50 protein-coding genes, 1 tRNA gene and 5 pseudogenes (1 of these 56 cut by a window edge) are annotated in these 57,671 nt (G+C 50.3%); 29 read left to right on the forward strand and 27 right to left on the reverse strand.

The genetic code is table 11. From position 1 onward, the window contains the following. Positions 1–15: 15 nt before the first annotated feature. A protein-coding gene (locus OGV69_RS23470; RefSeq protein ID WP_095033700.1) for an IS1-like element IS1B family transposase occupies positions 16–713 on the reverse strand; the annotation gives its coding sequence in 2 pieces (ribosomal slippage) (positions 16–464 and positions 464–713; 699 coding nt in all). A 107-nt stretch (positions 714–820) separates the two neighbouring features. On the opposite strand from OGV69_RS23470, the gene OGV69_RS23475 reads away from it, so the two are divergent. The 8 genes and pseudogenes from OGV69_RS23475 to OGV69_RS23510 all read left to right on the forward strand — a co-directional run bounded on the left by OGV69_RS23475 (position 821) and on the right by OGV69_RS23510 (position 8,077). Further along, positions 821–2,566 carry a 3'-5' exonuclease gene (locus OGV69_RS23475; protein ID WP_022645125.1) on the forward strand — a complete coding sequence of 582 codons (1,746 nt, stop codon included), beginning with the start codon at positions 821–823 and terminating at the stop codon, positions 2,564–2,566. 65 nt (positions 2,567–2,631) lie between these two features. Further along, positions 2,632–2,908, forward strand: a pseudogene (locus tag OGV69_RS23480) (hypothetical protein). Between the two features lie 51 nt (positions 2,909–2,959). Beyond that, a pseudogene (locus OGV69_RS23485) lies at positions 2,960–4,307 on the forward strand (VasL domain-containing protein). Between the two features lie 116 nt (positions 4,308–4,423). Continuing rightward, on the forward strand, positions 4,424–5,068 hold the full coding sequence (locus tag OGV69_RS23490) for a hypothetical protein (RefSeq protein WP_024181942.1): 645 nt from the start codon (positions 4,424–4,426) through the stop codon (positions 5,066–5,068). A gap of 140 nt (positions 5,069–5,208) precedes the next feature. Next, positions 5,209–6,441: a phosphoadenosine phosphosulfate reductase gene (locus tag OGV69_RS23495; protein ID WP_022645126.1), complete on the forward strand. Its 1,233-nt coding sequence runs from the start codon at positions 5,209–5,211 to the stop codon at positions 6,439–6,441. Then, positions 6,426–7,064, forward strand: a complete 639-nt coding sequence (locus OGV69_RS23500; protein ID WP_286469541.1) for an IbrB-like domain-containing protein — start codon at positions 6,426–6,428, stop codon at positions 7,062–7,064. Before OGV69_RS23495 ends, OGV69_RS23500 begins: the two co-directional genes overlap by 16 nt. 78 nt (positions 7,065–7,142) lie before the next feature. Beyond that, complete coding sequence (locus OGV69_RS23505; RefSeq protein WP_000226517.1) at positions 7,143–7,412, forward strand: PerC family transcriptional regulator; 270 nt, start codon at positions 7,143–7,145, stop codon at positions 7,410–7,412. 20 nt (positions 7,413–7,432) lie between these two features. Beyond that, positions 7,433–8,077 (forward strand): hypothetical protein, encoded by a 645-nt coding sequence (locus tag OGV69_RS23510; protein WP_001364388.1) that lies wholly within the window; start codon positions 7,433–7,435, stop codon positions 8,075–8,077. Between the two features lie 434 nt (positions 8,078–8,511). Here the strand turns inward: OGV69_RS23510 and OGV69_RS23515 are convergent, their stop codons facing one another. The 4 genes and pseudogenes from OGV69_RS23515 to OGV69_RS23530 all read right to left on the reverse strand — a co-directional run. Next, positions 8,512–10,710 (reverse strand): DEAD/DEAH box helicase, encoded by a 2,199-nt coding sequence (locus OGV69_RS23515; protein ID WP_000093094.1) that lies wholly within the window; start codon positions 10,708–10,710, stop codon positions 8,512–8,514. Beyond that, positions 10,707–12,023, reverse strand: a complete 1,317-nt coding sequence (locus OGV69_RS23520; RefSeq protein ID WP_000117526.1) for an ATP-binding protein — start codon at positions 12,021–12,023, stop codon at positions 10,707–10,709. Before OGV69_RS23520 ends, OGV69_RS23515 begins: the two co-directional genes overlap by 4 nt. Positions 12,024–12,026: 3 nt before the next feature. Further along, entirely contained in the window at positions 12,027–14,336 is a 2,310-nt protein-coding gene (locus tag OGV69_RS23525; protein ID WP_000424708.1) for a tellurite resistance TerB family protein, read from the reverse strand. Between the two features lie 228 nt (positions 14,337–14,564). Beyond that, a pseudogene (locus OGV69_RS23530) lies at positions 14,565–14,750 on the reverse strand (integrase); the annotation flags it as partial. Positions 14,751–14,973: 223 nt separating this feature from the next. On the opposite strand from OGV69_RS23530, the gene OGV69_RS23535 reads away from it, so the two are divergent. Further along, positions 14,974–15,714: an outer membrane protein gene (locus OGV69_RS23535; protein ID WP_001403203.1), complete on the forward strand. Its 741-nt coding sequence runs from the start codon at positions 14,974–14,976 to the stop codon at positions 15,712–15,714. Between the two features lie 151 nt (positions 15,715–15,865). Continuing rightward, positions 15,866–17,365 (forward strand): phosphoethanolamine transferase, encoded by a 1,500-nt coding sequence (locus OGV69_RS23540; protein ID WP_001672282.1) that lies wholly within the window; start codon positions 15,866–15,868, stop codon positions 17,363–17,365. A 321-nt stretch (positions 17,366–17,686) separates the two neighbouring features. Here OGV69_RS23540 and OGV69_RS23545 read toward each other — a convergent pair whose 3' ends face one another. From OGV69_RS23545 to OGV69_RS23555, 3 genes are all read right to left on the reverse strand, one after another. After that, complete coding sequence (locus tag OGV69_RS23545; RefSeq protein WP_001218773.1) at positions 17,687–18,952, reverse strand: tyrosine-type recombinase/integrase; 1,266 nt, start codon at positions 18,950–18,952, stop codon at positions 17,687–17,689. A 197-nt stretch (positions 18,953–19,149) separates the two neighbouring features. Further along, positions 19,150–19,225, reverse strand: a tRNA-Phe gene (locus OGV69_RS23550). A 105-nt stretch (positions 19,226–19,330) separates the two neighbouring features. Next, a complete protein-coding gene (locus tag OGV69_RS23555; protein WP_038633642.1) occupies positions 19,331–20,038 on the reverse strand; it encodes a DUF554 domain-containing protein in 708 nt (235 codons plus the stop codon). 467 nt (positions 20,039–20,505) lie between these two features. Here OGV69_RS23555 and OGV69_RS23560 point away from each other — a divergent pair, with 467 nt between their 5' ends. Then, positions 20,506–22,641 carry an ornithine decarboxylase gene (locus OGV69_RS23560; RefSeq protein WP_069324794.1) on the forward strand — a complete coding sequence of 712 codons (2,136 nt, stop codon included), beginning with the start codon at positions 20,506–20,508 and terminating at the stop codon, positions 22,639–22,641. 56 nt (positions 22,642–22,697) lie between these two features. Here OGV69_RS23560 and OGV69_RS23565 read toward each other — a convergent pair whose 3' ends face one another. From OGV69_RS23565 to mutY, 4 genes are all read right to left on the reverse strand, one after another. Then, positions 22,698–23,954 carry a nucleoside permease gene (locus tag OGV69_RS23565; protein ID WP_069324795.1) on the reverse strand — a complete coding sequence of 419 codons (1,257 nt, stop codon included), beginning with the start codon at positions 23,952–23,954 and terminating at the stop codon, positions 22,698–22,700. Positions 23,955–24,164: 210 nt separating this feature from the next. Next, positions 24,165–25,250 carry a membrane-bound lytic murein transglycosylase MltC gene (gene mltC, locus OGV69_RS23570; protein ID WP_141700246.1) on the reverse strand — a complete coding sequence of 362 codons (1,086 nt, stop codon included), beginning with the start codon at positions 25,248–25,250 and terminating at the stop codon, positions 24,165–24,167. Positions 25,251–25,336: 86 nt separating this feature from the next. Next, on the reverse strand, positions 25,337–25,606 hold the full coding sequence (locus tag OGV69_RS23575; RefSeq protein ID WP_003027126.1) for an oxidative damage protection protein: 270 nt from the start codon (positions 25,604–25,606) through the stop codon (positions 25,337–25,339). A 27-nt stretch (positions 25,607–25,633) separates the two neighbouring features. Continuing rightward, a complete protein-coding gene (gene mutY / locus OGV69_RS23580) occupies positions 25,634–26,686 on the reverse strand; it encodes an A/G-specific adenine glycosylase (RefSeq protein WP_069324843.1) in 1,053 nt (350 codons plus the stop codon). A 160-nt stretch (positions 26,687–26,846) separates the two neighbouring features. Between mutY and trmB the strand changes: the two genes are divergently transcribed. From trmB to ansB, 4 genes are all read left to right on the forward strand, one after another. Beyond that, positions 26,847–27,566 carry a tRNA (guanosine(46)-N7)-methyltransferase TrmB gene (gene trmB, locus OGV69_RS23585; protein ID WP_038633629.1) on the forward strand — a complete coding sequence of 240 codons (720 nt, stop codon included), beginning with the start codon at positions 26,847–26,849 and terminating at the stop codon, positions 27,564–27,566. After that, a complete protein-coding gene (locus tag OGV69_RS23590) occupies positions 27,566–27,892 on the forward strand; it encodes a YggL family protein (protein WP_038633626.1) in 327 nt (108 codons plus the stop codon). The genes trmB and OGV69_RS23590 overlap by 1 nt, the downstream gene beginning before the upstream one ends. A gap of 49 nt (positions 27,893–27,941) precedes the next feature. Further along, the gene (locus OGV69_RS23595; RefSeq protein WP_038633622.1) at positions 27,942–28,661 is read left to right on the forward strand and encodes a YggN family protein; all 720 of its coding nucleotides are present in this window, start codon (positions 27,942–27,944) and stop codon (positions 28,659–28,661) included. Between the two features lie 188 nt (positions 28,662–28,849). Beyond that, on the forward strand, positions 28,850–29,896 hold the full coding sequence (ansB, locus tag OGV69_RS23600; RefSeq protein ID WP_038633619.1) for an L-asparaginase 2: 1,047 nt from the start codon (positions 28,850–28,852) through the stop codon (positions 29,894–29,896). 116 nt (positions 29,897–30,012) lie between these two features. Here ansB and hemW read toward each other — a convergent pair whose 3' ends face one another. From hemW to OGV69_RS23625, 5 genes are read right to left on the reverse strand one after another with little or no spacing between them, the layout of a single operon-like run. Then, positions 30,013–31,149, reverse strand: coding sequence for a radical SAM family heme chaperone HemW (gene hemW / locus OGV69_RS23605; protein ID WP_069324798.1), 1,137 nt, complete (start codon positions 31,147–31,149; stop codon positions 30,013–30,015). Beyond that, positions 31,142–31,735: an XTP/dITP diphosphatase gene (locus tag OGV69_RS23610; protein ID WP_069324799.1), complete on the reverse strand. Its 594-nt coding sequence runs from the start codon at positions 31,733–31,735 to the stop codon at positions 31,142–31,144. The genes hemW and OGV69_RS23610 overlap by 8 nt, the downstream gene beginning before the upstream one ends. Positions 31,736–31,742: 7 nt before the next feature. Then, entirely contained in the window at positions 31,743–32,033 is a 291-nt protein-coding gene (yggU, locus tag OGV69_RS23615) for a DUF167 family protein YggU (protein WP_003027101.1), read from the reverse strand. Next, positions 32,030–32,596 (reverse strand): YggT family protein, encoded by a 567-nt coding sequence (locus OGV69_RS23620; protein WP_038633609.1) that lies wholly within the window; start codon positions 32,594–32,596, stop codon positions 32,030–32,032. The genes yggU and OGV69_RS23620 overlap by 4 nt, the downstream gene beginning before the upstream one ends. A gap of 18 nt (positions 32,597–32,614) precedes the next feature. Next, complete coding sequence (locus OGV69_RS23625) at positions 32,615–33,319, reverse strand: YggS family pyridoxal phosphate-dependent enzyme (protein WP_069324800.1); 705 nt, start codon at positions 33,317–33,319, stop codon at positions 32,615–32,617. Positions 33,320–33,336: 17 nt separating this feature from the next. On the opposite strand from OGV69_RS23625, the gene OGV69_RS23630 reads away from it, so the two are divergent. Continuing rightward, positions 33,337–34,317 carry a type IV pilus twitching motility protein PilT gene (locus tag OGV69_RS23630; RefSeq protein ID WP_069324801.1) on the forward strand — a complete coding sequence of 327 codons (981 nt, stop codon included), beginning with the start codon at positions 33,337–33,339 and terminating at the stop codon, positions 34,315–34,317. On the opposite strand, the gene ruvX is transcribed toward OGV69_RS23630, so the two are convergent. The 8 genes from ruvX to metK form a co-directional block, all read right to left on the reverse strand. Further along, positions 34,314–34,730, reverse strand: coding sequence for a Holliday junction resolvase RuvX (ruvX, locus tag OGV69_RS23635; protein ID WP_038633601.1), 417 nt, complete (start codon positions 34,728–34,730; stop codon positions 34,314–34,316). The two genes, OGV69_RS23630 and ruvX, sit on opposite strands and share 4 nt — an antisense overlap. Beyond that, positions 34,730–35,293 carry a YqgE/AlgH family protein gene (locus tag OGV69_RS23640; protein ID WP_032940453.1) on the reverse strand — a complete coding sequence of 188 codons (564 nt, stop codon included), beginning with the start codon at positions 35,291–35,293 and terminating at the stop codon, positions 34,730–34,732. Before OGV69_RS23640 ends, ruvX begins: the two co-directional genes overlap by 1 nt. A 111-nt stretch (positions 35,294–35,404) precedes the next feature. Further along, positions 35,405–36,352, reverse strand: a complete 948-nt coding sequence (gene gshB / locus OGV69_RS23645) for a glutathione synthase (protein ID WP_038633598.1) — start codon at positions 36,350–36,352, stop codon at positions 35,405–35,407. Positions 36,353–36,364: 12 nt separating this feature from the next. Next, complete coding sequence (rsmE, locus tag OGV69_RS23650) at positions 36,365–37,096, reverse strand: 16S rRNA (uracil(1498)-N(3))-methyltransferase (RefSeq protein ID WP_038633593.1); 732 nt, start codon at positions 37,094–37,096, stop codon at positions 36,365–36,367. Between the two features lie 74 nt (positions 37,097–37,170). Further along, complete coding sequence (gene endA / locus OGV69_RS23655; RefSeq protein ID WP_038633590.1) at positions 37,171–37,878, reverse strand: deoxyribonuclease I; 708 nt, start codon at positions 37,876–37,878, stop codon at positions 37,171–37,173. Positions 37,879–37,972: 94 nt separating this feature from the next. Next, on the reverse strand, positions 37,973–38,470 hold the full coding sequence (locus OGV69_RS23660) for a SprT family zinc-dependent metalloprotease (RefSeq protein WP_069324802.1): 498 nt from the start codon (positions 38,468–38,470) through the stop codon (positions 37,973–37,975). A gap of 78 nt (positions 38,471–38,548) precedes the next feature. Next, positions 38,549–39,943 carry a galactose/proton symporter gene (galP, locus tag OGV69_RS23665; RefSeq protein WP_069324803.1) on the reverse strand — a complete coding sequence of 465 codons (1,395 nt, stop codon included), beginning with the start codon at positions 39,941–39,943 and terminating at the stop codon, positions 38,549–38,551. A 402-nt stretch (positions 39,944–40,345) separates the two neighbouring features. Continuing rightward, positions 40,346–41,500, reverse strand: coding sequence for a methionine adenosyltransferase (gene metK / locus OGV69_RS23670; protein ID WP_006686850.1), 1,155 nt, complete (start codon positions 41,498–41,500; stop codon positions 40,346–40,348). A 417-nt stretch (positions 41,501–41,917) separates the two neighbouring features. Between metK and yqgG the strand changes: the two are divergent. The 4 genes and pseudogenes from yqgG to speB form a co-directional block, all read left to right on the forward strand. Beyond that, positions 41,918–42,019, forward strand: a pseudogene (yqgG, locus tag OGV69_RS23675) (small protein YqgG); the annotation flags it as partial. Positions 42,020–42,277: 258 nt separating this feature from the next. Beyond that, entirely contained in the window at positions 42,278–42,409 is a 132-nt protein-coding gene (gene yqgB / locus OGV69_RS23680; RefSeq protein ID WP_064507034.1) for an acid stress response protein YqgB, read from the forward strand. Between the two features lie 8 nt (positions 42,410–42,417). Further along, positions 42,418–44,394, forward strand: a complete 1,977-nt coding sequence (gene speA, locus OGV69_RS23685; protein WP_072014782.1) for a biosynthetic arginine decarboxylase — start codon at positions 42,418–42,420, stop codon at positions 44,392–44,394. Between the two features lie 164 nt (positions 44,395–44,558). Next, a complete protein-coding gene (gene speB, locus OGV69_RS23690; protein WP_069324804.1) occupies positions 44,559–45,479 on the forward strand; it encodes an agmatinase in 921 nt (306 codons plus the stop codon). A gap of 185 nt (positions 45,480–45,664) precedes the next feature. Here speB and loiP read toward each other — a convergent pair whose 3' ends face one another. Beyond that, positions 45,665–46,423 (reverse strand): metalloprotease LoiP, encoded by a 759-nt coding sequence (gene loiP, locus OGV69_RS23695; protein WP_038633572.1) that lies wholly within the window; start codon positions 46,421–46,423, stop codon positions 45,665–45,667. Between the two features lie 279 nt (positions 46,424–46,702). On the opposite strand from loiP, the gene tkt reads away from it, so the two are divergent. From tkt to OGV69_RS23730, 7 genes are all read left to right on the forward strand, one after another. Then, complete coding sequence (gene tkt, locus OGV69_RS23700) at positions 46,703–48,694, forward strand: transketolase (RefSeq protein ID WP_038633569.1); 1,992 nt, start codon at positions 46,703–46,705, stop codon at positions 48,692–48,694. A gap of 317 nt (positions 48,695–49,011) precedes the next feature. After that, complete coding sequence (gene cmtB / locus OGV69_RS23705; RefSeq protein ID WP_069324805.1) at positions 49,012–49,455, forward strand: PTS mannitol transporter subunit IIA; 444 nt, start codon at positions 49,012–49,014, stop codon at positions 49,453–49,455. A gap of 27 nt (positions 49,456–49,482) precedes the next feature. After that, complete coding sequence (locus OGV69_RS23710) at positions 49,483–50,862, forward strand: PTS mannitol transporter subunit IIBC (RefSeq protein WP_227408991.1); 1,380 nt, start codon at positions 49,483–49,485, stop codon at positions 50,860–50,862. A 24-nt stretch (positions 50,863–50,886) separates the two neighbouring features. Next, positions 50,887–52,164, forward strand: a complete 1,278-nt coding sequence (locus OGV69_RS23715) for a zinc-binding dehydrogenase (RefSeq protein WP_038633560.1) — start codon at positions 50,887–50,889, stop codon at positions 52,162–52,164. Next, positions 52,161–53,132, forward strand: coding sequence for a class II fructose-bisphosphatase (gene glpX, locus OGV69_RS23720; protein ID WP_069324807.1), 972 nt, complete (start codon positions 52,161–52,163; stop codon positions 53,130–53,132). Before OGV69_RS23715 ends, glpX begins: the two co-directional genes overlap by 4 nt. Before the next feature lie 15 nt (positions 53,133–53,147). Continuing rightward, complete coding sequence (locus tag OGV69_RS23725) at positions 53,148–53,657, forward strand: MltR family transcriptional regulator (protein WP_038633553.1); 510 nt, start codon at positions 53,148–53,150, stop codon at positions 53,655–53,657. Further along, positions 53,654–54,364: a nucleoside/nucleotide kinase family protein gene (locus tag OGV69_RS23730; RefSeq protein ID WP_069324808.1), complete on the forward strand. Its 711-nt coding sequence runs from the start codon at positions 53,654–53,656 to the stop codon at positions 54,362–54,364. Before OGV69_RS23725 ends, OGV69_RS23730 begins: the two co-directional genes overlap by 4 nt. Here the strand turns inward: OGV69_RS23730 and OGV69_RS23735 are convergent. Next, positions 54,321–54,533, reverse strand: a pseudogene (locus OGV69_RS23735) (ABC transporter ATP-binding protein); the annotation flags it as partial. The gene OGV69_RS23730 and the pseudogene OGV69_RS23735 sit on opposite strands and share 44 nt — an antisense overlap. Before the next feature lie 198 nt (positions 54,534–54,731). On the opposite strand from OGV69_RS23735, the gene OGV69_RS23740 reads away from it, so the two are divergent. Further along, positions 54,732–57,050, forward strand: coding sequence for a glycoside hydrolase family 18 protein (locus OGV69_RS23740; protein ID WP_069324810.1), 2,319 nt, complete (start codon positions 54,732–54,734; stop codon positions 57,048–57,050). Positions 57,051–57,382: 332 nt separating this feature from the next. Next, a protein-coding gene (gene epd / locus OGV69_RS23745) for an erythrose-4-phosphate dehydrogenase (protein WP_038633548.1) crosses the window boundary here: on the forward strand, positions 57,383–57,671 show its 5' end (the start). Its footprint extends 740 nt past the window's final position; only the first 289 of its 1,029 coding nucleotides appear in the window; the start codon lies at positions 57,383–57,385; its stop codon lies off the right edge, out of view.

Below are 57,671 nucleotides of genomic sequence, written 5' to 3' on the forward strand. Positions count from 1 at the left end.
GGTAATGACTCCAACTTATTGATAGTGTTTTATGTTCAGATAATGCCCGATGACTTTGTCATGCAGCTCCACCGATTTTGAGAACGACAGCGACTTCCGTCCCAGCCGTGCCAGGTGCTGCCTCAGATTCAGGTTATGCCGCTCAATTCGCTGCGTATATCGCTTGCTGATTACGTGCAGCTTTCCCTTCAGGCGGGATTCATACAGCGGCCAGCCATCCGTCATCCATATCACCACGTCAAAGGGTGACAGCAGGCTCATAAGACGCCCCAGCGTCGCCATAGTGCGTTCACCGAATACGTGCGCAACAACCGTCTTCCGGAGCCTGTCATACGCGTAAAACAGCCAGCGCTGGCGCGATTTAGCCCCGACGTATCCCCACTGTTCGTCCATTTCCGCGCAGACGATGACGTCACTGCCCGGCTGTATGCGCGAGGTTACCGACTGCGGCCTGAGTTTTTTAAATGGCGGAAAATCGTGTTGAGGCCAACGCCCATAATGCGGGCGGTTGCCCGGCATCCAACGCCATTCATGGCCATATCAATGATTTTCTGGTGCGTACCGGGTTGAGAAGCGGTGTAAGTGAACTGCAGTTGCCATGTTTTACGGCAGTGAGAGCAGAGATAGCGCTGATGTCCGGCGGTGCTTTTGCCGTTACGCACCACCCCGTCAGTAGCTGAACAGGAGGGACAGCTGATAGAAACAGAAGCCACTGGAGCACCTCAAAAACACCATCATACACTAAATCAGTAAGTTGGCAGCATCACCAGGTGCGTTTATGGCGAAACTGATAAATGTATCGGCGTCCACTGAGGAGAGAATGACGTCCGGGGAGAGGAGGGTGGCTTCACGACTGGAGAGCTTTCTGAATGATGATTGCTTTGTCTGGTACGATATCCCGGTGGGACGGAAAAACCGACATCCGGATTTTGTCATTATTGACCCGGATAACGGGCTGGTATTTCTGGAGGTCAAGGACTGGACTGTATCCACATTACGTAAAGCAAATCAGGAGCAGGTTACACTGGAAACCGACGGTCTTCTGAAATCAGAAATAAATCCGCTGGTACAGGCTCGTCGTTATGCATGTGATACGGTTAATGCCTTACCTGCTGACCCGTGCTTACGGCAGAATGACGGTCAGTATAAGGGGCGGCTGAACCTGGCCTGGGCGTATGGTGTGGTGTTCACCCGCATTACCCGTCAGCAACTGAAGGCACTGACAGGGAATGATGAGAATGCGGTGGAAAAGATTTTTCCTTCAGCACAGACAATCTGTCAGGATGAAATGACGCAGTCTGTTTTACCTGAGGTATTCCGGCAAAAAATTGCCGGGATGTTTACCACGGGATTCAGAACCCGGGTGACACCCCGGATGAGAGATATTCTGCGCGCCCATCTGTTTCCTGAAGTGACCGTGAAACAGAACTCACAAATCAAAATCATGGATATTCAGCAGGAGATTCTGGCCAGAAATATTGGTGACGGGCATCGTGTCATTCATGGTGTGGCCGGCTCCGGAAAAACCATGATTCTTTTATTCCGTTGCCTTTACCTGGCTGAAACCACGCCCGGAAAGATTCTGGTGCTGTGCTACAACATTACTTTGGCCAGTTATCTGCGGGAATGCATTGATGTCAGAGGGCTGACGTCACGGGTTACGGTATCTCATTTTCACAGCTGGTGTGCCTCAATGATAAAACGCCACGGTATTCAGGTGACGGCTGACAGAAAGGATTACCCGGAGAAATGCTTCAGCACACTGGAAGAGGCTGTGAACAGCGGGAAAATCACCGACGCCGGATATGATGCTGTACTGGTGGATGAAGGGCATGATTTTGACAGTCGCTGGCTGGCCCTGATTGCCCGTCTGTTTGATAACGCATCCCGTTCACTGCTCCTGATGTACGATGATGCCCAGTCCATTTATCGGCGGGAGCGGGCTCTGAACTTTTCTCTGGCCAGTGTGGGGATTCAGGCGCAGGGACGCACTTCTGTCCTGCCGGTCAATTATCGTAATCCGAAACGCATTCTGCACTTTGCTTATGCATTCTCTCGCGAGTATTTTGAAAAACATCAGAACCGTGAAATACCACTTGTTCAGCCACAGGCAGGCGGTGAAGAGGGTACAGAGCCGGAAATCCTGCATTGTGCTTCTGAACGTGATGAAGCCAGACAGGTTGCAGACTGGCTGGAGAAGTGCCATGCCCTGTGCGGTCACTGGAGTGTTATGGCTGTGCTGTGTCCGACAGAGCATTCAGCGAAACAATTGCAGGACGTTATGACACAACGCGGGATGCCTTTTGCCACCTGTTTTGACAGGGAAGGCAAGAAGGCATACTCGCGACGTAAGGATGTGGTGCATTTACTGACATATCAGAGCAGTAAGGGGCTGGAGTTCCCGTATGTGGCGGTTATCAATGCGTCTTTCATTCCTTCTGGTGTAGCGGATGAGTCTGAAGTAATCCCGGTGCTTTATGTGGCGTTCACCCGGGCAACCCGTGAATTACTGGTGACCTGTTACCGTGAAAACAGTATCAGTCGTCACCTTGAGGATTTTGCATAATACTGGACCATTTCTTTATTCCGGACTTTCCCCATACTGTTATTATCAGGTTTATTTAATTCGCCATGAACCCGTTATTTAACGATATTCAGATGCGTCTTTTTCATCTGAACCACTCGCCGTACTCCTGGTACTGGAATGTAAGATTCATACCTCTGGAAGCCGTGTATATTGGCAACGATACCTGTCATATCACCATTACCTGTAATCAGTCCGGTTTTCACTGAGCGTTATATCAGAAACCTTAATGAGCTGTTACCGGTTCTGAAACGGCGGTGGGATGTGACACCGGCAATCATCTGCGCAGTGGAATACCTTTCCTGGGTAACGGTATCGCACTGACTCTCTCCCTATAATTAACAATGGTTTAATACCTAAACACTGAATCTGCCGATGACTTCTGAAGTGAAACTGAAAACCGGTGGTGACCCCCGGTCATTACCGGATTATGCTGCCCTGCGCGATGAAATCAGCAAACTGACCCACCCGGCACGCCCTGATGTGGACTGGCGTTACGTGGAAACGCTCTGCCTGCGTCTGTATGAACACAATGGCGTGGAATTACAGACGGCATCCTGGTACACCATTGCCCGGATGCATACAACAGGGTTAAGTGGTCTGAATGAAGGGCTGGCTCTGATTGCTGCGCTGACCCGGCATCACTGGTCAGTGATGTGGCCGCTGAATACACACTCCCGGCTGGAAATTATTACCGGTCTGTTCAACCGTCTGCAAAAAACGCTCCGGGCCATGCCTCCGGATAACCGTGACAACCTGCCCCTGCTGTATCAGACCGAAACATTCCTGAAGACACTGAGTGATCTCCTTCCATGAAAATACGCAGGCTTGGCACGAACTTAAACAGAGCAGTAAAGTGGCTTTACCGGAAGCCATGGTGAAGGGATATATCACCCGCCTGGAGAACCAGCCTGTGCAGGGGGAAGTATCGTCTCCGGTAACGCTACTGGCGCAGGCACTCAGGCTTGAAGCTCCGGATGTGCAGGAACATCAGACCCTGCCGCACTCCCGTCTGGTGTATGTTGTTTCTGAAACAAAAACAGAGCCCACACTCTTCCTTCAAAAATCCCCGCTCACGTTTCTGAAAACGTTTGTTACAGGTGTCTGTACGGCATTGCTGGCGGTCTGCGTGGCCATTCCGGGATGGCAGTTTCTGACACAGCCATCACCGGCGGAGCAGCAACTCAGGGCGCTGCTGACACCCTCACCGGATGTGCTTTCAGCAGACCAGATGATGCAGCTCAGCAGAACACTGTTAAATCATGCGTCAGAGTGGATAACCCTTTCCGGTCAGCAGATAACGCGACTGACAGAATTCCCCCCGGCATACAACCTGCAACGCAGTGTGCAATTGCTGCAGCAACTGATGGTACTTTTCCCCGACAATCCTCGCGTTCAGGAAATGGTGGATAACTGGCAGAAGAGTGCAAGGAGTCGTGCGCTCCCGGAAGAGGCGATGACTGGCTGGAACGAAGGCATGACCCGCTTACAGCTGTTGGCTGAGCGCCTGAACCGTCCGGATGAACAGCGGGGAAAATACATGACGGTCAGTGAGCTGAAAACGGAGGTGTCTGGCATCATGCAGGCTTTTAACCGGCATATCCTGGCAGAAGAACAGTTGTGTCACTATGGTGAAGTCCGCAACCAGAATGGAAGCGAGCAGCAGCAAAAACAAATGAAAGATGCATTTGTTAAGCTGATTCACTTTTACTGTTTTATATAAAGCCTTTAGGATGTGGGGTAAGGGGAGTGTTGCAATTTATTCGGTGAGATAGTTTGTTTGTGGAGTGTTTAAGCGCTTTTGGATGTTCGTCTGTTGTTTCGAATAGTATGGTGAATATGAATGGTAAATATAATGTCAGGAGTGAATTGTTAGCTCGTTGTATCGGAACTGGTAGATTGAAAGGAGATGTGAGAAGTGATTTTATTGGGTTTAATGGTAGTAAACAGGTAGGTTATGTTTTATTAACTTTATTCTTAACGAAAGTAACAAATTCTGATTTGCTCTCTCATTATCGTATATTTAATCGTTTTTTGCATTATGAGAGAAAAGTTATGGACATATATAATTCTTTGAGTGATATAGAAGTTGATTGTATTTGCCAGGAAGTGATGGCTATATATGAACATACTCAGCGATGCTGCAACGAAAAGAAAATCACAACTATCCAGTTAGGCAGGAAACTTAATGGCAGGTATGCAGATACGATTGCTGAGTTAAAAGAAACAGCAGAGATAAGAGGGGAGGATGTGATTTCTTTTGAGATGGATATATTGAATTCTTTTAATGATGCGGATGAATATCACGGACGTGTTAAACTGGAGTTGGATATACCTGCTTCAGATATATTATATTGCCATGATTTTATTGATTCAAAACATGTAAACTCCTGGTTGGTTGAACCACATGAGTGGGTGGTTATAAATCGTTCTCTCAATGGGATTGTTACAGTGCCAGTATCATCAATAAAGATTCTTTATTGATAAATATGTTTGTAATATGTTTTATATGTTCATCAGGATGAAAGTAAGCAATTTTAGTAGTGGCTAATTAAACGTCATTTAATGTTTGTTGCTATATGTTGAAAGCATAAACAGGTTTCTTTTGCATAAAGTAAAAATAAATGAATGATAATTTTTTAACGGAGAAAGTCCTTACTGGAGAGAATGTTCTGCGTGCAGCAATTGCTCGTATTGAGTGGATTTTTGAAACATTTCCATCAGTTTGTCTCTCTTTTTCCGGTGGTAAAGATTCCACCGTGCTTTTCCATCTTGTGGCTGATGTGGCCCGCAGGAAAAGACGTCGTTTCTCTGTACTGTTCATTGACTGGGAGGCTCAGTACCAGTGCACCATTGAACATATTCAGAAGATGCGGGAAATGTACCATGATGTGACGGAAACCTTTTACTGGGTGGCGCTTCCCCTGACCACGGTAAACGGTGTCTCGCAGTTTCAACCGGAGTGGATATGCTGGGAGCCTCGTGTGACCTGGGTTCGCCAGCCACCGGAAGAGGCCATTACGGATATGGCGTATTTTCCCTTTTACCGGTATGCCATGACGTTTGAAGAATTTGTTCCGGCATTTTCTTCCTGGTTTGCTGGCAACCGGTGTGGAGTGGCAGTGCTGACCGGTGTTCGGGCGGATGAATCCCTCAACCGCTTTATGGGACTGGTGTCCCAGCGCAAACTGAGATATGCCGATGATAAGCCTTGGACCACGGCATCGCCTGAAGGGTTTTACTACACTATGTATCCGCTGTATGACTGGAAAACTCGTGATATCTGGATATATCACACCAGAACCCGTGCCATCTACAATCCCCTGTATGATCTGATGTACCGTGCCGGCGTACCGTTACGCAACATGCGTGTCTGTGAACCTTTTGGTCCTGAACAACGTAAGGGACTGTGGCTTTACCATGTTCTGGAACCGGAAACCTGGGCCAGGATGTGTGAGCGGGTGTCAGGCGCTGCCAGCGGGGCGCTTTATGCCAATGAAAGCGGTGCCTATTTTGCCCTGCGTAAACGTATATCAAAACCAGCCCATCATACCTGGCGCAGCTATGCGATGTTCCTGCTGGATGTGATGCCGGAAAGAACGGCAGAACATTACCGTAATAAAATTGCTGTCTACCTGCGCTGGTATCAGACGCGGGGCTTCCCGGATGACATCCCGGATGAACAGGAGAATGACCTGGGGAGCCGGGATATTCCGTCCTGGCGGCGTATCTGTAAGACACTTATAAAGAATGATTTCTGGTGCCGTACCCTCTCCTTCAGTCCGAACAAACCCCGGCACTATGAACGTTATCTGCAGCGTATGAAAGAAAGGAGGAAGGAATGGGGGATTCTGTGACACCGGAGATACTGAGCAACATGATTCGTCAGTACTTCAGCCAGGAACGACCAGAAGAAGAGGCCATACAGGCCCTGAATCATCTGCGCAGGGTGCTTCATGAGGTCAGTCCATTTGCACAGGAGCCTGTGGACTGTGTGCTGTGGGTGAAAGCAGATGAGGTGGTGGCCAACGATTATAACCCCAATGTCATGGCGCCGGGTGAGAAGAAACTGCTGAAACATTCACTGGAGCAGGATGGGTTCACGCAGCCTGTGGTTGTCTCGGAAGAGAAGGAGCATTATCTGGTCGTGGATGGTTTTCATCGTCAATTACTGGGCAGGGATGCAGGTACGGGAAAACGCCTGAAGGGCTGGTTGCCAGTGACCTGTATTAATCCGGAAAGAAAGGGACAGGCCTCACGTATTGCTGCAACCATTAGACATAACCGGGCCAGGGGGAAGCACCAGATAACTTCAATGTCTGATATTGTCAGGGACCTGTCGCGGCTGGGCTGGACGGATGAACGTATTGGTACGGAGCTGGGTATGGACCAGGATGAAGTTCTCAGGTTGAAACAGATTAGCGGGCTGACGGAGCTGTTTCTGGAAGAGGATTTCAGTCCGGCATGGACGGTTCGCTGAGACCGTCATATATGTATATTATTTCAGTGAGTTAATGTTTTGAGCAGGAAAAAGAGTACCCCGGAAGTCGTGGAAGGCATGGTTGCACAGAAGCTGGAGGCTGCGGGTTGCTGGCGCAGAGCTTCCGCCCGCTGGCTTTTTGTTATGGGAAATGTTGAATGTACAGAAGCACAACGGGAGTGGTTGTTGTTGCGCAGGAATTATTGCCTGGCGCAGATATCGTCCCCGCCGCTACCTGAAAAGCTGGATATCAGCGAAGTGGCGAAAGCTGCAGATGCCACGCTGAGGCGAATGGGGATTGCCAGTCCGTCCGGGGAGGTATTCAGAAAAGGTACACCGGTCTGTTGATATTCAGGTAACAGGTATTAATGATGAAGAAAGGAATGGCAAACAGTATATCAATGACATGGCAACTTTTATGCGATGATCATGGTTTTACCCGGGAGCACTACAATCAGCTGAAGAAATTCAGCCCGGAGGCATTACGTGAAATTATTGCTGAAATAGCCTGCTGCCATCCGTCAACCAGTATATTGCTCAGGAATAAGTGGCTGACACCGCCGGAGGATATTCCGGAGCAGGTTACCCGTGAATACGAACGAAGAATACAGAACTGTCCATCTTTCAGGAGCGAGAAAGAGGCGGAATCCTGGCTAAATGAACTGTTTTTTGCTGTGATTGCGCCGCTATACCGGGTTGTCCCCGGACAATCAGAACAGGTTGAATCCTTTGTTCTGCAGCTTATTGCCGAACAGGAGCGGGTTTGGGAGCTTATTCTAACCAATGATGGTTATTCATGGCATTGCGCACTTTATGATATATTATTTCATCTGGTTTTACGAAATATGGAAGACCAGCCTGAACATCAGAGACAGCGAATAACAAAAATACTTAATGAGTCCGATACAAGGCGGGTTGCAGAAGAGATTAAATTCCGGATTCAATATCTTCAGGATGAAGAACAAAAGAGAGTTTTAAGTGAGTTGGTAAATGTCCTGATTTCAAAAAGATAAAACATGTCGGAGTAATTTTTCTATATATTAAAAAAACAGGTTCGTATTACCATAAAGGAGATCGGTGAATAACCGTTATTGGATGATCTCCTTCCATAAAAATACGCGCAATCTAACGGTTCGCTCTGTGCCAAAAAAAACATTGCTCACAATATCGAGTTAATCATTCGGCCGTTGAACATTCCCATTGAAAAATTTCTCAGTATAGAATATACCAATGTTGAGGGCATTCCTCTTACATCTCGAAGGATAACTATCATGGGTCTAAAACCAGGTCCAAAACCAATTGCTAAGTCAACAGGAAAACCGGATCAACGCCGACGCGATAATAAAGATACTCCTGGCAATACTCCGGGATTAAAGCCAAGTAAGTCCACAGGTAAGTAAAAAATAAGGGTATAAATACTTATTTATACCCTGACTACATATCCAGTCTACTGAAGGTGTTTCTGCAGCCAGATGCACGTTCCTTCTATATCATACGCCTGTGCCCCATACCCTTTAGCAAGCAAAGTCTCTGGTAAATACTCGTCATATTTATCCAGATACTTGTCGGGAACAACTGCAGCAAGCTCAAACTCTGAAGGTAGCCCCGACAATAGCATTTTCTTAAGTGCACGCTGGACAGAGGCAACGCCTGAGTCCTCTACCTCTATCACACCTGCAAATGAACTGGCTTTAAAGCCACAACGTATAATCAGGGACGTAATTGTATTGACAATTTTATCCCCCATCCACGGGATCACGTAGCAGTTCTGACCACTGGCAATAAAACAGTCATTTTGTAGATTGTAGCGTTGGAAGTTGTCACTTCCTTCCGCGAAGAGGCTTCTGGCTGCGGCATCAGCATAATCGACTCTCTTGTTGCCTACCGCGATACGGTAATCATTTTCCCTGTAGATAGTGAGCATTTCCTGGCGAACAACATCATGAACAGACATCCCGGTACCACTGAATAGTGGCGGCTGACCGCCTTTAGTCGTCTCAACATAGATAACCTTTTTTTCAACCTCGATCTCTGTCACTTTCCAGCGCCGTCCGCCGAAGATGATGTGCTGCTCCGGCAAAAGTGGGGAGTCTACAGGCACTGTGCCAAGAGTTCGGTTTCCCGTTACAATGCGAAACTCCTCAGGTGTATTGAATACGGCATAAAACGTGTAGTGATTAGTCAGCTTCTCCCCCTCAGCCCCGACAACTATTTCACCGCTGGTTAGTTGAGTGAGCAGGCCACATGTCCCCATATGTTTAAGCAGACTTTTGAAGTCATTTATATCCACATTCCGGAACGGACCTGTCTGGCAAAGTTGTGACCAGAGCTGATCGGCACGAACACCTCCCCATTGCGCAGTAATAGCCAGGATCTGGTGTAGTAGTGTGGAGTAATGTTTCTGCCGGATATCTGCAGGCTCGAACCAGCGCTTAGAGATCATCAACCTGATCATTGCCATCGCCTGAACCAACTGCAGCCGTAAATGATCCACAATGCTGCTGGTTGCGGTAAGTTCAGGTTCAGTAATTAACATTCTCAGCACCGATGGGGAATCGCGCCGCCCTGAACGTCCCATGCGTTGACGCAGACTGGAAACAGAATGCGGAGGTGTCACTTGTATGACAGACTGCACCTTACCAATATCAATACCCAGCTCCAGCGTCATTGTACAAACAGCGGTTGTGGGCAAATTCCCTTTCTGCAGTCGGGCTTCAAGCGCCTCACGCAACTCCCTTGCAAGGGAACCATGATGAGGAAAGAATTCATTAGGAACGACATTTGCTTCACACATGTCGCTCAGTGTTGCCGCTATGCTTTCAGTACGCTTTCGACTGTTAGCAAAGACCAGGTGGGAATCGCCACGGCAGAGCCTGAAAATATCCGCGCAGACGAGCTGTTCAGCAGAGCTCTGGAGCTCTTCTCCTTTTTCGGGCACCCGCTCAAGATAACCTTTAACCTGAACCTGTAGTGTGGCTTTGCTATTACTGTCTGTTACCGTTTCACAAGGTAATCTCTTATCCGGGCGCAATAGTTCTGGTACTTTTTCCAGCTCTCCCAGCGTGGCACTCAACGCGACACGGGGAACTGGATTCAACTGGCGTCCCAGCACATGGTCAATTCTGTTAAGCAGAGAAAGCAGCTGTATACCACGCTCTGAGCCAATAAAAGCATGGAACTCATCAATAACAATGTATGCCACAGAAGAAAACGCCTGTTTGAGCCAACCCAATGAGTTTATGAGCAAAGACTCAAGTGATTCAGGTGTGATAAGTAAGATGCCAGAAGGGGTTGTCCGTGCTTTCTTCTTTTTGCTTTGTGGTACATCCCCGTGCCAGGGCGTCACTTGCATTTCCAGGGCTTCACCAAGACTCTCAAGACGACGGTGTTGATCGTTAATTAATGCCTTCAATGGACTGATATAGATAATGCCAAATCCACCAGTGAGATCTGCAATCGCTGAACAGGCAGGAAGAAAGAAAGCCTCTGTTTTACCCGCAGCTGTACCTGCACTAATTAGTACATCACGATCACGGGCTAAAATTGCCGGAATAGAGCTTTCCTGCAAGGGCCTTAAGGATGACCAGCCCTGCTTATAAACCCACTTACGGACACGGGGATCAAGACTATTGTAGGCACTACTCATAATCTGAAATTCGCCAGGCCATCATCGTCATCACTTTCCTCCACAATGGCATCATCCATATCGCTGAGCTTGTCTTCTTCAATCGCCACCCCCTCAATGAGGGTTTGCCAGTTCATCGTTCTGTTTTGTTCCAGCACAGCCAGCATATCCAGAAAACCTTTTATGGTATTGCGGGGAGTTCGAAAGTAAGCATCTCCGATGGTTTTGCTGCAGTGATGCAGAAACCCGGTCAGAGCATCATCTGGCACCAGATAATTTGCGGGATCTCCACCAGCATAAACATGACGAAGGTTTTTCAGTAAAATATACAGTTCCTCAGGAGTGAGGCTGGCAAGATGCAGCGTGGGGGACGAGTAGTCAATCACGCCAGCTTTCTGTGCGAATCGGTTTTCTGCCAGACGCGACTGGAGCGCTTCATAGCTGTAGAGCCCCTTACGTGGATCGAAAAGAAATTCTGGCGTCCCCCCGAGGATAAAACCAATATTTTCAGCGGAGCCTTGCAGGCAGTCATTCAGGATCCGCAAAATTTGTTCGTAGTTGGCCGTTCTCGCTTGCGTATTATTCAACTTGAAGAGGTTCACCATCTCGTCGAGGCTAACTAAAAGTCCGGCATAGCCTGCCTGACGGACAAAAAGGCTCATCAACTTCAAAGAATCATAGAACGAGGCGTCTGAGATAATCGTTCGGACGTCAAGATCATTACGGGCATCAGTTTTTGTGGTGTACTCGCCCCGCAACCAGCGAATAGCATTGGATTTTAAGGTTTCGTTATCCTGCTCATGCCCGCGCCAGAATGCGTCAATGACCTTCGCAAAGTCATATCCTCCCACCATATCTGACAAAGCAGCAAGGCGTTTATGAATAACGGATGAGACCAGGGAGCCGTTCGCATCAGCTTCCTTCCTTGCCTCAGTAACAAACCTTTCCACAACGCTAAGTAATGCATTGCCATCTGGTTTGTTTCTGGTGGACATATTTTTCATAAGCTCTGAGTAGAGATTACGAGCCTGACCTCCCGATGAGTGGATACGTCTGTCGGGAGAAAGGTCTGCACTGACCGTGACCAGCTTCTTCTCTAACGCAATAGACCGTACAACACTTAAAAAGAATGTTTTCCCGGAACCGTACTCACCAATGATAAGTCTGAAGCTTGCCCCGCCATCAGCAATCCGTTCAATATCCTGATGGAGGGCGGTTATCTCATTCACGCGGCCAACCTGGATATGCTGAATACCTATTCTTGGCGTTACTCCCGACTTAAGTGACTGAATGATAGCGTCGCGCTCTTTCACTCTTATACGTGTTACAGACATTCACTAACCCTCTAATTCTTTGGCTATTTCCAGGTCAATCCAAATGTGATCATCAGCATCTTCCAGCACTGGTGCATCAACCACCGCATAGGACCAATCGTTAATCACCTCAAGCGCACCGCCGAGCATCAGGTTCCAGTTACTACACAACTCTGTCGCCTCTTTTCTGGACCATTGTTCTTTCTCCAGCAACCTGCGATAAAGTTGGCTATGAGCGGAGTCAAGTCCCCCTTCCCCGGTTAATGAGGCTGGAGCGCTTTCTGGTTGTTCTGGTTCTTCTTCAGTGAAAATTGAGTTCAGTAATTTACGAACATCATCAGTGGCAGATTCGTGGCGGGCAAGTACGTTGGCATCCAGCGTAAATCCTGCCGTCGACTGATTAGCTGGTACAGATGAAACGAGAGCAGTTTCAGTTGCGGAATGCTGATGGATATTGCTTGATACGGATGAGGGATCCAGTCCCAGGCTTGTATAAATCTTCTCAAGCTGTTTGATTTCGGCAGGCGTAATTCTGCCGTCAGAGCAAGCGACACTAACGATAACCTTACCCACAGCTGATTTTTCCGCTGCACCGAGTAATTCAATCCGGCTTTTCATTCCCGTCATATTCGCCGGAGTATGAAGCTGCCACGTTAAATATGCGTGCAGAGAGCGCTTTTCATCATCGCTGAAGCTGGCATTGTTGTTGATGGCATTCTCAAGCACTTTCTGTTCGGCTTGATCGAGAGAATTGTCAATCAAGGCGACTACCGAACCTAATCGGAGCGTCAATACAGCTGTGATAAATTCAGGAGAAGGTGAGAAACGTCCTCTTTCACCAGCAGGGAATAAAACAAGTACACCATCGACATCTGCCTTTACGTGGTGGTGATAGGGGTCAGGAGCCAGACAGTATCCCATTTTCTGTGCAAAGGCTTGCATTAAGTCGGCCTCTTTTTTATTGATCTTCGCCGGACAGGTGGCATTCATATGTGACCAGTAGTCAGCAACTGAAACTATCCCACCCTTACTGCGGATTGCGTCATCAGCCCAGTGTTTGAATGTACTTAATATTTTTTCTGCGCTTTCGTTAACGATTTCTGAAGGCAGCAACAAAATTGCAGCGGTATCATTTGCTGAAGTACCTTTTCTACCAAGGTAACGACTGTAAGCATCCAGTTCACCTGTGCATATATCGGCAATGGCCATAAGCTTCTGAACAGGGCCTTTCAATGCACCTGGATCAGGCAAGTCGGGAACAGGAAGCCGAATACCTCGCAAACTGGGACTTGCAGGCGTGTAATCTAAACGCAGACGCGCTTTATTCGGCTTCACTACCATCCCTTCACCGTATTTAAGGGTGTAACGCCGTTTAAATAGTGCAGCAAATTCTTTCGCACAGCGGCGGGCGGGGGTTCGTAATGAGTATTCAGCATGGTTTGTCACCCACGTCAGAGCCAGATCCGCTGGAACCGGGGCTCCTGTATCAACAGTCTTTGCCAGGATTAACCTGAACTGCATGCTATTGCTGAACTCCGAATCATCGTTGAGAGCTGCTGCAAGATTTTCGTTCGGACGAAGAATGGACATCGCTTCAAGTAACTGGGATGAGTAATTCCGGAAAGATCGGTTTTCATTGAAAACCGATCTGAGACGGCAGATCTCTTTGAAAAGAGAATAGAACTCATCGTCGGATATATTGTTGTCCCTGCTGTCAACAAGCGCCCTTCTTTCCAGACCATACAGATAAATGAAAACGTAACCAATTGGGCAGGAAGTGTCGCATCTGTCGCTGGCAAGCCAACTCAGGTACGCACCACGAGCTTCAGGTGAAAGTGAGGAAAAACTGGGCCAATACCCTAATGAACTATCTTCGTAAATGTAAGGTGTGGGGTATATTTTAAGCGTGTCGTCAACTAGCGATGCCTCGTTATTGCCATCATAATAACCGCCTGAGTTATGCCCGGCAGGTTTCATACGCTGCCCAAGATAGAAGTGACCGCCGGTAACCTCTATCCCACTGATTGTGATCATCTCTCCCGGAAAAATCCAACGAGCCAAAGCACCGGTAGTTTTTGAGAAATTCTGGCGTTGAGTGGCTGTTATGCTGTATTCGACATTCCGCCCGCCACTTAGTGTAAACGTAGCCAGATTGTCATCTTCGCTGTCCTCGTTTTGCATTACAGACTGATTTTTTTTGTTGTTAGCAAGCCATTCTTTAGGTGGTGCTTTCACAGGAGCGGAAGTATAAGAGCCCGCGGACTTAGTTTTCTTCTTTTTGAAAAAAAGAATATAAATCAAATAAATAGCTACTATAAATATCCATAACTCCATGAGGCAGTAACCTTAAAAATAGCTTTTCACGCACACCAAAAAGGATGACGATGGGAAGTGGATTAATCTCAAAATAATACTTCTAAATTAAAAAGGTTAAAAGCAAATCACAACCTTCCTGAGCTTCCGCTTTTCTCTTTCAGAGGGCTGAAGTCGTTATCTGTAACCAGAGGAGATCAGTAGCCCGTTATGCCAGCTAAAGCACTCCGGGCAGATTGCCCGGAGTGCTTAATATTTTAATGGATTGTTAATCTTCGTATACTCAAAGGGGCTGGTATTTTCTTTCGAGTTTGTATCCAGAAAATCCCCCCACCACTGTAGCATCAACCGACGCTATTCCAGGTGTTCTGTTTTATGGATATAAGCCGCCCTTAATGAATTACGTTCCATGTGGCTCATCTGACGTTCAGCCGCTTTATCTCGTGCTGTTTTGGTCTTAATACTTCCATGCCGCTGCGATTACCTCTTAAACCAGCCCTTACCATTTTTATGGGTACGATAAGAAAACTTTATCGGGCACGATCGATTTTATCGATCGATTCGATCGAAAACATTCCTTTTACCCTATCTTTTGCATGGTTTTAGAATGAGCAACCCCATTTATCGTTCGGGGAAAGTGATAGCGGAGATGATTGAAATGAATAAGGTTATTGCGGTTTCAGCGCTTGCCATGGCAGGCATGTTTTCGACCCAGGCTCTGGCTGATGAGAGCAAAACAGGCTTTTATGTGACCGGTAAAGCAGGTGCTTCTGTTATGTCACTTGCAGACCAGCGTTTCCTGTCGGGTGATGGAGAGGAAACATCAAAATATAAAGGCGGTGATGGCCATGATACGGTATTCAGTGGCGGTATCGCGGCCGGTTATGATTTTTACCCGCAGTTCAGTATTCCGGTTCGTACGGAACTGGAGTTTTACGCTCGTGGAAAAGCTGATTCGAAGTATAACGTAGATAAAGACAGCTGGTCAGGCGGTTACTGGCGTGATGACCTGAAGAATGAGGTGTCAGTCAACACACTGATGCTGAATGCGTACTATGACTTCCGGAATGACAGTGCATTCACACCATGGGTATCTGCAGGGATTGGCTACGCCAGAATTCACCAGAAAACAACCGGTATCAGTACCTGGGATTATGGGTACGGAAGCAGTGGTCGCGAATCGTTGTCACGTTCAGGCTCTGCTGACAACTTCGCATGGAGCTTTGGCGCGGGTGTCCGCTATGACGTAACCCCGGATATCGCTCTGGACCTCAGCTATCGCTATCTTGATGCAGGTGACAGCAGTGTGAGTTACAAGGACGAGTGGGGCGATAAATATAAATCAGAAGTTGATGTTAAAAGTCATGACATCATGCTTGGTGTGACTTATAACTTCTGACAAAACTGCTCCTGAAAGATAATAATTACCCATCTTCTGTAATTAAACGAAGACTCCCTGCAGTAATTATACTGCAGGGTTGTCTGTTATCTGTTTCACAGGAGACTTCTGATTTTTATTCTCTTCACAATAATGTTGTCGATATACTCCGATGAATATCAGAAAGCTGTTTTATACGGACAATATATCCCGGATTTTATTGTTTTTATTCTTCCCGGGCATGTGTGTAATAACCACTGCCGCATGCGGATACACTGAGAAGAATGCCACCGGGAATGTGTTGCTGCTGTTTCTCCTTCTGATTCTTGCACACAGAAATACCCTTACATCCATTACAGCTCTGTTATTTCTGTTCTGTTGTGCACTGTATGCACCTGTCGGTATGACGTACGGAAAAATCAACAACAGTTTTATTGTCGCGTTGTTGCAGACCACGGCGGATGAGGCTGCGGAGTTTACCGGGATGATTCCTGTTTATCATTTTCTGGTCAGTGCCGCGATTCTGGTGTTCATGGTTATTTTCTGGCGGACACACCACCGTGGTCAACGTAACGCGATGGCTCTGTTGTTATTCGTATTATGCTCTGTAAACAGCTGGCCGTTACGGATGGTTAAAGGAACAGTTGTGGGGACAACTGACACATTGCGTGAAATGCAGCGTTATGAACAACTGAGTCGGCACGGTGCTGACAGCTGGAAAATCCTGCCGGGAGCACCATTATATGACACGATTGTTATTGTTACTGGTGAGAGTGTCCGCAGGGATTATATGTCGGTATATGGTTATCCCGAGCCAACCACACCATGGCTGAATACGGCTCCCGGTTTATTTATTGACGGTTATACATCGGCAGCAGCCAGCACCGTGCCTTCCCTGAGCCGGACACTGATTTATGACTATGAGCAGAACCCTGATTCCGGCAACAACGTGGTGGCGCTGGCAGCAAAAGCAGGATACAGCACATGGTGGATATCCAATCAGGGAAAACTGGGAGAGCATGACACACGCATCTCTGTTATTGCTTCTGATGCGGACCATACTGTTTTCCTCAAGAAAGGCAGCTTTGCTTCCCGTAAAACGGATGACATGTTGTTGTTACAGGAAACAGAACGTGCGCTGGCAGATACATCCACTCCGAAGGTGATTTTCCTGCACATGATGGGGTCTCATCCGAACCCGTGTGATCGGCTTCACTCCTGGCAGAATAATTACCTGGAGCAGTATTCCCGAAAAATTGCCTGTTATCTTGCCAGCATCAGTAAACTGGATAACTTTCTTGGTCAGCTTGATGGTATCCTTCGCCGGCATTCCCGTCACTTTGCAATGCTTTACTTTTCTGACCATGGGCTGTCGGTCAGCGACAGTGCTAATCCTGTTCATCATGATGGTCATGTGCAGGGGGGCTACAGCGTTCCCCTGATTATTACCGCCAGTGACATCACGTCTCATCAGTCCGTCAGCAGGAAAATCAGTGCCCGTAATTTCGCAGGCATTTTTCAGTGGCTGACCGGTATTCGTACCGAAAATATACCGCCATTCAATCCGCTGACAGACGAAGATAATGAACCCGTTATGGTTTTTAACGGAGAGAGGTATGTACAGGAAGACAGTCTGAAACCGCAGCCACTTATTCTTCCGGACCACAGGTAATCATATATGGCAAACTGTAATACAGTCTCTTGTACTGAAAAGGATTCTGTATAGAATAGAACCTGTATTCATATCAGCACAAGGGACCACCAAATCCCGGCAGCATTCCTTACGTCAGTTATCCCGCATCACCCTGTGGGTGCGGGATTTTTTTGAGGTTCCTTTTTATTGAAGATATATAAATAATGAATAACCGTGGATTCTGATAATCCCCTGTAGGGTGCAATCAGGTAAACAGTAAATACATCAGTTCATACCGTTTGTCTTTTTTTAACAAAGAAAATAGTCCTGGAGTAGTTCCCGGGCATTTGCCCGGGATGATTACTGTTTTAACGGATTATTAATCTTTGCATATTCAAATGGACTGATAAATCTTTCTCTGTTTGCATTCAGAAAATCGGCCCACCACTGTAGCATCAGTCGGCGTTCTTCCAGATGTTCTGCTTTATGAATGTAAGCAGCACGTACACCATTACGCTCCTGATGACTCATCTGACGTTCCACTGCATCACGGGACCACAATCCTGATTCTATTAACGCGCTACATGCCATCGTCCTGAATCCATGCCCACAGATATCCAGGGTTGTGTCATACCCCATCACCCTGAGGGCTTTATTTACGGTGTTTTCACTGATTGGTTTATGCGGGTCATGTGCTCCCGTAAAGACCAGACCATTTTCACCAGCCCATGTCTGAAGTTCTGTCAGTATGGCTACAGCCTGCTTGCTGAGTGGCACAAGATGTGGTGTTCGCATCTTGGAACCCCGGTGTGAGTATTTCACACCTGGCAGAGGCTCGCGTTCGGCAGGAATGGTCCACATGGCATTTTCAATATCAATTTCTGACCAGCGGGCATATCTGAGTTCACTGGAACGAATAAACACCAGCAGATTCAGCATAACGGCAAGCCGGGTGACAGGCTGCCCCTTATAACTGTCAATACGCGACAAAAGTTCAGGAAGACGTGAAAGATCAAGAGCGGGGCGATGCTGGCGTTTTACAGTGGTCAATGCGCCAGCCATATCCAGAGCAGGATTATATCTGATGATGCCAGACTGTACGGCATAACGCATTACAGCAGATATCCTTTGCTGCAGACGACTGGCGATTTCATAAATCTGTTTATCTTCTGCAGCACGAACAGGGATAAGCAGGTCCGGGGTATTGAGTGTGGTGATATCCCTGTTGCCGATAAAGGGGAAAACGTGTGTCTCGAGGCTTTTGAGTACTTTATCGCTGTGTGATTGCGCCCATTGTTTATTACTGGCATGCCAGCGTCGTGCAATATGTTCAAAAGAGAGCTGTAAATCAGGGACTACTTTTTTAGCTCTTTTCTGTTCGCAAGGGTCAATCCCCTCCAAAATCAGTTTTCGGGCCTCATCCCGTTTTGTACGAGCTTCGGAGAGAGAAACTTCTGGATACACACCAAGTGCCAGAGTCTTCTCCTTACCCAGAATACGATAACGGAGACGCCAGTAACGGGAACCATTAGGATGAACCAGCAGAAACATGCCAGCCCCGTCAGTGAGTTTATAAGCCTTGTCAGTGGGCTTTGCAGCCCGGATTTTTGCGTCAGTCAGTGCCATAGTACAGCCTTCTGAATGCGTTAAAGAGGGTACAAATTCTGTCGAACTGGGGTATACCCGCAATTATACCCACACAATGGGGTTGATGTGGGGGGAATCTGGTTGAGTTCGGTAGAATTGATTTGTAGGCAGAACGCTTAAATTGTGGCGTTCTGAAACGAAAAACGGACCTCCGTGGAGGTCCGTTGATATGAATTTGGTGCCCGGACTCGGAATCGAACCAAGGACACGGGGATTTTCAATCCCCTGCTCTACCGACTGAGCTATCCGGGCAACGAGGCGCATTAAACCCGATTCGCTTCGCTTCGTCAACGAAATTTCTTCAAATCAATGCAGACTGCACAATCTATCACCACATTGCTGCTATTGCACGCATTCTCAGGCAAAAAATGCCGTCCACGCGGCGGAAAGCGGCATTGCCAGCAGCAGGGCCGGAAGCATATTTACAACGGCAAACATTTTGATGCCGCAAATACGTAAACCGGTTGCCAGCAGCAATAGTCCGCCTACAGCGCTGAAATCAGCCATCATCGCAGGCGTGGTCAGGGGTAAAATCAGCGCCGCGCAGGCGGCAAGCGTCAACTGGATTGCCAGCATCGGCACACAAATGGCAGAGACCGCGATCCCCAGCGAACAGGCAAAAATGATGGCCGTGAAGAAATCAAGAAACGATTTCGCAATTAATATATTTGGATCGCCGGTCATGCCTTCATGTATCGCCCCGAAGATCCCGGTTCCGCTGGCGCAAAACAGCACGATGATGGCCACGTAACTTTGGATAAATGATTCATGCGTTGCGTTGGCGTCCGAACGGGTGAAAAGCTGCTGTGCTTTGGCTACGGCGGCGTTAATCCCTTTCTCCAGATGACAGAATTCGCCAATTAACGCGCCAACCAGCGTTGCCAGAACCATTACCGGCAGGTTGGCGCATTTGATAACCAGCAAGATACCAATTCCCAAAGAGCACAGGCCGAATATGGAGGTCATCGAGACCCGAATGCGCTCCGGTAAATGCTGGCTAAGTAGTGCGCCGAAAACGCCGCCAAATAAAATGGCGCCGCCATTAATAAAGGGTCCGATTACCACGTTTGCTCCTGCATACCCATTATCGTCTTGATCCTGAAGGCAATTGACTGGGTGAAATTATGTTTCAGATTGCATTATTATGCCGCTAATTTCAGACAAAATGTTTGTTTATCTGTGAGGTTTTAGCTCCGGATTTTATCTTGCGCCTGTCAGTGAAAGGTGCCATGATTGCGCGAATTTTCTCCTGTCTGAATGGGGCTGCCTGGGATGAAATTATTCCCCCTACATCGCCTTCCATATCGCCTTTTTGCGCGACGCTTGCCCCTTCCTGCAATATATCTTCACGCTTCCACCATGCGGTGAGGTAAGCGCACGCTCACTGCAGGATAACAGTAAGATCAGAGGCTATCTGCTTTTACTGATGTCTGGCGGTCGGGGCTGGTAACCAGTTTGACCTGTCATTTCGTGGGCAAAGCAGTGCGGCTTTGCCGGGACTTTTGATTTTCCCGAAACGGGTTATTGCGCTTATGAAATCAATGAAAATTGCCGCCAGTGGTGAACTGGTCTCTCGTCTGTCCAGCCATCGTCAGGTAGTCTCGCTGGACAGTACCGATTTTACTGACGTTGCGGCAGTCGTCATTACCGTTGCGGACAGCCGCAGTGGGATCCTTGCTTTGCTTAAACGCACAGGTTTTCATTTACCCGTGTTTCTGTTCGCGGAATCCGATGTGGAGGTGCCAGCGGGAGTCAATGCGGTCATTCGTGGTCAGGCTCAGGAGTGGCTGGAGCTGGAGACTGCTGCCTGTCAGTATGAAGACGATCTACTGCCGCCGTTCTACGACACGCTGACCCAGTATGTCGAAATGGGGAACAGCACGTTTGCCTGCCCGGGACACCAACACGGTGAGTTTTTTAAGAAGCATCCTGCGGGGCGGCATTTCTACGAATTCTTTGGTGAGAATCTGTTTCGTGCGGACATGTGCAACGCTGACGTTAAGCTTGGCGATCTGCTGATTCATGAAGGGTCAGCGAAACATGCGCAGAAATTTGCCGCGAAAGTTTTCCACGCGGATAAAACCTACTTTGTGCTGAACGGAACCTCTGCGGCCAATAAAGTGGTAACCAATGCGCTGCTGACGCGTGGGGATCTGGTGCTTTTTGACCGTAACAACCATAAGTCGAACCACCACGGCGCGCTGATCCAGGCGGGTGCAACGCCGGTTTATCTGGAAGCGGCGCGTAATCCGTTTGGTTTTATCGGCGGCATTGATGAGCACTGCTTTGATGAGCAGTACCTGCGTCAGCAGATCCGTGAAGTTGCGCCACAAAAGGCTGACCAGCCGCGTCCGTTCCGTCTGGCGATCATTCAACTCGGCACTTATGACGGCACGATCTACAACGCCCGGCAGGTGATCGACAAGATCGGTAGCCTGTGTGATTACATCCTGTTTGATTCCGCATGGGTCGGCTACGAGCAATTTATCCCGATGATGGCCGATAGCTCACCGTTGCTGTTGGAGCTTAATGCTAACGATCCGGGGATCTTTGTGACGCAGTCAGTACACAAACAACAGGCTGGGTTTTCGCAAACCTCGCAGATCCACAAAAAGGATAACCACATTCGCGGCCAGGCGCGGTTCTGCCCGCATAAGCGGCTGAACAACGCGTTTATGCTGCATGCTTCCACCAGTCCGTTTTATCCGCTGTTTGCGGCGTTGGACATTAACGCCAAAATTCATGAAGGCGAGAGCGGTCGTCGGCTATGGGCGGAGTGCGTGGCGCTGGGAATCGAGGCCCGTAAAGCGATAATTGCTCGCTGTAAGATGATTCAGCCGTTTATTCCCCCGGTGGTTGATGGCAAACCGTGGGAAACCTATCCAACGGCGGTGATTGCCAGCGAGCGTCGCTTCTTTAGCTTTGAGCCTGGCGCGAAGTGGCATGGTTTTTCCGGTTACGCGCGCGACCAGTATTTTGTCGATCCCTGCAAGCTGTTGTTAACTACCCCGGGCATTGATGCGCAAACCGGGCAATATACTGAGTTTGGTATTCCGGCGACGATTCTGGCGCATTACCTGCGTGAAAACGGCATTGTGCCGGAGAAATGCGACCTCAACTCGATTCTGTTCCTGCTGACCCCGGCTGAAAGCGCAGAGAAAATGGCGCAACTGGTGGCGATGCTGGCGCAGTTTGAACAGCACATTGAGAACGACACGCCGCTGGCTGAAGTGCTGCCCACTATCTTCAACAAGTATCCGGTGCGCTACCGGGATTACACGCTGCGTGAACTGTGTCAGGAGATGCACTCACTGTACGTCAGCTTTGATGTGAAAGATCTGCAAAAAGCGATGTTCCGTCAGGAGAGTCTGCCTGCCGTGGCGATGAATCCGCAGGATGCCAACAGCGCTTTTATTCGTGGTGATGTTGAACTGGTGCGTATTTGTGATGCTGCTGGCCGCATTGCGGCGGAAGGTGCGCTGCCTTATCCTCCGGGCGTGCTGTGCGTGGTGCCTGGCGAAGTCTGGGGCGGGGCGGTGCAACAATACTTCCTGGCGCTGGAAGAGGGTGTAAACCTGCTGCCTGGCTTCTCGCCGGAGCTGCAAGGCGTTTACAGTGAGACGGATGCAGACGGTATTAAGCGTCTGTATGGATATGTTGTGAAATAAGCGCCATCTGGCCAAAAAGAAGGTCACCATCAGGTGACCTTCTTTCATTATAAAGATTAGTGTGCGATGGTCTGCGTGCCTGCCGGAACGCGCACGTGTTTGTATTTAAACAGCGCAACGAAGGCAAATGCCAGAACCAGCGAGTAACCTGCGAAGATTAGCCACACGGTCTGCCAGTCGGTAATACCGTTCAGCGTGTAGTGTTCAACCACTTTGCCGCTCACCAGACCGCCCAGAATACAACCGAAGCCGTTGGTCATCATCAGGAACATACCCTGTGCGCTGGCACGAATTTCAGGGCGAACTTCTTTCTCCACGAACACGGAGCCAGAGATGTTGAAGAAGTCGAAGGCGCAGCCGTAAACAATCATCGACAGAACCAGCAGTACGGTACCGAACGGCGTCGGATCGCCGTAGGCAAACAGACCGAAGCGCAGCATCCACGCGACGATACTGATCAGCATCACGTTCTTAATACCGTAACGACTTAAGAAGAATGGGATGGTCAGGATAAACAGGGTCTCAGAAATCTGTGAAATCGACATCATCACCGATGCGTGTTCAACGATAAAGCTACCAGAGAACAGCGGGTTGTTGTCGAAGCTGTGCAGGAAGGTATTACCAAACATATTGGTAATCTGCAGCTCCGCGCCCAGCATCATTGAGAAGATGAAGAAAATCGCCATGCGCTTGTTTTTAAACAGCGCAAAGGCATCCAGACCCAGCATAGACGACCAGCTCTGGTTTTTCTGCTGATTGGCGACCGGAATATGCGGCAGCGTCAGAGTGAACAGCGCCAGTACCACAGACAACGTCGCACCGATATACAGCTGCATATGGCTCAGTTCAAAGCCGGAGAAGCTTACGCCCCACATCGCCATGATAAAGCCGATGGTGCCCCAGATACGAATTGGCGGGAAATCGGTAACGATATCCATCCCGGCTGATTGCAGACGATAGTAGGAGATGGTGTTGATGAGCCCCAGCGTTGGCATATAGGCCAGCGAGTTAAGCAAAATCACAAAGAACATGGCGCCTGGCGTGGTGACTTCGGCTGCGGCGAACAGCGTTGCGGCACCGACCAGGTGACAAATGGTGTATACCCATTTCGCACTGACCCATTTGTCGGCCACGATCCCTAACAGCGTCGGCATAAACACGGCGGCGATCCCCAGCGAGCTATACACTGCGCCAATGGATGCACCATCGAATTTAAGGGTGACAAACATATAGGAGCCGAGAGTAGTCAGCCAACTACCCCATAAGCAGAACTGCAGAAACGAGAGAACTTTCAGCTGCAGCTTAAGATTCATGTTAATTTCCTCACACCGTAATGCGGATGAATGTTTTAAAAGGCACATTTGCCGTGGCTATATGATGTGATTCTATCAACGAGCAGTACTCTTTTTTTGTTACCTGTGACAAATATTTGCAAACAATTTCTAATTGCAAGGCAAAAGAGTGATGGAGTTAACACTTTTCCCTCTTCTGAACCTCGTTTAAGGGGACAGAAGAGGGATACATTAGCGGCGTCGATATGATTTTTGTGCGGAATTGACCTTGTAAAGGTATCGGCGTGATTCAGCTGATGGGTGTCGGGTGGTCAGGATTTGATAAACGTCCCCAGGGGACATGCTGTTAATGATATTCGCGGCCTGAATTTTATCATTCGAGAACACGCGCAGCACGCTGCCGGCACCGCCGTTATACGCGGTGATCACCGCATAGCGACGCGAGGTTGGATTATCAATGCCGCCCAAATAGACATTGTTGAGCATGGCCAGATAAGCCGTGCCGGTATCAATGTTGCTGGCCGGGTCAAACAGGAAGCTGCGGCTAGGTGCGCCTGAGCGCCCTTGCGAGCGGAACACATCTTTCCCGGCGCTGTGTTGTACCACCTGCATCAGTCCCAGCGCATCGGCATGGCTGACCGCATACGGGTTAAACGAGGATTCGGTTTGCATGATGGCCAGAATCAGCGACTCGTCAACGCCATACTTACGCGATGCCTGACGCACCATGCCGATGTATTTATGCGCGCGCTTATCAAGGTGGTTTGGTACCAGATTGATCGTTACGCTATAAATGATACGCAGGCCATTGCTGCGGCTTTTAAGTCGCGTTTGCAGCAGGTAGTTGGCAAAGTTGGTGGCACGTCCCTCCCAACGAATTGGCTGGCCGGTATTATCGACCACCTGTCCGTACAGGAACGGCTCTTTGGAAATCTTAATGTCGTCGACATCGGAATAGAGATCGATAGAACCCGGATCATCGCCCATCAGCAACGTCTTGATAATCGCCCGACGCAGGTGCCCGGCAGGATCTGTTCCGGCAATGGTCTCGACGGTTATCGTACCGTCATCAAAGTTGATGTGGCTGCGGGTTTGGTACTGATCGGTATACTTTACGTAGTCCTTCGGACCCGCAATCAGCACTTCCTTAAATCCCCACAGATTCTCAATGTTATGGGCAAATTGCCCCATCAGAATATCAAAACCGTTGGTATCCTTGACCCAGGCTTCGTTATAGGAATCGCCTTTTTTGGTCGAACTGGAACAGGAGATGAGCAACGGCGCAATAACGGCAAGCGCGAGATATTTTTTCATCATTCCGGGAGTGCGTGTTGTGTTTGTTATATGCAAGGACCAGATTAAATCGTCAGCCGGATAAGCGCAGCGCCATCCGGCAACGGTTCTTATGACTCTGGTGTATAGCCTTCAATATGCACGTCCTTACCCTCAAACAGGAAGTTGATCATCTCCTGCTCCAGCAGTTTACGGTGCTCGACGTTCATCATATTGAGTTTCTTCTCGTTAATCAGCATGGTTTGCTTGTGCTGCCATTGCGCCCAGGCTTCTTTAGAAATCTCGTTATAAATGCGTTTTCCCAGATCGCCTGGGTACAGCTGAAAATCCTGACCTTCTGCTTCGCGTTGCAGGAAAGTGCAAAAAATCGTTCTGCTCATAAAAAATCCTCTCTTTCGACCGCTACGTTAAACCTGTGTACCGGCACGTAATTGCTGTAACAAACGCTCCACGGGAGCCGCCAGCCCAACAGATGGCGGTTGCGCTAAGTTATACCAGAGCGCGTTGCCTTCATCCATGCATGAGGTGCATGAAGACACGGGAAGCCACATAGGCACAATATCTAAGTGGAAATGGCTAAAGGTATGGCGAAACGCATTAAGTTGGATCAGATTATCTGTGTTAATTTGCCGTTGCGCCAGCCACTTACGCAGCCCATCTTCGTCGTCAAACTGCGGAAAACAGTATAAACCACCCCATAAGCCGCTGGGCGGACGCTGTGATAGCAACACCTCGCCATCATGCTGCAGCAGTAAAAAATAGCCCGTACGTTCCGGTAACGTCTGTTTGGGTTTTTTACCAGGATACAGCGCCCAGCTTGCATTGGCGGCCGCTACACAGCCATTCTCTAGCGGACACAGCGAACATTTAGGCTTTGAACGTGTACAAACCATAGCGCCTAAATCCATCATCGCCTGGTTAAAACGCTCAACGCCGTGGGCAGGCGTAACCTGCTCGCTCAGTTCCCACAGTTTCTTTTCGACCTCTTTTTTCCCCGGCCAGCCGCTTACAGCATAACAGCGAGCCAGCACGCGTTTGACGTTACCGTCAAGAATCGGAAAATGCTGACCCAGAGAGAGTGAAAGGATCGCGCCTGCGGTCGAGCGTCCAACGCCTGGCAGGGCGGCGACCTCATCAAAGGTTTGCGGAAAAGTACCGCCATGCAGCGCTACAACCTGCTGCGCGGCTTTATGCAGATTACGCGCACGGGCGTAATAGCCCAGCCCGGTCCATAAATGCAGAACTTCATCCAGCGGCGCATGGGCCAAATCCGTTACCGTGGGGAAGCGCGCCATAAAGCGCTCAAAATAGGGGATAACGGTGGCAACCTGAGTTTGTTGCAGCATCACCTCAGAGAGCCATACTTTGTAAGGCGTCTTGTCAATTTGCCAGGGCAGCGTCTTGCGCCCGTATTTGTCGTACCAGCTCAAAACCTGAGCTGAAAATTGAGAGGCTTGCATGATTACCGTTTCATTATTGCCGGGGGCAAGATTGCAGCACAGCGGCAACGGGGTGTAAACCGGAACTTTCCGCTGCTCACTTTCTTCCTTTACTTGCATCCGGCAACTAACTTTGGATAATGCCCGTTTTCAGAACTCAAACACAGCAGACTAAACTTTTATGAAGAACGACGTCATTTCACCGGAATTTGATGAAAACGGCCGCCCTCTGCGCCGGATTCGTAGTTTTGTTCGTCGCCAGGGGCGACTGACGAAAGGGCAGGAACACGCGCTGGAAAACTACTGGCCGGTGATGGGCGTTGAGTTCAGCGAAGAGCCTGTAGATTTCGCTGCGCTGTTTGGTCGCGATGCGCCAGTCACGCTTGAAATTGGTTTTGGGATGGGGGCTTCGCTGGTGGCGATGGCGAAAGCGCGTCCCGAACAGAATTTCCTCGGCATCGAGGTTCACTCGCCGGGCGTTGGCGCGTGTCTGGCTTCAGCCCATGAAGAGGGCGTCGAGAACTTGCGTGTCATGTGCCATGATGCCGTTGAAGTCCTGCATAAAATGATTCCTGACAATTCTTTATCTATGGTTCAACTGTTTTTCCCTGACCCGTGGCATAAAGCACGTCATAATAAACGCCGTATCGTTCAGGTACCGTTTGCTGAGCATATCTTAAGTAAGCTGAAGCTGGGCGGCGTGTTCCATATGGCAACCGACTGGGAAGCGTATGCGGAGCACATGCTGGAAGTGATGTCCTCTATCGACGGGTATAAAAACCAGTCAGAGAGTAACGATTATGTACCGCGCCCACAATCGCGCCCGGTAACCAAATTTGAACAACGTGGTCATCGTCTTGGCCATGGCGTATGGGACTTAATGTTCGAGAGGGTGAAATAATGGCAAAGAACCGTAGCCGTCGTCTGCGTAAAAAAATGCACATCGACGAATTCCAGGAAATAGGATTTTCGGTTGCATGGCGTTTCCCGGAAGGTACATCTGGAGAGCAGGTCGATAAAATCGTTGATGACTTTATCGATGAGGTTATCGAACCGAACAAACTGGCCTTTGACGGCAGCGGCTATCTGGCCTGGGAAGGTCTGATCTGTCTGCAGGAAATCGGCAAATGCACCGAAGAACATCAGGCAATCGTCCGTAAGTGGCTGGAAGAGCATAAACTTGAAGAAGTGCGCACCAGCGAACTTTTCGATATTTGGTGGGACTAAGTAGCACAGGGTCGGCAAATGCCGGCCCGATTTGTATTGAGGGAAAGATATGATGCGCAAAACGCTGCTGGCGGCAGTCCTAACGTTCACGGCGATGGCCGCACATGCCGATTATCAGTGCAGCGTCACCCCACGTGACGATGTGATTTTGAACCCACAAACGGTGCAGGTGAAAGGCGAAAACGGCGATTTGGTTATTACCCAGGCCGGCGATGTCACCTTTAACGGTAAGCAGTACAACCTGAACGCCGCACAGCGTGAGCAGGCTAAAGATTATCAGGCTGCGTTGCGTAGCAGCCTGCCGTGGATTGATGAAGGTGCCAGAGCGCGCGTGGAGAAAGGTCGCGTGGCGTTGGACAAAATCATCGCCAAAGAGGTCGGTGAAAGCAGCAACATGCGTGGCCGCTTAACCAAGCTGGATGCGCAATTGAAAGCGCAGATGAACCGCATCATCGAACATCGTACTGATGGGCTGACCTTCCACTATAAGGCGATTGACCAGGTCCGCGCCGACGGGCAGCAATTGGTGAATCAGGCGATGGGCGGCATTTTGCAGGACAGCATCAACGAGATGGGCGCCAAAGCTGTGCTCAAAGGCGGCGGTAACCCGCTGCAGGGCGTGCTCGGGAGCCTCGGTGGTTTGCAAACGTCAATTCAGAACGAATGGAAGAATCAGGAACAAGACTTCCAGCAGTTTGGCAAAGATGTTTGCGCCCGCGTCGTGACGCTGGAAAACGATCGTAAAACGCTGGTTAGCACGCTGAAATAATTTTCACCTCTTTTTAACGGCACAGAAACATTCTGTGCCGTTTTATTTTGTATCTTTCTGTTTTTTTGATATCCATCTCTAAGAATGGCAATTTGATGGAGATATAAATCTGGTTAATTGGAGGCCGTCACATTATTCATCTGTAAGATAGACATAATGCTGCAAATTCAAGTAACTGGAGAAATAACATGGAGTTTTTCAAGAAAACGGCACTTGCCGCACTGGTTATGGGTTTCAGCGGCGCGGCGCTTGCACTGCCAAACATCACTATTTTAGCAACCGGCGGGACCATTGCCGGCGGTGGTGATTCCGCGACAAAATCTAACTACACGGCAGGCAAGGTAGGCGTAGAGAATCTGGTTGAAGCCGTACCTCAGTTGAAAGACATCGCGGTTGTTAAAGGCGAGCAGGTGGTGAACATCGGCTCTCAGGATATGAATGACGACGTCTGGTTAACGCTGGCGAAAAAGATTAACACCGAGTGTGATAAAACCGACGGTTTTGTCGTGACACATGGTACGGATACCATGGAAGAAACCGCCTATTTCCTCGACCTGACCGTCAAGTGCAACAAGCCGGTAGTGCTGGTGGGTGCAATGCGTCCGTCTACAGGGATGAGCGCCGATGGCCCGTTCAACCTGTATAACGCAGTGGTGACGGCTGCAGACAAAGCCTCTGCCAACCGTGGTGTGCTGGTGGTGATGAACGACACCGTGATGGATGGTCGCGACGTGACCAAAACCAACACTACCGATGTAGCCACCTTCAAATCCGTTAACTATGGCCCGCTGGGCTACATCCATAACGGCAAGATTGACTACCAGCGTACGCCTGCGCGTAAGCACACCACGTCTACTCCGTTCGATGTGTCTAAGCTGACCGAACTGCCGAAAGTGGGGATTGTTTACAACTACGCTAACGCCTCGGATCTGCCAGCCAAAGCGCTGGTCGACGCGGGTTATGCGGGTATCGTCAGTGCGGGTGTAGGTAACGGCAACTTGTATAAAACGGTATTCGATACGCTGGCCACTGCCGCGCATAAAGGTACCGTCGTGGTGCGTTCCTCCCGTGTACCAACCGGCTCCACCACGCAGGATGCTGAAGTTGATGATGCGAAATACGGCTTTGTGGCTTCAGGTTCTCTGAACCCGCAAAAAGCGCGTGTTCTGCTGCAGCTTGCGCTGACGCAAACCAAGGATCCTAAGCAGATCCAGGAAATGTTTAATCAGTATTAATCGATGCAGGTGGCTGCGCTTATCGCCCTAACCCTGTAGGCCTGATAAGCGCAGCGCCATCAGGCAATTTGCCGGATGGCGGCTCAAGGCCTTATCCGGCCTACATCGTTACCGTATTACTCCGCCAGAAACAGCTCCAGCAGCGAATTCAAAAACAGCTTACCGTGTTGGGTAATCTGCCAGTATTCATCGCATTCACTCAGGTAACCCTGGGCGATAGCTGCATCAATCTGTCGACGAATAACGTCTTCGTCAAGCCCGGTGTATTGCGTGAATTCTGCACGCGGCGCGGCCTCCAGTAACCGGAAACGGTTCATAAAGAACTCGAACGGCTTGTCGGCTTCGGCGACATCACGCTGGCTTTCCAGGTAACGTCCTTGCATGTATCCGCGTGGATGCCGCGTTTTGGTGGTGCGCAGGATGCGTCCGTCCGGGAACGTGATTTTGCCGTGCGCGCCGCAGCCAATACCAAGATAGTCGCCAAAACGCCAGTAATTGAGATTGTGCTGACACTGATAGCCCGGTTTCGCATAGGCTGAGGTTTCGTACTGTTGATACCCCGCGGCAGTCAGCAACTGGTGGCCTTGCTCAAAAATATCCCACAGCGCGTCATCGTCCGGTAATACCGGCGGACGTGAACCAAATAGCGTGTTGGGTTCGATAGTCAGCTGATACCAGGAGAGATGCGGCGGGTTGAGTGCGATGGCCTGTTGCAAATCGCCCAACGCCTCTTCCAGAGTCTGATCCGGCAGGCCGTGCATCAGATCGAGATTAAAGCTACGTAGCCCCAGACCGCTCGCCAGATTCGCGGCACGTTTGGCTTCTTCCGGTCCGTGAATACGCCCCAGGCGCTCAAGTTTGGCGGCGCTAAAACTCTGTACGCCAATGGAGATTCGGTTTACGCCAGCGCGTTGATAATCAACAAAGCGATCGGCTTCCACCGTACCGGGATTCGCCTCCATCGTGATTTCTGCATCCGCGGCCAGCTTCAGGCGTGCGCGCACGCCGTCGAGCAGCGTTTGCATTGCCGGGCCAGAAAGCAGGCTCGGCGTACCGCCACCGATAAAAATCGTCTTTACTTCACGTCCCTGGGCGTGGGCTACCTCAGAGTCCAGATCGCTCAACAGATGCTGCACATAGTCGTCATGAGGAACGTCGCCCTTCAGCGCATGCGAGTTAAAGTCGCAGTAGGGACATTTTTGCACGCACCACGGGATGTGAATATAAAGACTTAGCGGCGGAAGCTTAACCATTATGCAGGGCATCCAGCAGCAGCTTCAACGCCTGTCCGCGGTGAGAAATTGCACTTTTCTCTTCACGGGTCAGTTCAGCCGCCGTTTTCCCTTCAGTCGGCACAAAGAAGATCGGGTCGTAGCCAAAGCCACCGTTTCCGGCAGGTTCACGGGTAATAATACCCGGCCAGCTTCCGTGGCACACTACCGGCGTTGGATCGTCTGCGTGGCGCATATAGACCAGCACGCAGTGGAACTGTGCCTGGCGCTTGTCATCAGGAACATCCTGCAGGGTGTGAAGCAGTTTTTCCAGGTTCTGCCTGTCGGTCGCATCTTCGCCGGAATAACGGGCCGAATAGATGCCCGGCGCGCCGCCCAGGGCGTTCACCGCCAGACCAGAGTCATCAGCAATGGCCGGCAGTCCGGTAATTTGCGCGGCATGACGCGCCTTCAGAATGGCATTCTCAATAAACGTCAGCCCGGTCTCTTCTGCAGAATCAACACCCAGATCCGTTTGGGCAACGACATCAAGTCCGAAATCACTCAGAAGAGAGGCGAGTTCACGCACTTTACCGGCATTGCCGGTCGCGAGGACAACTTTTTGCATGGGATACCTAATCAGTTAGTGCCGCAATTTCGGGCGGGATCTGTTGCGGATGAATGATTTTAACCTGTTTGTGACGGCCAAGCTCGCCCTTCTCAATAACGACCTGGCTTTTTGCCACACGGAACTGTTTGCCGAGAAATTTCACCAGATGGCTGTTCGCTTGCCCATCCACCGGCGGGGCGGTAATGGCGACTTTTACTTCGTCGCCATGCAAACCCACAATACTGTCACGGCTGGCTTTAGGCTGAATGTAGAGCCGTAAAACCAGACCGTCGTCACAGGGTGTAACGGCACTCATAGCGCCATCCACAGCCCCGGCAGCAGCATATTGCCTGTCGCCTGTAACACTTCCGCGATACCCATGTTAATCACATAGAGCAGCAGAACCAGAATCATCGGTGAGAAATCGATGCCGCCCATGCCCGGGAGTATACGACGGATAGGGCGCAGCAGTGGGTCCGCCAGTTGGATCAACACATATTCAACAGGGCTGCGGCCCTGACTGACCCAGCTCATAATCGCCATCACCAGCAGTACCCAGAAAATCAGCAGTCCGATGGTCTTGAGGACAATCAGTACGGCGGCGATCCAGATGATCGGCTGGAACGTGACCACCTTAAACAGCACGATGGCTTTGATAAAGCTGAGAACGAGCGCCACTAATGCCGAGGCGCTGTCAATCGGCCCCATCGGGGGAATCACACGGCGTAACGGCCCAATAACAGGCTGAGTGATTTTCACTATAAACTGCGAGAACGGGTTGTAAAAATCGCAGCGAGACCATTGCATCCACACGCGTAGCAGCAGCGCCATGGTATACAGCTCAATTACCGTTGAGAGCAGGAAGGTCAACGTATTCATGGTGTTCCTTAGTTTTCCTTATTTTTTAGTGTAATCACGAGCACCAAAAATGGCGGTGCCAATGCGCACCATCGTGCTACCCGCCGCAATTGCGGCATCCATATCATCAGACATCCCCAGTGAGAGGGTGTCGATGCCTGGGTAGCGTGTTTTCAACCCGGTAAATGCTACAGCCATTTGCTGTGCAACTTCAAACTGCCTTACATAATCTGACTCAGGCGCCGGAATTGCCATCAGACCACGCAGGTTAATACGCGGCAATGCGGCGACTTCAGCGGCCAGTGCATCAAGCTCTGCCAGCGGAATACCCGACTTACTGTTCTCATCACTGATATTAATTTGGATCAGCACATTCAGCGGCGGTAGTTCCTCCGGACGCTGTTCGCTCAGACGGGTAGCGATGCGCAGACGATCAATCGTATGACACCAGTCAAAATGTTCAGCGACCAGACGGCTTTTGTTGGACTGCAGTGGGCCGATAAAGTGCCACTGCAGATCGTTGACGCCTTGTTCCCGGAAGTAGCGAATTTTATCCACCCCTTCCTGAACATAATTTTCACCGAAGGCTCGCTGACCTGCGGCAATGGCATCTTCGATGGCGCTCGCAGGTTTGGTTTTACTGACTGCAAGCAACGTAACTTCTTCTGAAGACCGCCCGCAACGCGTCGCGGCGGCTGAGATTTTGTCCCGGACATGTGCCAGGTTATGCGCGATATCGTTCATTTTCCGAGGATGTTCATATGAATATGGAAGAAATAGTGGCCCTTAGTGTAAAGCATAATGTGTCGGATCTACACCTGTGCAATGCATGGCCTGCGCGTTGGCGCATACGCGGAAATGTCGAAATCGCGCCGTTTACCACGCCTGACGTAGAGACGTTGCTGATGTGCTGGCTCAGCGAGCAACAACAGGTACAGTGGCAGAAACAGGGACAGATAGATTTTGCCATTACGCTGACGAACTCACGGCGTCTGCGTGCGAGCGCATTTGTGCATCAGCAGGGGATCTCTCTGGCGCTAAGGCTATTGCCGCTTGATTGCCCATGTTTGGATGATCTCCAGACTCCCGCCGCCTTACCTGAGTTGCTGCACAGTGAAAATGGATTAATTCTGGTGACCGGCGCTACCGGCAGCGGTAAATCAACGACCCTGGCGGCGATGGTGGCATATCTTAATCAGCACGTCGCGGGACATATTTTGACGCTGGAAGATCCCATTGAATATCGTTACACCAGCCAGCGTTGTCTCATTCAACAACGGGAGGTAGGCGTACACTGCGCTTCTTTCGCCGCCGGTTTGCGCGGCGCGCTGCGCGAAGATCCTGATGTCATTCTGCTGGGCGAGCTGCGCGACGTGGAAACCATTCGTCTGGCGTTAACGGCTGCGGAAACCGGGCATCTGGTGCTGGCAACGTTACACACGCGAGGGGCGGCTCAGGCTATTGCGCGGCTGGTAGATACCTTTCCTGCACCGGAGAAAGATCCGGTGCGTAATCAGCTGGCAGACAGCCTGCGGGCAGTGCTTTCGCAAAAGCTGGAACAAGATAAGCAGGGAGGACGCGTGGCGCTATTCGAACTGCTCATCAACACGCCCGCCGTTGGTAACCTGATCCGTGAAGGGAAAACGCATCAGCTACCCGGCATAATGCAAACCGGGCAACAGACAGGCATGCAGACCTTTACGCAAAGCCTGCAGCAGCGCCAGGCGCAGGGACGGCTTTAATAGCCCTGCTCGAAATAGCTTTCGAGAATAATAACGGCAGAAGCGGAGTCCACTTTACCTTTATTCAGTGCCCGGTATCCGCCTTGCTCAAACAGGCCGGAGCGGGCTTCGACGGTACTCAAACGCTCATCATGCAACGTCACGGTAACGCCAAAACGACCGTGAATACGGTTAGCGAACTTGCGTGCGCGTGCGGTAAGGGGTTGTTCGGTGCCATCCATATTGAGCGGTAAGCCGACAATGATTTCGTCCGGCTGCCACTCTTTCAGCAGACGTTCAATCAAATTCCAGTCCGGCGTACCGTCCTGTGCTTTGATCGCGGGCAAGGGTCTCGCGGTACCAGTAATACGCTGACCAATCGCAACGCCAATGCTTTTGGTACCAAAGTCGAAAGAGAGTAATGTTCCGCTCATCAGGCATGTCCCGCCACGCCTGGCATGGTAAGGATATCTATCCCGATAAGTTTCGCCGCATCGCGCCAGCGGTCGGCGATCGGCGTTTTAAACAAGATGTTGAGATCGGCGGGGGCCGTAAGCCAGGCGTTATCCAGTAGTTCTTGTTCGAGCTGGCCTTTTTCCCATGATGAATAGCCTAGCGCAACCAGCACCTCAGAGGGTTGCTCCTGCGTACCTAAGGTTTCTAATACATCGCGGGAGGTGGTGATGATGGTGTTATCTGAAATGCGGATACTGGATGCAAAGCGTGACGGCGGGGTATGCAGAATAAACCCACGGTCTTCCGCCAGCGGTCCGCCGAGCATCACCGGTTTATCCAGACGAATAGCCGGATCGCGTGCTTCAGGTGTAATTTTCAGCTTTTCCAGAATCCCTTCAATTTGTAAGTTTTCCAGAGGTTTATTGATGATAATCCCCATTGCTCCGTTCTCATTGTGTTCACAGATATACACCACGGAACGGCGGAAAATCGGATCCTGGAGAGCAGGCATGGCAATAAGAAAGTGATGCTGTAAATTCATTGTCAGAGGTTCTGTTTCCTGGTTCAAAAAAGCAACAGCGCCCAGTATGCGTACAAATACGAGCGCTGTCACTATGAGTATTGGTAGGATCCCTTCTACCGGCGAGTACTTTTATTTTTGCAAACGTGCCTCAATGGCATCCATCAGCATACCGGTAATTGAAACCGGGAATTCTGCTTCAATCTCACGAATACAGGTTGGGCTGGTGACGTTAATTTCCGTCAGGCGATCGCCAATGATATCCAGACCGACAAAAATTAATCCCTTCGCTTTCAGCGTGGGCCCAATGCGGCGGGCAATTTCCCAGTCGCTGTCGGTTAATGGACGCGGCTCGCCACGACCACCGGCGGCCAGGTTGCCACGGGTTTCACCACCCTGCGGAATACGCGCCAGGCAGTACGGAACGGGTTCGCCATCCACAACCAGTACGCGTTTGTCGCCGTCTTTAATCGCTGGCAAATAGTTCTGCGCCATGCAGTAGCGAGTACCATGTTCGGTCAGCGTTTCGGCAATGACGCCGAGGTTTGGGTCACCTTCCTTCACACGGAAAATAGATGCGCCGCCCATGCCGTCCAGCGGCTTGAGAATGATGTCGCTGTGCTTTTGCCAGAAAGCTTTTAGCTGCGCTTTGTTACGGGTGACCAGCGTTTCTGGCGTCAGGTCGGCAAACCATGCGGTAAAAAGTTTTTCGTTACAATCGCGCAGGCTCTGCGGTTTGTTGACGATTAACGTCCCTTTTTCTTCTGCACGTTCCAGAATATAGGTCGCGTAAATGAACTCAGTATCAAATGGCGGATCCTTACGCATCAGAATCACATCCAGATCGGCCAGCGGGAGATCCTGCTCGCCCTTGAACTCATACCATTTGTCGTAGTTCTGCTCTACGCTCAGGGTCCGCGTACGGGCGCGGGCTTCACCGTTGATCAGATAAAGATCGGCCATCTCCATATAGTGAATTTCGTAACCACGACGTTGTGCTTCCAGCAGCATAGCGAAGCTGGAATCCTTCTTGATGTTGATGCTTGCGATGGGATCCATCACGATGCCGAGCTTGATCATTGTTCTTCTCCGTTAGCCCAGATCGCCAAAACGCACCTGTAGCGCGGTAATGGCGGTGAGCGCAGTTGTCTCAGTACGCAGAACGCGAGGTCCTAACAGAATATCAGTAAACTGATAACGTGCGGTCATGGCAATTTCATCTGCCGACAGCCCACCCTCCGGGCCAATCAGCAAGCGGATGCGCTCTACCGGCAGCGGCAGCGTATTGATGCTGGCGCTGGCGCGAGGATGCAGGTTCAGTTTTAACCCTTCGTCCTGCTCAGCGCACCATGCTTCCAGATCCATTGCCGGGCGAATTTCAGGCACCCGGTTACGACCGCACTGTTCGCAGGCGGCAATGGCGATTTTCTGCCACTGCTGGAGCTTTTTGTTCAGGCGTTCACTGTCCAGTTTAACGCCGCAGCGCTCAGAAAAAAGTGGCGTAATGAGGCTTACGCCCAGTTCGATCGATTTCTGGATAGTAAATTCCATTTTTTCGCCGCGCGACATCACCTGGCCCAGATGGATGTGCAACGGCGATTCACGATCGTCGAGTTCGGCGTTAAGCACCTTCACGTCAACGCTTTTCTTGCTGGCGTGAGTGATTTCGGCGTCAAAGATTTGATTGCTGCCGTCAAACAGCTGTAACGCCTGGCCTGGTCCCATACGCAGCACACGACCGATATGGTTGGCGGCATCTTCACACAGTGAAATTTGGCTGCCGGAAGCGAGTGGTTCAGGGTGATAAATGCGAGGAATGCGCATAGTTAAACATCCGCGTCATGGCCCTGGGCTGCGAAAGGCCAGGGCATGGTTAAAAATATTGCCGCTAGTGTAGGTTAGCTCTTTTGCGCCTGGCAAGCGCGTTGCACATAGGGGTTATGGTTCCCCTGTACCTTCGCAATGCGTTCGTCGCGCTCACACTCCCAGTCGGTAACCGGATATTGCTTGTTCCAGGCATTAAAAAGCTGGGTTTGTTGGCGGGAGAGCGTCAGGTTGTATTGGTCGCGCATATAAAAATAGGTGCGTGCGATAGCGCCGCGGGCGCGGGCTGGCGGCTCGGCAACTTTCTCTTTGAAATCAACCTTCATGGCGCACTGCCCATACTGGCCTTCGCCACCGTTCCACTGGCTGTACATAAAGTTTGCGCGATCGCCATTTACTTCACCCACTGCAGGCTGCAGGTTATGCATATCGCTTTCCATCTGGCGATAGACTGGATCTTTGGCGCAGTTTTTACGTCCTCCGTCCTGCCAGCACTGGCGCTGATGGCCAAACTGCCAGGCAGGGACAACATGTTCCCATTCGATACGACTGGCGCGGTTTTCGTTTTTTCGCACTTTATAGCCACAGGATTCAAGGTCAACGAGCCCTTTTTTACCTTGCCAGTTAATTTTACAACCGCAGTAGAAATCGCCCGGCGCATCGGCGTTAACTTTGACGCCTGCTGCTTTCGCCTGAGAAAAACTGTTGATACCTTCGGCTAACACCGGGCCAGAAAACGCAGCGGCTAACATGGCTGCGGCAAAAGAAAGATTACGGTACATCACGAACTCCGTGTCAAAACGAGCCCGCAACGTAGCGAAAGTTGTTCTTGTATGCAATCAGCGAGATCAGAAAGGTTCCTGATAATTCTGAATATTATTCTGCAACCAGTGGTTCGCCGCAATGGACGCAGCGGTAGGTAGCTTCACCGCGAACAACACGGTTATGGCGGCGAACGGTCAAGTGATGTTCCTGGCACTTACAGCGGTAAGCAAAGGTTTTACGTTGCACGGATTGCAGCTCAAACTGATGCGTGCGTCGGGCCGGGACGCCCAGCACACTCTCCATCATCCATTTCCACTCTTTTCCGTGCGGCGGGACGCGGCCAAAGTGCTTCCACACCAGCAAATGCGCTAGTTCATGGGGGACCACTTCGTTAACGAACGCATCGACGTTTTCCATCAGCAGCACCGGGTTGAGGCGGATTTCGTAAGTTTGTAGCCACGCCGTACCTGCGGCGGTTCCGTGCTGTTGGTAAACCAGCTTTGGCTCCGGGTAATGACGTTCCAGCTTGAGATTGGCCTGGGCGAGTTTTTCCCGCAGGCTGCGCATAACGGCTTGCTGGATGGCGATGGGAAGTCGGGAGGTTTTCATAACGCCAGAGGATAGTGCGACAGGGAAGGGACTGCAAGAGGAAGGCTTCCTCCCGCTTGGGGAGGAAGCCTTGAGTGATTAGTCGTGTGCGCCAATTTCGCGCAGTTTACGACCTTTCATCAGGTTACGTTCAATGTGTTCCAGAGAGACGTTTTTCGTTTCCGGGATTAGCCACAGGGTCAGGAAGATGAACAGGACGTTCAGGCCGCCGTAGACCCAGAAGGTGTTAGCGCTGCCCAGCGAGTTCAGCATCGTCAGGAAGGTTGCGCCGACGATCATGTTAGCAATCCAGTTGGTTGCGGTAGAGCAGGTGATGCCGAAATCGCGGCCTTTCAGCGGCTGAATTTCAGAACACAGTACCCAAATCAGCGGACCGGCGCTCATTGCGAAGCCAACGATAAACATCAGCAGCATCAGCACGGCAAAGTACTGGGCGGCAGCGGAGTGGATACCCACATGCATCATGGTGCCCAGCACGCCCATACCCACCGCCATAACGATAAAGCCAAGAATCAGCGTAGGTTTACGGCCCCAGCGGTCAACCAGACCAATGGCGATAAAGGTTGCCAGCACGTTGGTCAGGCCAACGATAACCGTTCCCCACATCTGCTCGGTGGTGTTGGTATAACCCGCCAGTTCAAAGATTTTTGGCGCGTAATACATAATGACGTTCATTCCGGTGAACTGCTGCATCACCTGTAACAGCACGCCAAGGAACACTGCACGACGGAAGTTACTGTTTTCTTTAAACAGCGCCCAGCCGCTTTGTTTAACCTGCAGACTCTCACGAATTTCATCCAGTTCGCGTTTGGCCTCAGCGCTGGTATCACGCAGACGCAACAGAACGCGCTCGGCATCGACAAAACGACGTTTAGCTGCAAACCAACGCGGGCTGTCCGGCAGGAAGATAACGCCAATCAGCAGTAACAGAGCAGGGATAATGATTACGCCCAGCATCCAGCGCCATGCGCCGCTATAACTGAATGCGGTATCGGAGAGGTAAGCGCCGAGGATCCCGATGGTGATCATCAACTGATACATCGAGATCATGCTGCCGCGGATTTTTTCCGGTGCGATTTCGGACAGGTACAGCGGCGCGGTATAAGACGCAACGCCAACGGCCAGGCCCAGCAGCACGCGGGAAACCAGTAGCACTTCAACGTTTGGTGCCGCGGCGGAGAACAATGAACCGGCAACAAACAGGATCGCGCCAATCATCAGGCTCTTTTTACGCCCCAGTTTGAAGGAGAGCCAGCCGCTGCCGACAGCGCCTACAGCCGCACCAAACATCATTGAGCTTACCACCCATTCCTGAGTGTGCGGGGTAATTTGAAACTCGTCGGTGATGAACGGTAAAGCGCCGGCAATAACACCGATATCCAGGCCAAAAAGTAATCCAGCCAGGGCTGCAAGAAAGCAGACAAAAAATGTCATGGCTTTGTTGGAACGCCCCGTTTTTTTATTGTCAGGCATGATGCCCTCCGGTTGGGTAGCTAGTTTTGTTGATGTTAAGGGTAGGTGAGTACGGGGTAAAAAAATGCGAATCACATCACATTAGTGTAATCGCTTACATTGGCATTCATAGTGATTATTAATTATGACTTTGAAAGATAAGGTTTTTATAAGAATACGATACAGTTATTTGCCTGGAATTAAGACAATACTGAAAAGTAATGTAACAATGATGCACAAGAGATGGCCTGGTTATGTTAATTAGAAGAGGGAGGAAACACAGCTTAATGTAATCGCTTTCATTTTCGTTCAAAAAGAGGATTAATAGCGCTGTTCTGGAAAGGGGAGGCAGAGAGGAGATGGGCATAAAAAAGACCAGCCGAGGCTGGTCTTAAGAAGCATAAGCGTTCAGTCGTGACTGAATTATTTCAGTCCGGCAGCGTCACGCAGCAGTTGCGCTTTGTCGGTTTTTTCCCAAGGGAAATGCTCACGACCAAAGTGACCATAGGCTGCGGTTTCTTTGTAGATTGGGTGCAGCAGATCCAGCATCTGAATCAGACCATACGGGCGCAGGTCGAAGAACTCACGCACCAGCAGGGTCAACTGTTCTGAAGGCACTTTTTCGGTACCGAACGTTTCTACCATGATAGAAGTCGGTTCAGCCACGCCGATGGCGTAGGAAACCTGAATCTCACAACGGTCAGCCAGGCCAGCGGCAACGATGTTTTTCGCGACGTAGCGGGCCGCATAGGCTGCGGAACGGTCAACTTTAGACGGATCCTTACCAGAGAATGCGCCGCCACCGTGACGAGCCATACCGCCGTAGGTATCAACGATAATCTTACGACCGGTCAGACCGCAGTCGCCCATTGGGCCGCCGATAACGAAACGACCGGTTGGGTTGATGAAGAATTTGGTCGAAGCATTCAGCCATTCAGTCGGCAGTACCGGCTTGATGATCTCTTCCATAACGGCTTCTTGCAGCGATTTCTGATCGATATCTTCAGAGTGCTGAGTCGACAGAACGACCGCATCAATACCGACGATTTTGCCGTCGTCATACTGGAAGGTAACCTGGCTTTTTGCATCCGGGCGCAGCCAGGATAAGGTGCCGTTTTTACGCACTTCAGCCTGACGCTGCACCAGACGGTGAGCATAGGTAATCGGGGCTGGCATCAGCACGTCGGTTTCGTTGGTGGCGTAGCCAAACATCAGGCCCTGGTCGCCCGCGCCCTGTTCCAGCGGATCGGCACGGTCAACGCCCTGGTTGATGTCCGGAGACTGTTTACCAATTGCGCTCAGTACCGCACAAGAGTTGGCGTCAAAACCCATGTCGGAATGCACATAGCCAATTTCGCGCACCGTGTTACGGGTGATCTCTTCGATATCGACCCATGCGCTGGTGGTGATCTCACCGCCAACTAAAACCATACCGGTTTTGACGTAGGTTTCGCAGGCAACGCGTGCTTTCGGATCCTGTTCCAGGATTGCATCCAGCACGGCATCAGAGATTTGGTCAGCGATTTTGTCAGGATGCCCTTCTGATACGGACTCGGACGTAAAAAGGTGTTTTGCCATATTTAATTTCACCTAAGGAGAATTTGGTTAGCTCAAACTGTCGAGTGGGATAGCCATGTGTAGAAGATTCTACCATGAGTCTGCAGATGACGGACACTGGCAGTCTGAGTGTTAATCGGTATAGATGGATTAACATCTGGACGGCTATTTTAGGACAGTTCTTCGCCTGATTTCCAGCTTTTTTTGATTGAGGTCGCATTGTACTGAAAATGTAACTGGAAATTTTTCCTGACGGTGCTGGCAATGTGTGCATTTATCTTTTGCTTTTTCGTACTGTTGTCGGTATAAAACGCGGCGCGCGGCTCATACAAAAAGCACACGACATTTTCATCGTGTTGCCACTTCCAGCCGGGTTAAAACTTTAGCTTTGGCTTGTGGGTTCTCCGTGAGGAGCAACCGTGGAGGTGATACGAGATAATGAACCGTTGTATTCTGCTGAATCTGTCGCACCGTTCTGGTGTACATATGTCCCCCGCAATCTGCATCTCTGTTTTGCATACCTGTCGATGTTATATACACAAAATCATTTATGCTGCGTCGAGGCGGCAAATGAATGAATCCCCTGAACGTACGAGTAGTACGTGACTGGGGCGAATGCGCGTAGCCAACAAAAAGGCTGCATGAAGGATGAAGTGTATACCCATCTCGGCGTATCTCAGGACTCAAGAGCCGGTAACGGTCACTAAGAACTGAACAAGGGCGCTCTTGGTAAACAAGAGTTTTCTCGTGGTTTCGCCGAACTGTCAGCAGTACGTTCGGTTACGTGTTTACAATGATATGAAAAAGAAACCGGTCGCACAGTCGGAGCGTCAGCACTATCTGCTGGAAATTCTGCCTGTATTTGGGTTGTTATCGCGTCTTTGGATTGCGATAGTAGTCAACTGTTTTACACTTGTTAATAAAATTTGAGGTTCGCTATGTCTGACGACATTTCTTTGGGTTCGCCTTCGTCAGCAGGCGAACACGGTGTACTACGCTCCATGCAGGAGGTTGCAATGAGTTCCGAGGAAGCCAGCAAGATGCTGCGTACTTACAATATTGCCTGGTGGGGTAATAACTACTATGACGTCAATGAACTGGGTCACATCAGCGTGTGCCCGGATCCGGACGTACCAGAAGCGCGTGTTGACCTTGCTGAGTTGGTGAAAGCCCGTGAAGCGCAGGGCCAGCGTCTGCCTGCTTTGTTCTGCTTCCCGCAGATCCTGCAACACCGACTGCGTTCGATTAACGCCGCGTTCAAACGTGCCCGTGAATCCTACGGCTACAACGGTGACTATTTCCTCGTTTATCCGATCAAGGTCAACCAACACCGTCGCGTGATTGAATCACTGATCCACTCTGGCGAACCGTTGGGACTGGAAGCGGGTTCCAAGGCTGAACTGATGGCCGTTCTGGCTCATGCCGGAATGACCCGTAGCGTGATCGTCTGTAACGGCTATAAAGACCGTGAATACATCCGTCTGGCGCTGATTGGCGAGAAGATGGGCCATAAGGTCTATCTGGTTATCGAGAAGATGTCTGAAATCGCCATCGTGCTGGATGAAGCTGAACGCCTGAATGTCGTACCGCGTCTGGGCGTGCGTGCGCGTCTGGCGTCGCAGGGTTCCGGCAAGTGGCAGTCTTCCGGTGGTGAAAAATCCAAATTCGGCCTGGCGGCAAACCAGGTACTGCAACTGGTAGAAATTCTGCGTGAGCGCGGCCGTCTGGACAGCATTCAACTGCTGCACTTCCACCTCGGCTCGCAGATGGCGAACATTCGCGATATCGCCACCGGCGTGCGTGAGTCGGCCCGTTTCTACGTCGAGCTGCACAAGCTGGGCGTGAATATTCAGTGCTTCGACGTGGGCGGCGGCCTGGGCGTGGACTATGAAGGTACCCGCTCGCAGTCCGACTGCTCCGTAAACTACGGCCTGAACGAATACGCCAACAACATTATCTGGGCGATTGGCGATGCCTGTGAAGAGCATGGTCTACCGCACCCGACAGTGATCACTGAATCGGGTCGTGCCGTTACCGCGCACCATACCGTGCTGGTCTCCAACATCATTGGCGTTGAGCGTAGCGAAATTACCGAAGCGACGCCGCCGGCAGACAACGCGCCGCGCTCCCTGCAAAGCATGTGGGAAACCTGGCAGGAGATGCACGAGCCGGGCACGCGTCGTTCGCTGCGTGAATGGCTGCACGACAGCCAGATGGACCTGCACGATATTCACGTTGGCTACTCTTCTGGCACCTTTAGCCTGCAGGAACGTGCGTGGGCAGAGCAGCTCTATCTGAACATGTGCCATAATGTGCAAAAACAACTCGATCCGAGCAACCGCGCGCACCGCCCGATTATCGATGAGCTGCAGGAGCGGATGGCGGATAAGATTTACGTCAACTTCTCACTGTTCCAGTCAATGCCGGATGCGTGGGGGATCGACCAACTGTTCCCGGTGCTGCCGCTGGAAGGGCTGAACCAGGCGCCTGAGCGCCGCGCGGTGCTGCTGGATATTACCTGTGACTCTGATGGTGCTATCGACCATTACGTTGACGGGGATGGGATTGCCACCACCATGCCGATGCCGGAATACGATCCGGAGAACCCGCCGATGCTGGGCTTCTTTATGGTCGGCGCGTATCAGGAGATCCTTGGTAACATGCACAACCTGTTCGGCGATACCGAAGCCGTTGACGTGTTTGTCTTCCCTGACGGCAGCGTGGAAGTTGAGCTGTCTGATGAAGGCGATACCGTGGCGGACATGCTGCAGTATGTGCAGTTGGACCCGAAAACGCTGCTGACGCAGTTCCGTGATCAGGTGAAAAACACCGATCTGGACGCCGAGTTGCAACAACAGTTCCTCGAAGAATTTGAAGCAGGACTGTACGGATACACCTATCTGGAAGATGAATAACGGTAAATTCCCGGTGGCGCTGCGTTTGCGGCGCTCACTTGAATCCGTACAAATTAACGGCGATAATTCGCCTATACAAGTAGTCACGTAAATCAATCCCTTCCTCGTCGGGCTTAACGACGCGGAGGGGATTTTTTTTCACCGATTTTACAAGAGGTCAGCACATGAGCACCTTAGGTCATCAATACGACAACTCCCTGGTTTCTAACGCCTTTGGTTTTTTACGTCTGCCGATGAATTTCATGCCTTACGATAGCGACGCCGACTGGGTGATCACCGGCGTACCGTTTGATATGGCAACGTCTGGCCGCGCGGGCGGTCGCCATGGCCCGGCAGCAATCCGTCAGGTTTCTACCAACCTGGCGTGGGAGCACAACCGCTTCCCATGGAACTTCGATATGCGCGAGCGCCTGAACGTGGTGGACTGCGGCGATCTGGTGTATGCGTTTGGCGATGCCCATGAAATGAGTGAGAAACTGCAGGCACACGCAGAGAAACTGCTTTCTGCAGGTAAGCGCATGCTTTCCTTCGGTGGCGACCACTTCGTCACACTGCCGCTGCTGCGCGCGCACGCTAAGCACTTTGGTAAGATGGCGCTGGTGCATTTTGATGCCCACACCGACACCTACGCTAACGGCTGCGAATTCGACCACGGCACCATGTTCTATACTGCGCCAAATGAAGGGTTGATCGATCCGAACCACTCTGTACAGATCGGTATCCGCACTGAGTTCGACAAAGATAATGGCTTTACCGTACTGGATGCCTGCCAGGTGAACGATCGTGGCGTAGACGACGTCATTGCCCAGGTGAAACAGATCGTTGGTGATATGCCAGTGTATCTGACCTTTGATATCGACTGTCTGGATCCTGCGTTTGCGCCGGGTACCGGTACGCCGGTAATCGGTGGTCTGACGTCCGATCGTGCGATCAAGCTGGTACGTGGTCTGAAGGATCTGAATATCGTGGGGATGGACGTGGTGGAAGTGGCACCGGCTTACGATCAGTCTGAGATCACCGCGCTGGCGGCGGCGACGTTAGCGTTAGAAATGCTGTATATTCAGGCGGCGAAGAAAGGCGAATAATAGTCGGACTATTTTACTCGTCATTTTGGGTCCGGGCAGTGCCCGCCATCCTCACGTACTACGTGTACGCTCCGGTGGCTGTGCGCTGGCCGGGCCCAAACTGACTTCGCCAATTACGTCCGATAATGGGATGAAATCTGTAGGCCGGATAAGGCTTCACGCCGCCATCCGGCACTGCTTGAAGATTACTTAATTCCGTCCGCGCTCATGCGATCGCGAATATGCTGCGCACGTTCGGCGGATGCCGGGTGATCGTCAAACATTGAGCTTTGACGTCCGGCTTCCAGTTTTGCCAGTTTCTCAAAGCTGGTGGCTAAGCCTGCCGGATTGATCCCACGTTTGCGCAACAAATCATACGAGTAATCATCCGCTTCGGATTCCTGACGCTGGGAGAACTGTGAGTTCACCAGTTTTTCGCCAAGATCGCCCAATTGCGACTGCGACAGGCTGCCGACAATGCCGCCAGCGGAGGCCGCCGCTGCACGCACCGCGTTCGTGCCCAACGCAACCTGCATGCCTTTTTTCACATGACCCAACGCGACGTGGCCCATTTCGTGGCCGATTACCGCTTCGACTTCGTTATCCGTCATCATATCCATCAGGCCGCTGTATACGCGGATACAGCCGTTCGCCATGGCAAAAGCATTTACATCTTTCGCCATATAGACTTTGTAGTTCACCGGCTGACCGTTAATGTTATCGCCAAGCGCGGAGGCGATTTTGCCAAGACGCGTTGCATACTCGCTGCCAGCCGGGGCGATGGTAGCTTTGCTGTCCATATCATTACAGGCCTGATCGCTCAGCGCTTTTACCTGAGCATCGCTCAGGCTGTAGGCCTGAAAAGCCTCTGCGCCTGAGGAAAGCAGTCCGTTTGAGTCCATGTTCTGGCAGCCGGTCAATGCCGCCGCCATGCTCGTAGCAAGCAGTAAAGCGCGAATTTTCATTTTTTCTCTTCCGCACAAAGTCAGGATTATTCTAAAAAATGCGTCGTTTGCAGGTTAACCGACGCTCAGCATAAGTATAAAGAAAAGAACAATAAGCGGGCGAGAAGATTGCGCAACATGCGTGCATGATCCAGAGATTTCTGAAGCGGTAAAAGGATGCTCCATGTACATGACACGCGGCTTGGGTTACATTGTTGGCACTTTTTTCCGGCGTAGCCCAAAACGCGCTGTCGTCAAGTCGTTTAGGGCGTGGCCTTCATTATCCGATCTGGAGTCAAAATGTCCTCACGTAAAGAGCTTGCCAATGCTATTCGTGCGCTGAGCATGGACGCAGTACAGAAAGCCAAATCCGGTCACCCGGGTGCCCCGATGGGTATGGCTGACATTGCCGAAGTCCTGTGGCGTGATTTCCTGAACCACAACCCGACTAACCCGTCCTGGGCTGACCGTGACCGCTTCGTGCTGTCTAACGGCCACGGCTCCATGCTGATTTATAGCCTGCTGCACCTCACCGGTTATGACCTGCCGATGTCTGAGCTGCAGAATTTCCGTCAGTTGCATTCCAAAACGCCGGGTCACCCGGAAGTGGGTTACACCGCTGGTGTTGAAACCACGACGGGTCCTCTGGGCCAGGGTATTGCGAACGCAGTCGGTATGGCTATCGCTGAAAAAACGCTGGCGGCGCAGTTTAACCGCCCAGGTCATGACATCGTTGATCACTTCACCTACGCTTTCATGGGCGACGGTTGCATGATGGAAGGTATCTCTCACGAGGTATGTTCTCTGGCTGGTACGCTGAAGCTGGGCAAACTGGTTGCGTTCTACGATGACAACGGCATCTCTATCGATGGTCACGTTGAAGGCTGGTTCACCGATGACACCGCTAAGCGTTTCGAAGCTTATGGCTGGCATGTGGTTCGTGGCGTTGATGGTCACGATGCTGATGCGATTAAACGCGCAGTTGAAGAAGCGCGCGCAGTGACCGACAAACCGTCTCTGCTGATGTGCAAAACCATTATCGGTTTCGGTTCTCCGAACAAAGCGGGTACCCATGACTCTCATGGTGCGCCGTTGGGCGATGCTGAAATCGCACTGACCCGCGAACAGCTGGGCTGGAAATACGCGCCGTTCGAAATCCCGTCTGAAATTTATGCCCAGTGGGATGCGAAAGAAGCAGGCCAGGCAAAAGAAGCTGCGTGGAATGAGAAGTTCGCTGCATATGCGAAAGCCTTCCCGCAGGAAGCGGCTGAATTCACCCGTCGTATGAAAGGTGACATGCCGGCTGATTTCGACGCGAAAGCGAACGAGTTCATTGCTAAGCTGCAGGCTAACCCGGCGAAAATCGCCAGCCGTAAAGCGTCTCAGAACGCGATTGAAGCATTCGGTCCTCTGCTGCCGGAATTCCTTGGCGGCTCTGCTGACCTGGCACCTTCTAACCTGACTCTGTGGTCTGGTTCTAAAGCGATCAACGAAGATACCGCCGGTAACTACATCCATTACGGTGTGCGTGAATTCGGTATGACCGCTATCGCTAACGGTATCTCCCTGCACGGTGGTTTCCTGCCGTATACCTCTACCTTCCTGATGTTCGTAGAATATGCCCGTAACGCGGTGCGTATGGCTGCGCTGATGAAACAGCGTCAGGTGATGGTCTACACCCACGACTCCATCGGTCTGGGCGAAGATGGCCCGACTCACCAGCCGGTAGAGCAGGTTGCGTCTCTGCGTGTGACGCCAAACATGAGCACATGGCGTCCGTGTGACCAGGTTGAATCCGCCGTGGCGTGGAAATACGGTGTTGAGCGTCAGGACGGCCCGACCGCGCTGATCCTCTCCCGTCAGAACCTGGCACAGCAGGAACGTACCGAAGAGCAACTGGCGAACATCGCTCGCGGCGGCTACGTGCTGAAAGATTGCGCTGGTCAGCCGGAACTGATCTTCATTGCGACCGGTTCTGAAGTTGAGCTGGCTGTGGCTGCGTGGGACAAACTGACAGCTGAAGGCGTGAAGGCGCGCGTGGTTTCCATGCCGTCCACCGACGCGTTCGACAAACAGGATGCCGCTTACCGTGAATCCGTACTGCCGAAAGCCGTTTCTGCACGCGTGGCAATCGAAGCGGGGATTGCTGACTACTGGTTCAAATACGTGGGCCTGAACGGCGCTATCGTCGGCATGACCACTTTTGGCGAGTCTGCTCCGGCTGAGCTGCTGTTTGAAGAGTTCGGTTTCACCGTAGACAACGTTGTCGCGAAAGCAAAAGAACTGCTGTAAGTACGGTTACAGATGAAAACGGGTCGCTTAGGCGGCCCGTTTTTTTTAGCAAGGTTATGTTTTTTTGTGTCAGTGCAATGCTTAATTGTGGATCGTTATCACAAATACAATATTTAGTGATGTTCGTAATATGCAGTGAAAGTCACATTATTGGTGTTGCTTTTTATTTTTGTCTATATAACAGTTTGTTTTTAAAGGGTTCATAAAAAAGTAGTTTGCACTACGTGTCTTTTATCTATCGATTGATTTCGCTTTGCCGCACGAGTATTTTATTTTTAACGCTAACTCGTACCCTAAAAATAAAATAAGGAAAATGTATGCGGCTAATTGATTACTTTCCAGACTCATCTATCTCAATAAAAAATTCAGCAAAGAACTGGCAGGAGGCAATAGATTTTTCTATGTCATCTTTGCTGGCTAACCATTACGTTAATTCGGACTATGTTCAGGCCATTAAGGAATCAACAATTAGCAATGGCCCTTATTATATTTTGGCACCTGGCGTCGCGATGCCGCATGCTCGACCAGAATGCGGTGCGTTAAAAACCGGGATGTCATTAACGCTTCTTAAACAGGAAGTAAAATTTGCCGATGATGATGAAGGTATAAAGTTATTAATCGGATTGTCGGCGGCAAATGCTGACTCACATATTGGCGCTATCCAGGCCTTAAGCGAATTATTATGTGAAGAGGAAGCGTTAACTGCTTTGTTAACGGCTAAATCAGAAAAACAACTGGCGGATATTATCGCCCACGCATAATTCACAGCCTCCTTTCAGGACATTATTATGGAAAACAAGTCTGCTCGTGCCAAAGTCCAGGCTTTTGGTGGGTTTTTGACTGCGATGGTCATTCCCAACATCGGCGCATTTATTGCCTGGGGTTTTATAACTGCATTGTTTATTCCTACCGGTTGGATGCCGAACGAGCATTTCGCCAAAATTGTCGGTCCGATGATTACCTATTTACTACCTGTCATGATTGGCTCCACTGGTGGACATTTGGTGGGTAGGAAACGTGGCGCAGTAATGGGCGGGATTGGTACTATCGGCGTGATTGTGGGCGCTGATATCCCGATGTTCCTTGGCGCTATGGTGATGGGGCCGCTTGGTGGCTGGGTGATTAAGTATATCGATCGTCTGCTGGAGAAACGCATTCCTGCAGGTTTCGAGATGGTTATCAATAACTTCTCCCTTGGCATTGCGGGAATGCTCTTATGTTTGCTGGGCTTTGAAGTCATTGGCCCGGCGGTTCTCGTGGCTAATAATTTTGTGAAAGAGTGTATTGAAGCGTTGGTTCATGCGGGTTATCTGCCGTTGTTATCCGTGATTAACGAGCCTGCGAAAATCCTCTTTCTGAATAATGCCATCGATCAGGGTGTGTATTATCCGCTCGGAATGCAACAAGCTTCAGAAACGGGAAAATCGATATTTTTCATGGTAGCCTCCAACCCAGGGCCGGGATTGGGTTTGCTACTTGGCTTTGCCATCTTTGGTAAAGGGATGAGTAAAAAATCTGCGCCAGGGGCCATGATTATCCATTTCCTGGGGGGGATTCATGAACTGTATTTCCCATATGTACTGATGAAACCTCTGACTCTGATTGCCATGATCGCCGGGGGAATGAGCGGGACGTGGGTATTCCATCTGTTTGACGGTGGGTTGGTGGCAGGACCGAGTCCAGGATCAATATTCGCTTACCTGGCATTAACGCCAAAAGGTTCATTCCTCGCGACCATTGCAGGCGTCACAGCGGGAACGATTGTCACCTTTGTTATCACTTCTTTAATCCTGAAAATGGAAAAGAACGTCGAAACAGAAAGTGAAGATGACTTCGCTGAATCTGCCAGAACTGTTAAGGCAATGAAGCAGGAAGGTAAATTCTCCTATAAAAATATCAAGCGTGTTGCTTTTGTCTGTGATGCTGGAATGGGCTCCAGCGCTATGGGAGCAACTACTTTCCGTAAACGTCTGGAAAAAGCGGGATTGAATATTAATGTGGCGCATTATGCCATAGAGAACGTTCCACAAGATGCCGATATTATCGTCACCCATGCCAGTCTTGAAGACCGTGTTAAACGTGTAAGTGAAAAGCCATTAGTGTTGATTAAAAACTATATTGGTGACCCGCTGTTAGACGATTTATTTAAACGCATTACGGCGAACTGACATTCTTCTATTTTTGGAGTGAATATGAAAACGAAAGTTGCTGCCATATATGGCAAGCAGGATATTCGTATCCGTGAATTTGAACTTCCTGAAATTACAGATAATGAATTATTAGTAAGCGTAATCTCTGATAGCGTTTGTTTATCAACCTGGAAAGCTGCTGCATTGGGGAGCGATCATAAACGCGTACCGGATGACCTCGAAAATCATCCGGTTATTACCGGCCATGAATGTGCAGGTATCATTATTGAGGTCGGAAAAAACCTGACTGATAAATATAAAAAAGGTCAACGTTTTGTTTTACAGCCCGCGATGGGGCTGCCAAGCGGTTATTCAGCGGGATACAGCTACGAATATTTTGGTGGCAATGCTACCTACATGATTATTCCTGAGGTGGCGATTAATCTGGGCTGTGTTTTACCGTATCACGGCTCTTATTTCGCCGCAGCGTCCCTGGCGGAGCCGATGTGTTGCATCATTGGCGCTTATAACGCGAACTATCACACCACGCCTTACGTGTATGAGCATCGTATGGGGATTAAGCCGGGAGGCAGCATTGCGTTGCTGGCCTGCGCCGGGCCGATGGGGATTGGCGCTATAGATTATGCCATTAACGGCAATATTCAGCCGTCACGCGTGGTGGTCGTGGATATCGACGAAGCGCGACTGACGCAGGCTAAAAAACTGTTGCCGGTTGAGTTAGCGGCAGAAAAGGGGATTGAGCTTATCTATGTGAACACTACCGGCATGGATTCTCCAACCGCGATGCTGCGCGCCCTAACCAATGACACTGGTTTTGATGATGTCTTTGTGTATGCGGCTGTGCCAGCGGTGATTGAAATGGCAGATGATCTCCTCGCGGAAGATGGTTGTCTGAACTTTTTTGCCGGCCCGACTGACAGCAACTTCAAAGTGCCGTTTAATTTTTATAACGTTCACTATAACAGCACCCACGTTGTCGGAACGTCCGGCGGTTCAACGGATGATATGAAAGAGGCCATTGCGCTCAGCGCAACCGGTCAACTACAGCCCTCGTTTATGGTGACGCATATTGGGGGGCTGGATGCCGTACCGGATACGGTATTGAATTTGCCTGCGATCCCTGGAGGTAAAAAGCTGATTTATAACGGTGTGACGATGCCACTTACCGCCATAACGGATTTTGCTGAGAAGGGGAAAACGGACCCGCTTTTCAAAGAACTGGCAAGGCTGGTGGAAAAAACGCATGGTATCTGGAATGAAGAAGCGGAAAAATACCTGTTGGCGCAATTTGGCGTGGATATTGGGGAGGCGGCGATATGATGTCGTTGGCATGGCCGCTGTTTCGCATTACTGAGCAGGCCGCGCTGGCGGCTTGGCCGCAAACCGGGTGCGGTGATAAAAACAAGATTGATGGCCTGGCCGTGACGGCAATGCGGGAAGCATTGAACAGCGCTGCCATTCGTGGACGAATCGTCATTGGCGAAGGAGAAATTGATCGCGCCCCGATGCTGTGGATTGGTGAGGAAGTGGGAAATGGCATCGGGCCAGAGGTGGATATCGCCGTCGATCCCATTGAAGGAACCCGTATGGTGGCGATGGGGCAAAGCAATGCGCTGGCGGTCATGGCGTTTGCCCCCCGCGGTAGTTTGTTACACGCTCCTGATATGTATATGAAAAAACTGGTTGTTAATCGCTTTGCAAAAGGGGCGATTAATCTGGCGCTGCCGTTGGCAGACAATCTACGTAATGTGGCTGCGGCGTTGGGTAAACCGCTGGAGCGGCTGCGGATGGTGACGCTGGATAAACCGCGCCTTCAACCGACGATTGCCGAGGCGACACGACTAGGCGTCAAGGTCTTTGCGCTGCCCGATGGTGATGTGGCTGCCAGCGTGCTGGCCTGTATGCAAGAGAATCCCTATGACCTGATGTATACCATTGGCGGGGCACCTGAAGGCGTTATTTCAGCCTGTGCGGTTAAAGCGCTGGGAGGCGATATGCAGGCTGAGCTAATCGATTTCTGCGAAGCGAAAGGGGATAGCGCCGATAATCGTCTGATTGCGACACAGGAACGTCAGCGCTGCGCGGAGATGGGCGTTGAGATCAACCGTATCTATGCGCTCGACGAACTGGTAGGGGGAAATAAGATCCTCTTCAGCGCGACGGGTGTTACGGGCGGCGATCTTGTTAAAGGGATCCAACAGGTTGCGAATGGTGTGCGCACGCAAACTTTACTGATCGGTGGCGCGGATCGAACGTGTAATATAATAGACTCTCTGCATTCATGGTGATTTATCGAGAAACGAATGACGACGCTGACAGAAGACGATGTGCTTGAGCAACTGGATGCTCAAAATAATTTACTCTCGTTTATGACGACGGCACATAACATTTTGCTCCAGGGCATTAAGCGCTTTCTACCGTCGCTGTTCGTCAATAACGATGAAGAGATCGTGGAATATGCAGTGAAGCCGTTACTTGCCCAGAGTGGACCGCTTGACGATATCGACGTTGCGTTACGTCTGATTTATGCGCTGGGAAAAATGGATAAATGGCTTTATGCCGACATTACTCATTTTTCTCAGTTTTATCAGTACCTGAACGAGCAGGATAACATTCCCAGTTTTGCCGATGACATTACCTGGGATTTTGTCAGCAACGTGAACAGTATTACTCGCAACGCGACACTCTATGGTGCGCTGGAGTCGATGAAATTCGCCGACTTTGCAGCGTGGTCTGAAGTGCGCTTTAGCGCAATGGTCAAGACGGCAATGACGCTGGCAGTGACAGCGATTTTAAAGGAATTAACGCCGTGAAAATCGAACTAACGGTGAATGGGCTACAGGTTGAAGCACATTACCATGATGATGAGATAGAGAACGTTCATAAACCGTTATTACAGCAGTTGGCAAAAATACACGCTACTAACCCGCAGCGACTAACGATTGTTTTTCTTAGCGCGCCGCCGGGTACGGGTAAATCGACGCTGACCACCTTCTGGGAATATCTCTCCCGTCAGGAGCCGGGTCTGCCGGAGATCCAGACGCTGCCAATGGATGGCTTCCATCACTACAACGCCTGGCTGGAGGTCCATAACCTGCGGGCATACAAAGGTGCGCCGGAAACGTTTGATGTGGATAAGCTTGCGCAGAATCTGCGCCAGATAAGGGTAGGGGAAGGTTCCTGGCCGCAGTATGACCGGCAAAAGCACGATCCGGTCGAAGAAGCCATACAAGTGACTGCGCCGATTGTCATTGTGGAAGGAAACTGGTTATTGCGCGATGACCTAAGATGGCGGGCATTAGCCGAATTTTGTGATTACTCGCTTTTTATTCACGCTCCAGCTAATGCGCTTCGTTCGCGACTGGTAGGCCGTAAACTGGCTGGCGGACTATCGCAAGCTGACGCTGAGGCGTTTTATGAGCGTACCGACGGACCGAATGTTCGTCGGGTGCTGGAGGGGAGCCGACCAGCCGACTTTATGCTGGAGATGACGGTTGATGGTGAATATCGGATTGTGTGAGATTTTTGTTGTGTAACCTTACCACTCGTGAGAAATGACGCTGCGTAAACGCAGCGTCATGACTGATCGCCACAACGCTTGCGCCACGCGCACGGCACACCGCCAGCCAGTTATCAAAAACACTCAGCCAGTGCGCATCAAAATCCCGGCTCGGTTCATCCAGCAGGATTTAAATATAATGTTCGTATATTATTCATACTCAATTAATATCTTTTATTTTTTGTTTTTATTAATATTATGAATGCCTTTTGGTAATTCACTTAATATCTACATTGGTTTTTAATGATGTGTTTTGTTACTCTCAATTAAGTTGTTCACTAGTAATATATTTCCATTAGCATCATCAATAAACCAATAAGGATATTGTATGAAATTATCACCATCAATAATTGCGATGGCGGTGTCGGCATGTTTGCTCTCTACAAATGCGCTGGCGGCGTTAACTGCGAATGACGATACAAATAAGATTGAAGGCACGTATAGTAATTCTCTTATGCGGTCCACTGACAATGGTGAAAGTTGGCTGGAGCTTGTAACAAGTGATGGAACCAGTGCGGGGACAAATAACGATTTTCCCGGCACAGAAACGGTTGTTGTCGCCAACAAACTTGCCGATGTTATGGCGACGCCACTGTATGATTCAACGCAAAGCTATGGCACGCCGAATACCAAAGTACGTTATAACGGCTATTACTGGACCAACCAATGGTGGGCGAACCCAGGGGAAATTCCTGGCAGTAACTCGGTATGGTTAAAAGGGGCGGCGACCAATCTGGAAGCCAACGTTATTGATACTTACAATTTTACGCCGTGGCAGGGTCAGCAGGCTGAAGAGTATCAGACACAGCAAAAAGAGAAAGTCGCTAAGCAGTCGCGAATTTATGGTTATTATCCGGAGTGGGGAGTCTATGCGGCGCATAACTATTTTACAACGGATAAAATCGCCTGGGATCTCATAACGCATATTACCTACGCTTTTGGCGTGGTAGAAAATGGCGTTGTGGTCACCCATGATACAGAGAAAGGTCCGACGTTAATGAAAGAAATTGCCACCGCCAGCAAACAGGCAGGGGTGAAAAATATTCTTTCTGTGGGTGGGTGGACTAACTCAGAGGAAGGCGTGTTTGAATCAGCAACATCTACGCCTGAAGGTGTCGAGAAACTTGCACAAAGTATTGTTGACTACGTCGTAAAATGGCAATTCGATGGGGTTGATATCGACTGGGAATATCCCGATACCGATGTTGAAAAAACGCAGTTCACCAATTTGATTACCAGCTTACGTAATAAACTGGATGTACTGGGCAAGCAAAACGATATTTACTATCAACTCTCCGCTGCCGTGACGGTAAACCATAATAATATGGCCTATATCAATCCGGCGGTAACGGCACCGTTACTCGATTCTGTCAACGTGATGGCGTATGACATTCACGGTGCATTTGATGCCATTACGGGCCATAACGCCCCGCTGTATGCCAATAGTCAGGATGAAGATCAGAAACTTAACGTCTCTTCGGCAATGAACGAATATGTTAACACTTGGGGTGTGGCTAAAAATAAACTGACCATGGGGGTTCCTTTCTACGGTCGTGGTTGGGGTAACGTTGAACCCACTGAAATCGTGAAGGGCTTGCCGGGACTTTTTGCTGCAGGAACCGCTACCGTCCACGGCGCATGGGATGATGAAGATCAGTACACTGGGACGAATCCGTTCTATGTGCTGCAGGAGAAAATTGCCAGCGGGGACTACACGCGGTACTGGGATTCGGAGTCTCACGTTCCCTATCTTTATAACGCAAAAACCAAAGAATTCCTGACCTATGATGATGAAGCCTCAATTACTGATAAGGTTAATTACATTAAAGATCAAGGAATTGGCGGGGCTATCATCTGGGATATCAGCGGTGATACCAGCGATCACACGCTGGGTAAAATCGTTGCTACATTAAAGTCTTCAGATAGTGGTGACGGCGATGACGATGGTGATGATAGCGATAGCACTCACGTTGTGTCGTATCTTTCCTTAGATCGTGGCGCTAAGAAAGGATTGTCTTACGATGGTGATACGGCGATGTTCACTGTGTATCCTGGCATTTATGCGGAGATGCCAGTGACGGAATTCCAAAGCGGCGTCTTTGATATGCGTCTTAACAATGTTTCTATCGCAAAAATTAATAAGGGTATCGTCGAAAACGGGGCTTTTTCAATCGATGGTCAGATTGCTAAGATCATCAGTAATGATGCGACGATGAAAGAAGGTGATGTCGTTTCCATCGTTCGTCAGGATGGCGAACAGGAGTATGTTGACGCCTCAAAAACAGTGAACCAGGAGATGCTTGGCAATGCGGTACTTGATACCAGCACCCAGTTAAGAGCTGTTTACATCGCACCTGCTAACGGAATTACCTATACTATTCAACTAAATATGGATGGCTATGCTGACTCACAGTATGATGTTTATCTTAACGACACCTTTGTAGCCAGAGCAAATACCTTAAAAACGGGTAAATGTTCAGCGGAACATATGACCTGTAGCTATTTAGGCGCACAGCGGATTTGGTACATCACCGATGCCAGCATTTCAGTTCAGCAGGATGACACCATCAAAGTGTATCATGTTGTAGACGGCGCGAAATCACTGGTGGCATCGTTGACAGTTCCCCACGGTATTTTCTACTATTAATGACGTAATCCCTCAGTTGCCCGGGAAGCGAATTCCCGGGCATTTTCGTATCAGCCCACCCTTACCAGGCTTTTTGGCTATTCTCAAAACGTGATGGGCGCGTTCTATTATTCCAGCTAAAATGTGACGCAAGTCAGATAACTGCGTTCTGTCGCTGGACAATCATTCCTTTTATTCCGCGTTTCGCTTATTCTAGCTGAAGCGTTTCAGTCGATTAAATGTTCGACAATTAACCAATTAGTCGCAGTTTGCGACAGGTAAGGTTTCCCTGAGCGATTTGCTGCATTACTCTGTCTGCCACATCGTTTCTGAGAAATCCTTGCAGGAGACCTATGACCGTACGCGTAGCGATTAATGGTTTCGGTCGCATCGGACGCAACGTGGTTCGTGCTTTGTATGAATCCGGGCGTCGGGCGGAAATCACCGTGGTGGCAATCAACGAACTGGCGGATGCTGCAGGCATGGCGCATTTGTTGAAATATGACACCAGCCATGGGCGTTTTGCCTGGGATGTTCGTCAGGAACGTGACCAGCTCATCGTTGGTGATGACGCGATCCGCATTTTGCATGAGCGAACGCTCGACGCGCTGCCATGGCGTGAACTGGGTGTTGACGTTGTGC

The organism is Citrobacter sp. Cc139 (assembly GCF_030334645.1).
In the GTDB taxonomy this organism is placed as follows: Bacteria; Pseudomonadota; Gammaproteobacteria; order Enterobacterales; family Enterobacteriaceae; genus Citrobacter; species Citrobacter werkmanii.

Coding starts and splice junctions, on each gene's coding strand:
- OGV69_RS23475 (WP_022645125.1), top strand. CDS start 821: ATGACGTCCGGGGAGAGGAGGGTGGCTTCACGACTGGAGAGCTTTCTG.
- OGV69_RS23490 (WP_024181942.1), top strand. CDS start 4,424: ATGAATGGTAAATATAATGTCAGGAGTGAATTGTTAGCTCGTTGTATC.
- OGV69_RS23495 (WP_022645126.1), top strand. CDS start 5,209: ATGAATGATAATTTTTTAACGGAGAAAGTCCTTACTGGAGAGAATGTT.
- OGV69_RS23500 (WP_286469541.1), top strand. CDS start 6,426: ATGGGGGATTCTGTGACACCGGAGATACTGAGCAACATGATTCGTCAG.
- OGV69_RS23505 (WP_000226517.1), top strand. CDS start 7,143: ATGGTTGCACAGAAGCTGGAGGCTGCGGGTTGCTGGCGCAGAGCTTCC.
- OGV69_RS23510 (WP_001364388.1), top strand. CDS start 7,433: ATGATGAAGAAAGGAATGGCAAACAGTATATCAATGACATGGCAACTT.
- OGV69_RS23515 (WP_000093094.1), bottom strand. CDS start 10,710: ATGAGTAGTGCCTACAATAGTCTTGATCCCCGTGTCCGTAAGTGGGTT.
- OGV69_RS23520 (WP_000117526.1), bottom strand. CDS start 12,023: ATGTCTGTAACACGTATAAGAGTGAAAGAGCGCGACGCTATCATTCAG.
- OGV69_RS23525 (WP_000424708.1), bottom strand. CDS start 14,336: ATGGAGTTATGGATATTTATAGTAGCTATTTATTTGATTTATATTCTT.
- OGV69_RS23535 (WP_001403203.1), top strand. CDS start 14,974: ATGAATAAGGTTATTGCGGTTTCAGCGCTTGCCATGGCAGGCATGTTT.
- OGV69_RS23540 (WP_001672282.1), top strand. CDS start 15,866: ATGAATATCAGAAAGCTGTTTTATACGGACAATATATCCCGGATTTTA.
- OGV69_RS23545 (WP_001218773.1), bottom strand. CDS start 18,952: ATGGCACTGACTGACGCAAAAATCCGGGCTGCAAAGCCCACTGACAAG.
- OGV69_RS23560 (WP_069324794.1), top strand. CDS start 20,506: ATGAAATCAATGAAAATTGCCGCCAGTGGTGAACTGGTCTCTCGTCTG.
- OGV69_RS23565 (WP_069324795.1), bottom strand. CDS start 23,954: ATGAATCTTAAGCTGCAGCTGAAAGTTCTCTCGTTTCTGCAGTTCTGC.
- mltC (WP_141700246.1), bottom strand. CDS start 25,250: ATGATGAAAAAATATCTCGCGCTTGCCGTTATTGCGCCGTTGCTCATC.
- OGV69_RS23575 (WP_003027126.1), bottom strand. CDS start 25,606: ATGAGCAGAACGATTTTTTGCACTTTCCTGCAACGCGAAGCAGAAGGT.
- mutY (WP_069324843.1), bottom strand. CDS start 26,686: ATGCAAGCCTCTCAATTTTCAGCTCAGGTTTTGAGCTGGTACGACAAA.
- trmB (WP_038633629.1), top strand. CDS start 26,847: ATGAAGAACGACGTCATTTCACCGGAATTTGATGAAAACGGCCGCCCT.
- OGV69_RS23590 (WP_038633626.1), top strand. CDS start 27,566: ATGGCAAAGAACCGTAGCCGTCGTCTGCGTAAAAAAATGCACATCGAC.
- OGV69_RS23595 (WP_038633622.1), top strand. CDS start 27,942: ATGATGCGCAAAACGCTGCTGGCGGCAGTCCTAACGTTCACGGCGATG.
- ansB (WP_038633619.1), top strand. CDS start 28,850: ATGGAGTTTTTCAAGAAAACGGCACTTGCCGCACTGGTTATGGGTTTC.
- hemW (WP_069324798.1), bottom strand. CDS start 31,149: ATGGTTAAGCTTCCGCCGCTAAGTCTTTATATTCACATCCCGTGGTGC.
- OGV69_RS23610 (WP_069324799.1), bottom strand. CDS start 31,735: ATGCAAAAAGTTGTCCTCGCGACCGGCAATGCCGGTAAAGTGCGTGAA.
- yggU (WP_003027101.1), bottom strand. CDS start 32,033: ATGAGTGCCGTTACACCCTGTGACGACGGTCTGGTTTTACGGCTCTAC.
- OGV69_RS23620 (WP_038633609.1), bottom strand. CDS start 32,596: ATGAATACGTTGACCTTCCTGCTCTCAACGGTAATTGAGCTGTATACC.
- OGV69_RS23625 (WP_069324800.1), bottom strand. CDS start 33,319: ATGAACGATATCGCGCATAACCTGGCACATGTCCGGGACAAAATCTCA.
- OGV69_RS23630 (WP_069324801.1), top strand. CDS start 33,337: ATGAATATGGAAGAAATAGTGGCCCTTAGTGTAAAGCATAATGTGTCG.
- ruvX (WP_038633601.1), bottom strand. CDS start 34,730: ATGAGCGGAACATTACTCTCTTTCGACTTTGGTACCAAAAGCATTGGC.
- OGV69_RS23640 (WP_032940453.1), bottom strand. CDS start 35,293: ATGAATTTACAGCATCACTTTCTTATTGCCATGCCTGCTCTCCAGGAT.
- gshB (WP_038633598.1), bottom strand. CDS start 36,352: ATGATCAAGCTCGGCATCGTGATGGATCCCATCGCAAGCATCAACATC.
- rsmE (WP_038633593.1), bottom strand. CDS start 37,096: ATGCGCATTCCTCGCATTTATCACCCTGAACCACTCGCTTCCGGCAGC.
- endA (WP_038633590.1), bottom strand. CDS start 37,878: ATGTACCGTAATCTTTCTTTTGCCGCAGCCATGTTAGCCGCTGCGTTT.
- OGV69_RS23660 (WP_069324802.1), bottom strand. CDS start 38,470: ATGAAAACCTCCCGACTTCCCATCGCCATCCAGCAAGCCGTTATGCGC.
- galP (WP_069324803.1), bottom strand. CDS start 39,943: ATGCCTGACAATAAAAAAACGGGGCGTTCCAACAAAGCCATGACATTT.
- metK (WP_006686850.1), bottom strand. CDS start 41,500: ATGGCAAAACACCTTTTTACGTCCGAGTCCGTATCAGAAGGGCATCCT.
- yqgB (WP_064507034.1), top strand. CDS start 42,278: ATGAAAAAGAAACCGGTCGCACAGTCGGAGCGTCAGCACTATCTGCTG.
- speA (WP_072014782.1), top strand. CDS start 42,418: ATGTCTGACGACATTTCTTTGGGTTCGCCTTCGTCAGCAGGCGAACAC.
- speB (WP_069324804.1), top strand. CDS start 44,559: ATGAGCACCTTAGGTCATCAATACGACAACTCCCTGGTTTCTAACGCC.
- loiP (WP_038633572.1), bottom strand. CDS start 46,423: ATGAAAATTCGCGCTTTACTGCTTGCTACGAGCATGGCGGCGGCATTG.
- tkt (WP_038633569.1), top strand. CDS start 46,703: ATGTCCTCACGTAAAGAGCTTGCCAATGCTATTCGTGCGCTGAGCATG.
- cmtB (WP_069324805.1), top strand. CDS start 49,012: ATGCGGCTAATTGATTACTTTCCAGACTCATCTATCTCAATAAAAAAT.
- OGV69_RS23710 (WP_227408991.1), top strand. CDS start 49,483: ATGGAAAACAAGTCTGCTCGTGCCAAAGTCCAGGCTTTTGGTGGGTTT.
- OGV69_RS23715 (WP_038633560.1), top strand. CDS start 50,887: ATGAAAACGAAAGTTGCTGCCATATATGGCAAGCAGGATATTCGTATC.
- glpX (WP_069324807.1), top strand. CDS start 52,161: ATGATGTCGTTGGCATGGCCGCTGTTTCGCATTACTGAGCAGGCCGCG.
- OGV69_RS23725 (WP_038633553.1), top strand. CDS start 53,148: ATGACGACGCTGACAGAAGACGATGTGCTTGAGCAACTGGATGCTCAA.
- OGV69_RS23740 (WP_069324810.1), top strand. CDS start 54,732: ATGAAATTATCACCATCAATAATTGCGATGGCGGTGTCGGCATGTTTG.